Source organism: Phenylobacterium sp. (assembly GCF_013911965.1).
Classification (GTDB): domain Bacteria; phylum Pseudomonadota; class Alphaproteobacteria; order Caulobacterales; family Caulobacteraceae; genus Phenylobacterium.
In genome coordinates this window covers 219443-271608 of the sequence record NZ_JACESE010000004.1, presented here as the reverse complement: position 1 = coordinate 271608, position 52166 = coordinate 219443, and the positions used below count along the sequence as shown (strand labels likewise).

Sequence of the window (52166 nt, the reverse complement as noted above, 5' to 3'; positions counted from 1 at the left end):
GTCGGGGGCGGCGGGCACGGCGGTCTCCTGGCGCAAGGCGGGTCGAGGAAGGCGTGCCCAGGCGAGCGGCGGCTATGGATCCGCGCTCCCCGGTGGTCGCCCACCTTCGAATTCGCCAGTCACGCGGAACAGGCGCGCTCTAGCCCCCGCCCCCGGCGGGAGTCAATGCGGCGCCTCGGCGTTGAGCCGCGGTGGCGGCCAGGGCTCGGCGGCCGCCAGCTTCCAGCGCAGGCGCGCGCCGGTTTCCTGGCGCACCTGGCCGCGCAGGACGATCTGGCTGGTGCGGCGGGCCTGGCCGTCCTGGAAGAAGACGGAGGATTCGATCGAGACCTCGAGCGCGTCGTTGCGCAGCCACCAGCCCGTCTCGTCGCCCTCGGTCTTCAGGAGCACGCTCTTGCCGTCGCGGGCCAGCGAAGCCTTGGCGCCGGGATGGATGTGGAAGCGCGCCACGAAGGGGATGAACTGGCGCCCGGCCTCGCCCTTGGCCAGGCCCTCCACCGGGGTGAAGCGATCCTCGCCGCGCAGTTCGTCGGCGGCGAGATCGAGATAGATCCGCCGCTCATGCCGCAGTCCGAAACGGCGGGCCCAGCCGTCGTGCGACATCTCCAGCCACAGGGCGCCCTCGGCCTGGTGGCGCTTGGCCTCGACCCGGCCATAGGCGTCGATCAGGCGCGGGCCGAGCGCGGCGGCGCGGACGCCCCGCACCGGTTCGCCGCAGGGCAGGTCGCCCAGGGAGGCCGTGGAGGCGGCGTCCACCAGGCGCAGGGCCTCGGGGCCGACGGCGTCCGGCGACCAGCCGCAGTTGGTGATGGCGCGACGGCCCGAGATCAGAATCTCCAGGGCCAGGGGCTGGGCGCAGGCGGTCACGCTCCAGGGGCCGGGCGCGGGCGCGGCGGCGTCGGCGACGACCTGCAGGCTGCGGCTCTCCAGCCGGTGATAGCCGTTGCGCGCCGCCGGCAGGGTGCGCGCGCCGTCGGTCTCCGTGGCCCGGGCCGCCGCCACATAGGCCGGGCGGCGCGACTCGCCGCCCTGGAAGACGGGCAGGGCGCCGTCGGCCAGGGTGAAGAAGCGCACGGCGCCGGTCAGGCGATCGATGGCCCGCATCATCTCGTCGGGCGGCGCGAGCCCGCGCTGCACCAGCGCCCCGTCCAGGGTCTGCAGGTCGAGGAGCAGCTCCAGCGCCGCCTCCGGCGAGCGGGAGGCGTGGCCCCCGTCGGGCGAGACCGTGCGGGGCAGGGCGCGGGACAAGCGGTCGAGCGCCCGCCTCGTCAGCTGTTCGCCCGCCTCGCCGGCCAGGACAGCGCCGGCGAGCGCTGCGGCGCCGGCGCGCTCGGCGGCGCGGACCGGACCGTCGATCGTCGAGAGCAGCTGGCGCGCCTGACGGGCGAGGTCGAGCGACAGCTGTCCCGTCTCGGCGTCCGAGGCCCGGGCGCAGAGCGTCGGCGCGGCGCAGGCCAGGTTGAACACCCGGCGCTCCAGCACCTCCGGATCCCAGGAGAAGCCGTTCCACCGGCCGAAGACCCGGCGCCACGCCAGGGACAGGCGCAGCCCCTCGCTCGCCCCGTCTTCGCCCAGCGCCAGAAGATCCCGCATCCAGCCGAAGCGGTGCAGGGCGGTCGCAAAGCGGCGGCTGGGATTGGGCCGGTCCCACGGGTCCGCATGGGGACCGGCGTGCAGGGTCGCCCCGGCGAAGGTGAAGTCCCCCAGCAGGATCCGGCGTCCGTTCTCAGGGCGACCCGGCCGCAGGTCCGGCGGCCCCGGCATAAAGCCCTCGGGCCGCGGATGGGCGAGCATCCAGCGATGCAGGGGGGATCCCGCCCACTCGCGCTGCAGCTGCCGGCGCGCCCCGACCGCCACCGCGAGCGCCGCCACCTGGCCCGGGATGCGGCCCAGGTTCGGCGTCGGCGTGGATTGTCCGGCCACGCCGCCCCCCGCCTATTCGCCCCGAAGGGCGGCGATGTTGGCGGCGTAGGCCTCTGGCCCGCCCTTGAACACCGCCGTGCCGGCCACGAGCGCGGTGGCCCCGGCCTCGATGCAGAGCGGCGCCGTTTCCGGCGTGACGCCGCCATCGACTTCCAGGTGGATGTCGCGGCCCGTGGCGTCGATCATCTCGCGCAGCTTGCGGATCTTGGCGAGCTGGGAGTGCATGAACTTCTGGCCGCCGAAGCCCGGATTGACGGACATGACCAGGATCAGGTCGACCTGATCCATGATCGACTCGATCGCCGCGGGCGAGGTGGAGGGGTTGAACACCACTCCGGCCTTGCAGCCCAGGCTGCGGATCAGCTGCAGGGTTCGGCTCAGATGGGGTCCGGCCTCGGGGTGGACGCTGATCAGGTCGGCGCCGGCCTTGGCGAAGGCCTCGATGTAGGGATCGGCCGGGGCGATCATCAGGTGGACGTCGAAGGGGATCGCCGCGTGCGGCTTCAGCGCCTTCACCACATCCGGTCCGATGGTGATGTTCGGCACGAAGTGGCCGTCCATCACGTCGATATGCACCCAGTCGGCCCCCGCCGCCTCGATGGCGCGGCATTCCTCGCCCAGGCGGGCGAAGTCGGAGGCCAGGATGGAGGGGGCGATGATGGGGCGAACGGTCATCGCCTGGACTTAGCGCAAGCCGCGCAAAGACCACAAGGACCGCGGCGGGGCCGCCCGCCGCGCCGCGACGATCCGGCTCAACCCTGACGCAGGAAACGGGCGATGTAGAAGCCGTCGGTTCCGCCTTCCAGATGGAAGGGCAGGATGCGCAGCGCGCCGTCGGGCCGCAGGCTCGCCTCCGGCGCCCCGCCTTCGCCCGGCCTCATCGGCTCCAGCACGAAATCCCTTCGCCGCGCCAGGAAGGCGGCGGTCTGGGCCTCGCCCTCCTCGGGCTCCAGGCTGCACACGCAGTAGACCAGCCGCCCGTGCGCGGCGACGAGGTCGGCGGCGGCGTCCAGCAGCCGGGTCTGCACCCCCGCCAGGCTGGCGATGTCGCCGGGCCGCGCCGCCCACAGCACGTCGGGATGCCGCCGGAAGGTGCCGGTGGCCGAGCAGGGCGCGTCCAGAAGGACCGAGTCGTAGGCGCCTTCGCCCTTCCACGCCCCGGCGTCCGCCGCCACCGCGCTCACCTCCAGCCCCATTCGCCCGAAATTCGCCTTGAGCCGCTTCAAGCGGTCGGCCGATCGATCGACGGCGGTGACCGCTGCGCCGGCGGCGGCCAGCTGCAGGCTCTTGCCGCCCGGCGCCGCGCAGAGGTCGGCCACGCGCTGGCCCGGGCCAGGCTCCAGAAGACGGGCGGGGACCGCCGCAGAGGCGTCCTGCACCCACCACGCCCCGGTCTCGAAGCCGGGCCAGGCCGACAGGTCGCCGCGGCGTGCGGTGCGCAGGGTCCCGCCGGGGAGGATCTCGGCCTCGAGCGCCTCGGCGAGCTCGGCCGCCAGTTCGGGGGATCGCAGCGTCAGGTCGGCGGCCGGCTCCTCGGCGATGACGGCGGCGATCCGGCGGGCGGCCTCCGCGCCATAGGCGGCGCGCCAGCGGGCCAGCAGCCACGGCGGCGCCAGGGCTTCCGGATCATCGAGCTTCGGCGGCTCGCGCAGCAGGCCGCGCAGGACGGCGTTGACCAGGCCCTTGAAGGGCCGCGACTCCCGGCCGGCGCCGGCGAGGTCGACGCTGGTCGCCACGGCGGCGAAGGCCGGAACCTCCATCAGAAAGGCCTGCGCCGCGCCCAGGCGCAGAATATTGCGCACCCGCTCCGGCGGCGGCTTGGAGAGGCGTGCGTCCAGCGCCTTGTCGATGGGCCCCAGATGGCGAAGCGTCGCCATGACCAGGGCGCGGGCGAAGGCGCGGTCGCGGGTCTCAAGCGCCCCGAAGGCCGGGGCGGCGATCGCCTCGTCCAGGCCCGAACGGCGGGCGAGCGCGGCCGAGAGGATGTCGAGGGCGGCGGCCCGGGCGGGCAGGCCGATATCTGTGCGGTCGTTCACGGGCCCGCAGGTGCCCGCTCCGCCGCCCTCAGGCAAGCGCTATCGACGCGGGGCGCCGGTCAGGCCGCGCCGATCGTCGGCCGCTTCAGGGCGACCATGAAGATCGAGACGGCGAACAGCGCCATGCCCGCCACCATCAGCAGCTCGCCCACCGCCATGGCCGGCAGCACCCGGGTGTCGCCCAGGAGCAGCATGGCGAGGAGCGGCAGGGAGAGGATGTTGCCGAGGTTGGACACCCCGAAATTCACCCAGCCCAGGCGCTGGGGCGCGCGGTCGCCGGCCAGGCCGTAGAAGGCGCCCATCAGGGCCAGGCTCGCCCAGCCGAGCAGGTTGATGTGGGCGTGGACCGGCGAGAGCGTGTGGTCGCCCGACGCCCCCATCCAGATGCCCAGGCACATGCCGACGAGCGCATAGAGCACCGCGGCGCCGAAGAAGGCGGTGGAAAGTCTGTTCATTGTTAACCCCAGGTCTCGATGCCACGCAGCGAGAACCTCCCCAGGCGCTCGCCTCCTGCGTGTTTGCGCGCGATAGAACCCGGTTCAGCGAACGCCGCAAGTGGCGCCGTGGCGCTGGGCGCCTTAAATCTTCTTCATGAGCCAGAATCCGCCGCCCAACGCCGCGCCCGACAAGGCGCTGAGTCCCGCCGCCCGACGCGCCCTGGAGGAAGCCGAGGCCCGCCGCGTCGCCGAGGCCGCCGCACAGGCCAAGGCCGCCGAGCTGGGCGGTCCCGCCGGCCCGGAACCGACGCGGTTCGGCGACTGGGAGCGCAAGGGCATCGCCGTCGACTTCTGATCCGGCGGCCAAGCTCGCCCACGGCTTGCAACCGCTGGCCGCGGCCGGTTCTCGCGCGTTAGCGTTCCGTTAAGATTTGTACGGAGCGTTCCATGTCCTGGCGTCTGCGCCTGCCGGCCGGTTTCGGTCTCGCCCTGCTTCTCGGCGGCGTGGCTGCGGCCTGCCCCTCGTCCAATCCCTGCGCCAGCTACGGCGGCGGCTACTATGACGCCTACGGCGCCGATGCGAGCTACCAGGCCTACAAGCGCGGCTACGGCTACAGCTACGGCTACAGCTACGGCTACGAGCAGGCCTATGTGAGCGACGGCCGGGGGTCGTACGGCTACAGCCAGGAATACGGGCCCTACGGCTACAGCTACGGCCACCCGCCCGGCGGGGCGCCGCAGCCGGCCTATCCGCCGCCCGGCTACGGCGATCCTTATCCGCCGCCGACCTACGGCCCGCCGCCGACCCACCATCCGCCGCCGTCCTACCCGCCGCCCTATGCGGGCGGGTGCTGCGCGCCCTGCTACGACCCTTGCGGCTATCGCGGCGAGGTCCTGCCAATGAGCTTCTTCGCCGATGCGGGCGGCGTGGGGCCGATCCCGATGGGCGGCTATGGCGGGGGCGGCGCGGTCTTTGTCGGCGGCGGGAGCGGCGCTTCGGCGAGCGCCTCGGCCAGCGCCCACGCTTCAGCCCAGGTCGCCGCCTCCATCGCCTTCCGCGGCGGCTACAAGGGCGGCGGACATGGCGGGGGCAAGGGCGGTCACTGGGGCGGCCACGGCGGCGGCCACCACGGCGGCGGCAAGGGCCACTAGGCCTCTCAGGCGCCCGCCATCTCCTCGACGATCCGCCGGGCCGCGGCGCGGGGATCGTTGGCCGCCGTCACCGGCCGGCCGCAGACGATGTGGGAGGCCCCCGCCGCGAGCGCCTCGCGCGGGGTCGCCACCCGGGCCTGGTCGTTCTTCGCCGACCAGTCCGGCCGCACGCCCGGCGTCACCACCAGGAAGTCCTTGCCGCCGAGCTTGCGCGCCAGTTCGGCCTCGTGCGGGCTGGCGACGACGCCGTCGCAGCCGGCGTGGATCGCCTGGTGTATCCGCCGTTCCACCAGGGCGCGGGCGCTCTCCGCATAGCCGATCTCGCGCAGGTCCTCCTCCGACAGGCTGGTGAGGACGGTGACCGCCAGGATCTTCAGTCCCGATCGCCCGCGACCGCGGACGGCGGAGGCCATCACCTGGGGCTCCCCGTGCACGGTCAGGAAGTCGCAGCCCGACTCGGCGAGCGCCGCGGCCGCCCGCTGAACCGTGGTGCCGATGTCGTGCAGCTTCCAGTCGAGGAAGACCTGCTTGCCCTGCGCCTTCAGCTCGCGCGCCAGGGGCATGCCGTCGGTGGCGAACAGTTCCAGCCCCACCTTGTAGAAGCTGACCGCATCGCCGATCGCCTCCACCATCCGGCGGGCCTCGTCGCCCGTGGGCAGATCCAGAGGCACGATCAGGCGGGGATCGGCGGCCTGCAGCGCAGGCGAGGGGGCGGCGACGGCGGTCATGGCGCAGGCTCCGGGCAGGGGCGGGCGCGTCTCCGCACGCAGGAGATCGCCGCCGGTTCGATTTTGGGCTAGGAGCGCTGCATGAGCCAAGCCGAGTTCGCGGTCAACTTCTTCGTCGCCCTCTTCGCCCTGATCGACCCGATCGGCAACGTGCCCCTGTTCGGCGCCGCGACCCAGGGTTCGAAGGGCCGCGATGCGCGCCTGGTGGCCCTGTACATCGCCCTGTTCATCCTCGGCTTCCTGACCTTCTTCTATTTCTCGGGCCTGTCGCTGCTGGCCTTCTTCGGCATCTCCCTGCCGGCCTTCCGCATCGCCGGCGGGGTGATCCTCTTCCTGCTCGGGCTTGAGATGGCCCGCGACGACTTCACCGCCACCTTCGCCGCCATGGCCGAGGGCGACGACAATCCCCGCGGCCGGGCGGGCCGCAAGTTCGAGCGGCTGATCGTGCCCTTCGCCATGCCTCTGCTCATCGGGCCGGGCGCCATCTCCTCGGTGGTGATCTACGCCAGCGAGGCCAAGGCCTTCGGCCTCGCCGGCGCGGCGATCGGCGTGGGCGTGATCGGGGCCATCTCGCTGGTCGTCATGCTCTGCTTCTGGGCCGCGCCGGTGATCACCAAGATCCTCGGCCGCATCGGCATGACCATCGTCGTGCGGGTGCTGGGCCTGATCCTCTGCGCCATGGCGGTGCAGTTCGTCCTGGTGGGCGTCGCCGACGCCACCAGCGGCGTCATCCTCAACGAGGCGGCCAACCCCTACGTCTCGGAATAGGCCTAGCGGCTCCGCGCCCGCCAGCCTTCCGACGCCATCAGCGCCATGATCGCCTCGTCGGGAACGAGCTTGGCGAGCGCGGCGGCGATCCTGTTCGGCGCGCCGGGGACGGCCACCGCACGGTTGGCCTCCACCGCCCGCCAGCCGGCGACGGCCACGGCTTCGGCCTCCATCCACAGCCAGCGCGGCGTGCCGGCCGACAGCCTGTCCCGCGTGCCGTTCACGTCGTGGAACTCCGACCAGGTGAGGCCGGGGCACAGCGCGCTCACATGCACGCCGGTCCCGCGCGTCTCCTGGTGCAGGCTCTGGGAGAAGCGGACCATGAAGCTCTTCACCGGCCCGTAGAGCGTGTGTCCGGCCCCGCCGGGCGTCAGCCCGGCGACCGAGGCGACGTTGACGATGCGGCCGAAGCCGCGGTCGATCATGCCCGGCAGGAGCCGGTGGGCCAGCTCGCAGGGGCCGTTCAGCATCACCTGCAGGACGGCGGCCTGGTCCTCCCAGGCGCTCTGGGCGAAGTCGCCCGGCAGGCCGTAGCCGGCGTTGTTGATCAGGGCGTCGACGGGACGCCCCTCGCGCGTCAGCCACTCCGCCAGGGCGGCGGGCGTCGCCGCCTCGGCCATGTCGGCGCAGAAGACGAGGGCGCAGGCGTCGTGCCGGGCGCGCAGTTCGGCCGCGAGGGCCTCGAGGCGATCGCCCCGACGGGCGGTCAGCGCCAGATCGTAGCCCTGCGCCGCAAGGACGTGGGCGAAGGCCATCCCGATGCCCGCCGAAGCGCCGGTCACCAGGGCGAGTCGGCGATCCATGCGAAGACCTTACCCTCCCTCGGCGGGCAGCAGGTCGGCGACCGTGAAGTCGCCCAGGCGCTCGGCGGCGGCCTGGTCGGCCGCGGCGATGGCCGCGCCCACCGCCTGGGGCGCGGAGGCCGCCACCGGACAACCCTTGGCGCCGGCCGGCGCGGCGCCCAGCCGCGCCACGCCCCCCACGGCCCGCAGCACATCCTGCAGGGTGATCTCGCCGGCCGGACGCAGCAGCCAGGCCCCGCCGCGGGCGCCGGCGCGCGTGCCGACCAGCCGCGCCTGGGCGAGCAGGCCTGTCACCCGCCGTACGACAACGGGATTGGTGGGGATGGAAGCCGCCAGTTCGACGCTGGAGATCGCCCGCTCGGGCCCGAAGGCTTCATAGTGGGCAAGATAGGCGAGCGTGTGGGCAGCCACCGGAAAACGCTGGTTGTCCGACATGACGCGGTGGAACCTAGGCCGGTCGACCGGCGCTGATCAAGCCGCCGGCTGCGGTGGTCGCAGACGTCGCTGCGATTGAACCTTCGCCGGAATGGGTGTATCGCGCCCGCCGCATCGTCGGGGGGCCCAGTCGCCCCTGTCAAAGGGACCGGGTCTTGCGCCCAGGGTTCCCGGAGAGTCTGGATGAGTGAGCCGACCACATCGGCCGCCGAGACGCATGAAGACGCGTCTCACGCTAAATCAGAGGGCTTCTGGGCCCTCGCCCTGGGTTCGGTGGGCGTCGTCTTCGGAGACATCGGCACCAGTCCCCTCTACGCCATGCGAGAGGCGCTGGCCCACTCGCGCAGCGGCGGCACCGAGGAGCTGGCCGTCTTCGGCGTGGTCTCCCTGGTCACCTGGGCGCTGATCCTGATCGTCACGCTCAAGTACGTGATCTTCCTGCTGCAGGCCGACAACAAGGGCGAAGGCGGCACGCTGGCGCTCATGGCGCTCGCCCGCCGCTCGCTGGGGCGGCGGTCCGGCGCGGTCTTCTTCCTGGGGATGATCGGCGCGGCCCTCTTCTACTCGGACGGCATCATCACCCCGGCGCTGTCGGTGCTCTCTGCGGTGGAGGGTCTGAAGGTGGCGCCTGGACTCGGCTCGGCGCTCACACCGTTCGTGCTTCCGGTCTCGGCCGGGATTCTGATCGCGCTCTTCATGGTGCAGTCGCGCGGCACCGCCAGCATGGCGAAGTTCTTTGGACCCATCACCGTGCTGTGGTTCCTGACGCTGGCGGGCCTGGGCGTCTTCCACATCTTCGACGACCCGCGCATCCTCATCGGCCTTTCGCCGCACTACGGCGTGCTCTTCCTGCTCGACAACGGCTTCCTCGGCTTCGTCATCCTGGGCAGCGTGTTCCTCGCCGTCACCGGGGCCGAAGCCCTCTATGCGGACATGGGCCACTTCGGCAAAGGCCCGATCCGCGCCGCCTGGGCCGGTCTCGTCCTGCCCGCGCTGCTGCTCAACTATCTGGGGCAGGGCGCGCTGGTGCTCGCCAATCCCGAGGCGCGGCTGAACCCCTTCTACGAGATGGTCCCGGAGGTCGCCTTCTGGCCCGTCCTCGTCCTGGCGACCGCCGCCACGGTGATCGCCAGCCAGGCCGTGATCTCCGGCGCCTTTTCGGTCACCCAGCAGGCCGTGCAGCTGGGCCTCCTGCCGCGGATCGACATCCGCCGCACCAGCGAGACCCTGGCCGGCCAGATCTACGTGCCGCAGGTCAACATGCTGCTGCTGGCGGGCGTTCTGGCGCTGCTGGCCATGTTCCAGAACTCCTCAAACCTCGCCGCCGCCTACGGCATCGCCGTGACCGGCTCGATGTTCGTCGACACCCTGCTGTTCTTCGTCATCATCGGCGCGCTCTGGAAGCGGCCCTGGTGGCAGGCGGCTCTGGCCGCGGGCTTCTTCGCCGTGATCGACCTGACCTTCGTCTCGTCGAACCTGCTGAAGATTCCCCAGGGCGCCTGGTTCCCTCTGGTCCTCGGCGGCGCCCTGGTCATCATCATGTGGACCTGGACCCGCGGCGCCCAGATTCTCACCGACAAGACCCGCCGCGACAGCGTGCAGCTCACCGAGCTGACCGAAATCCTGAAGGCGCGCGCGCCGCACCGGGCGCCGGGCACGGCCATCTTCCTGACCTCCGATCCCGACGTCGCCCCCGTGGCGCTCATGCACAACCTCAAGCACAACAAGGTGCTGCACGAGAAGAACGTCATCCTCACGGTGAAGACGACCGAAACGCCGCGGGTGAAGGACGAGGACCGCATCAAGATCGAGCCGGTCAACGAGGACTTCAAAAAGGTCACCGTCGCCTACGGCTTCATGGAAAGCCCCAACCTGCCCAAGGCGCTGGGCCTGTGCCGCAAGCTCGGCCTGAAGTTCGACATCATGGCCACCAGCTTCTTCCTCGGCCGCCGCTCCGTGGTGCCGGCCGCGCAGTCGGGCATGCCGCTGTGGCAGGACCGGCTGTTCATCTACCTGATGCGCAACGCCGCCAATCCGACCGACTTCTTCAAGATCCCGCCCGGCCGCGTGGTGGAGCTCGGCACCCAGGTCACCGTCTGAGGCGGCCTGGACATCCGCCCGGGCTTCGGTCCATGGGTGTGGCGCGGACGGCGGGGAGAGGCTCATGAACTGGCTCGGCATATTCGGCGACGCGCTGTGGATCATCGCGCTCTCCATGATGGCCGGCGGCGCCCGCGAGGCCTGGCGGCGCATGGACGCCGAGACCCGCGTCCCCATGCAGTTCTCGCGCGAGGGCAAGCCCGTCTGGCGGCTGAAGCGAAACGTCGCCCTGCTGTCCGTGCCGCTGTTCGCCCTGGCCGTGGGGCTGTTCCTGGGCGCGCAGAGCCGCTCGATCCCCGCGGGCCCGGACATGCTGGTCCTGTTCGGCGTGCGGGCCACGCTCGCGGCCGTCTTCACGCTCGTCCACATGCGGTGGCTCAGCGCCGCCATGGCGCAGCTTTCCGAGGAAGGCGCGCTTAGGTCTTGAACCACAGCCGCGTTCGCCCTTAAACGCGCGCGGTCCCGTGACCGAACCCTGTCGCCTCCAGCGTGAAAGAGCCGCCGCCCATGGCCGCCGACAAGCCGATCAAGAAAGTCGTCCTCGCCTATTCCGGCGGCCTGGACACCTCGATCATCCTCAAGTGGCTGCAGACCGAGTACGGGGCGGAGGTCGTCACCTTCACCGCCGACCTCGGCCAGGGCGAGGAGCTGTCGCCGGCGCGCGAGAAGGCGCTGATGCTGGGCATCAAGCCCGAGAACATCTTCATCGAGGACCTGCGCGAGGAATTCGTCCGCGACTACGTCTTCCCGATGTTCCGGGCCAATACGGTCTATGAGGGGCAGTACCTGCTCGGCACCTCCATCGCCCGGCCCCTGATCGCCAAGACCCAGATCGACATCGCGCGCAAGGTCGGCGCCGACGCCGTCTGTCACGGCGCCACGGGCAAGGGGAACGACCAGGTCCGCTTCGAGCTCGGCTACTACGCGCTGGAGCCCGACATCCACGTGATCGCGCCCTGGCGGGAGTGGGAGTTCAAGAGCCGCGAGCGCCTGCTCGAGTTCGCCGAACAGCACCAGATCCCGATCGCCAAGGACAAGCGCGGCGAAAGCCCGTTCAGCGTCGACGCCAACCTGCTGCACTCCTCCTCCGAGGGGAAGGTGCTGGAGGATCCGGCCGTCGAGGCGCCGGAGTTCGTCCACATGCGCACCATCTCGCCCGAGGATGCGCCGGACAAGCCGACCGTCATCACCATCGACTTCGAGCGCGGCGATCCCGTGGCCGTCGACGGCGAGAAGATGAGTCCGGCCACCCTGCTGACCCGGCTGAACCAGCTCGGCCACGACAACGGCATCGGCCGTCTGGACCTGGTGGAGAACCGCTTCGTCGGCATGAAGTCGCGCGGCGTCTACGAGACGCCCGGCGGGACCATCCTGCTCGCCGCCCACCGGGGCATGGAGTCCATCACGCTGGACCGCGGCGCCATGCACCTGAAGGACGAGCTGATGCCCCGCTATGCGGAGCTGATCTACAACGGCTTCTGGTTCGCGCCGGAGCGGGAGATGCTGCAGGCGGCCATCGACCACAGCCAGGGTCCGGTGACGGGCCAGGTGCGGGTCAAGCTCTACAAGGGCAATGTCACCGTCATCGGCCGGACCAGCCCCTACTCGCTCTACGACCAGGAGCTCGTCACCTTCGAAGAAGGCAAGGTGGCCTACGACCACCGCGACGCCGCCGGTTTCATCAAGCTCAACGCCCTGCGCCTGCGGGTGCAGGCCAAGCGGGACCGCCGCGCGCCCTAAGCCTCCAGGCGGTTGTAGGGGTACCTGTCGCAGATCCGGTCGGCGAAGAAGCCGGCGCGGGACTCCGCGTCCAGAAACGACCGGTGCACCTCGCCTGGGACGCCCACATAGACGTAGGCGTCCCCGCCCGCGAAGCGGACCATCAGCTTTGCGCGATCGGCGTCGTAGGCGATGTCCTCGATATCGGCCGTCGGGGTCAGCATGGCCTGGTCTCCTGCGGGAGCTCCGTCCTCAGGCGTAAACAAGGCCGACCCGGCGAATGGTTCCCGCACGTTGCGGCGCGTGCCACTCTGGTCTCGCCACGGCGCAGCTTGCGCCGGGCCCGAGGAGAGAAAGTCCATGTCGCCGCACAGCTGGGTTGCGATCGTCACCATCGCCGCCGTTCTCGTCTATGTCTGGATGGGGCTCCGCGTCGCCGGGGCCCGCCGAAAGAGCGGCGTCGCCGCTCCGGCCATGACCGGCGATCCGATTCTCGAGCGCCACATCCGGGTGCAGGCGAACACGCTCGAATGGCTGCCCGTCTTCCTGGTCGGGCTGTGGCTCTTCGCGCTCTACTGGAACGACCTCGTGGCCGCCGCCCTGGGCGTGGTGTGGATCGTCGGGCGCGTCCTCTACGCCCTCGGCTATGTGGCCGACCCGGCCAAGCGGGAGCTGGGCTTCGTCGTGCAGGCGCTCGCGGCCGCCGTCCTGCTGTTCGGCGCGCTGGGGCGCGTCATCTGGATTTTGGTCACGGTCGGGGCCTAGGGGCCGCGCCTCAGAGGAACAGCACCCAGGCCTGCCAGGCGGCGAGGCCGGTCACCAGCACGCCGACGATCCAGGTGAGCGCCCGCAGGGGCAGGACCTTGGTCATCCATCCGGCGATGGGGGCGGCCACGATGCCGCCGGCGATCAGGCCGAGCACCGAGGAGACGTGCTCGCGCAGGCCCTCCGTCTCCCAATGGCCGGAAAGCAGCGAGGCCAGGAAGGCCGCCGAGATGGCCGAGGCGACGAAGAACTCGGCCGCATTGGTTGTGCCGATCGCCTGGCGCGGGTCGGCGCCGGAGCCCATCAGGGTTGAGGTGACCACCGGCCCCCATCCGCCGCCGCCCACGGAATCGAAGAAGCCGCCCACGAAGCCGAGCGGCAGCGGGCTCTTCCACGAAAAGGGCTTGGGGCGGACGCCCTTCCAGGCGCGGTAGAGGATGACGAGGCCCATCAGGCCAAGCCAGGTGACCACGAAGGGCTTGATCAGGTCGCCGTCGATGGAGGTCAGCACATAGGTGCCGATCACGCCGCCGACGATGCCGCCGGCGGAGAGCAGGCCGAGCAGCTTCCAGCCGATGTTCTTGTGCACCACGTGGGACAGGGCCGAGGCGGCCCCGGTGAAGACCTTCGCGGCGTGCACGCTGGCCGAGGCGTTGGCGGGCGAGACGCCCATGGCCAGCAGGCTGGTGGTCGAGACGACGCCATAGGCCATCCCCAGCGCGCCATCGACCAGCTGGGCGGCGAACCCCACCGCCGCAAACACGAAGAAGTCCGAATCCATTTCGCCCCCAGGGTTCGCGGCTTCCGCCCCGCAGAGACTTACCCACTGTCTCAATAGGAATTAAGTGAAATCTATACGGCTCTCGCCTGCACGTCGCGGGCCAAGGCGCCCGTCCTGGCGCGGGGAGGTGCGGGGGCGCGAACAAATTGGGCGCACGGGGAGCCCGCCGCCCAATCCGCGCGCCGCGCGGACTTGTGATCCCTCAGCGGCCGAATGTCGCTTGCCCCTGCGCTTTGCGCAGGCGCGGCAACCACAATTGCGTCAAGGTGTTGTCCGAAGATGTCCCAGAGCGTTCGGGGGGCGTTCTAAAAGGAACGAGCGAACTATGAAGTCACTGACGGGTCGGGTGGCGGCCCTCGCCCTGGTGGCCGGTCTCAGCGCCTGCGCCACCGCCACGCCTTACCAGCCGAACCTGCCGGGCTCGGCGGTGTCGGGCGGCTATTCGGAGATGCGGATCGAGCCGGACCGCTGGCGCGTCACCTTCTCCGGCAACAGCCTGACCTCGCGGGAGACGGTGGAGGGCTATCTGCTCTATCGCGCCGCGGAACTGACGCTGCAGCAGGGCTTCGACGGCTTCTCCATCGTCATGCGCGCCACCGACCGTGACGCCCGCACCTATGTGGAGCCCGATCCCTTCTACAATCCGTGGTACGGCCCCCGCTACACCTACTGGCGGCCGTACTGGCGCTACTATTCGCCCTATGGCTGGCGCACCTGGGACCCGTTCTGGGGCGATCCCTTCTGGGCCGATCGCGTCGATGTGCGGACGGTCGAGAAGTTCGAGGCCAGCGCCGAGATCGTCATGTACCGCGGCGCCCGTCCGGCCGGCGATCCGAACGCCTTCGATGCGCGCGCGGTGCTCCACAATCTGGGCCCGCGGGTGGTGCGGCCGCAGCCCTAGGGCCGCGGCGGCGCAAGGCGCGGCGAAAAGGGCGGGTCCTCGCGGGCCCGCCCTTCCTCGTTTCCCCGATCTTCGTCTCGCCGAGCCGCCTCAGGCCTGGCTGACGTCCATGCCGAGGGTGGGACCGAGCCCGTCGGCGTCGCGGCTCCGCACGCTCAGCCCATTGCGCACCTGGCCGACGCCGCGGGTGCGCTGGGCCAGAATCTCGGCGCGCAGCTTGTCGTCGACCTCGTCGACTTCGCCGCTGAGGATCACATCGCCGTTCTCGACCCTGACCTCGACGCCGCTGGCGTCGAGATAGTCGTCGTGCATGAGGGCCTCGCTCAGGTCCTCGCGGATGTCCTCGTCGCCCCGTCGCCCGGTCCGGGGGCCGCGGCCCGCATGGGGGCCGCCCCAGGATTCGGAGTTGAAACGGCGGGGATCCAGTTGTCGGTCGTCCAGCGCCATGGAGCTCTCCTCTCGTTTCTCGGGTGGCGCCGACGCTGCCTGCAGCGCCGGCCGGGCCTCACCTGGCGATCAGGTGATGTGCTTGGGCGCGATCGGGTCGCTGGCGGGGAAGGTCTCCTCCACCGCCTCGTCGACGATGGCCTCCTGCCGGGTCTCGGCCTTGCGCTCGTCCCTGTTCAGCTGGTCGGGCTTCTGGCCGTCCTTCAGCGGTTCAGCCGGGCGTGAGCTGGGGGCGTTCGGATCGCAGTCATCTCGCGTCTGGGTCATGGTCGGCCTCCGTACCTCTTCGATCTCCGCTCGCCGGCCGCGGCGGACGGCGAGCCTTGGAGAGAAAAGGCGTCAGGCCGGCTCTTGGTTGCAGGCGGTGATGGCGGGAAGGGCGTCTCCGGAAACGAGAAAGGGCCGGGAAACCCCGGCCCCTTATCCGTTCCGATCCTCCGCAAGGGGAGGAATGGAGCGGGCGATGAGATTCGAACTCACGACCCCAACCTTGGCAAGGTTGTGCTCTACCCCTGAGCTACGCCCGCGTTCTTCGAAGCCGACCCGTCTGGCCGCCCCCGAAAATCGAGAGCGGGCTTATGGCAGACCGATCCGGCCTTGGCAAGCGGCCTCTCAGCCAAATTTTGGGGCTTTCAGCCGGCGCTTGTTCACGTGGTCCTTCGGGGCCTCCGCGACCTCCTCCGGGAACTCGCCGCGGAAGTAGTAGCGCTGCCAGGCTTCCTTGGTCGCCTGGGGGTCGGCGCGGAAGATCCGGGCGTTGAACTCGCTGCGATGCTTCTCCCAGGTGTCGTACTGATTGCGCAGTTCGGGGTTGGACGACAGGGCCCGGATGACCGGCTGCACCTGGGCCAGCGGCTTGTCCTGCACCAGGGTGATGAAGCAGAAGGGTTCGCCCTTGCGGAAGTGCACCTTGCCCGGCCGCGTGAAGATCCAGTTCATCGTGAAGGGGAAGGGCAGCCAGTCGGTCTCCACCAGGCCCGAGAGCGGCTGGATGCCGTCCTTGACGTGGTTGGGCGGGCCCTGGGCGATCATCGACCAGCCGGGCGGCGTGCGGAACAGATAGCCCGGGTGGAAGGTCACCACGCCGTGGCTGAAATGGGACTTGGCGAAATTGTGGAAGTCCGGATGGGGGTTGTCCGGCTTCAGGATGATGTCCTCCTGGAAGAGACCTCCGTTCCACTCCGCGGTGAAGCTCATCGGGCAGAGGATCTCCCAGCCCGTCGTATTGGCCATGGTCAGCGGCAGGCAGCGATAGGGGTGCCGTTCGGCGAAGCTCTCCATCCAGGCGCGCTGCGGGCGGCCCGGAACGATCTCCGGCGGCCGTTCGGCTGTGGGGTAGCACTCGAGCTCCATGGGCGTTCCAACCTCTGACTGGCGACCGGACGGGTCCTGCGACTGGTCTAGCCAGGGCCAGCGGCGCTCGTCCAGTTCCGCAAGCGCGCCGATGCCCTTATGGAGGAGCGATGAAGACCCGCGCCGACCTGCTCGCCTTCCTCGACGCCCACGCCATCGCCCACCGCACCCTCGATCATCCGGCGGTCTTCCGCGTCGGCGAGGGCGAGGCGATCAAGGCCGGCCTGCCTGGCGCCCACACCAAGAACCTGTTCCTGAAGGACGCCAAGGACCGGCTCTGGCTGATCTCGGCGGCCGATCGGACGGCCATCGATCTGAAGCGGCTGCCCCCCGTCATCGGCTCGGCCAGGCTGTCCTTCGGGCGCGAGGAGCTGATGGTCGAGACCCTCGGGGTCACGCCGGGCTCGGTGACCGCCTTCGGCCTGATCAACGACGAGGCGCGGCGGGTCACCTTCGTGCTCGACCGCGTCCTGGCCGAGGCCGAACTCGTCAATTTCCATCCGCTGACCAACACCGCCACCACGGCGGTCGACCGGGCCGGCTTCCGCGCCTTCCTGGCGGCGCTGGGCGTGCGCCCCATCGTCGTGGATTTCGAGGCCATGACCGTGGTCGAGGACGAAACCATTCGTTGAAGGGACCGCGGCATGGGACCATCTTAGGCCCGCCTGCGTTCCGCCCTCTGAGACACCAAGAGACGAGATTCCCATGACCCTCATCGGAGATGCCGCCGCCCCGCCCGTCGGCGACCTGGTCAAGGACGCGACCGACGCCAGCTTCATGGCCGACGTGGTCGAAGCCAGCCGCGAGACGCCGGTCATCGTCGATTTCTGGGCCCCCTGGTGCGGCCCCTGCCGCCAGCTCGGCCCCGCCCTGGAGCGCGCGGTCGCCGCCGCCAAGGGCAAGGTCCGGATGGTCAAGATCGACATCGACCAGAATCCCGCCTTCGCCGGCCAGCTGCGCGTGCAGTCCATTCCCGCCGTCTTCGCCTTCCACGAGGGCCGGCCCGTGGACGGCTTCATGGGCGCCCTGCCGGAGAGCCAGGTGAAGGCCTTTGTCGACAAGCTGGCGGCCATGGCCGGTCCCAGCAGCCTCGACGAGGTGGTCGCCATGGCCAGGGAGGCCCTCGAGGCCGGCGATCTGGCGTCCGCGGCCCAGGCCTTCGCCCAGGTGATCCAGGCCGAACCGGACAATGTGAAGGCGCTGGGCGGGCTCGCCCGCTGCTACCTCGCCGGCGGCGACGCCGAGCGCGCCCGCGAGGTGCTGGCCATGGCGCCGGCCGACGCCAAGGACCCCGATCTGGACAGCGTGCGGGCGGCCCTGAACCTCGCCGCCGAGGCGCCGTCGGAGACCGCCGAGTTCGAACGCCGGCTGGAAGCCGATCCGGACGATCACGAGGCCCGCCTGGCCCTGGCCAAGGCCCTGGCCGGCCGCGGGCGCATGGAGGCGGCGGCCGACCATCTGCTGCACATCATCGAGCGCGACCGGGCCTGGAACGACGAGGCCGCCCGCAAGCAGCTGCTGACCATCTTCGAGGCCGCCGGCCCGGGATCGGAGGTCGCCCGCACCGGTCGCCGGCGCCTGTCGGCCATACTGTTCTCATAGCGGAAAGAGAGGTTCTCATGCCGGGCTACCGGCGCGCGGCCGACCTGCCGCAGGTCATTCCGGTGTTTCCCCTCGACGGGGCGGTGCTGCTGCCCGGCGGCGACCTGCCGCTGCAGATCTTCGAGCCGCGCTATCTGAACATGGTGGACGACGTCATGGCCGGCGACCGCATCATCGGCATGATCCAGACCAAGCCCGGCGGCGAGCGGGCGCGGCCGAACCTCACCGCCGTGGGCTGCGCCGGCCGCATCACCAGCTTCGCCGAAACCTCCGACGGCCGTTATCTGATCACGCTCACCGGCGTCTGCCGTTTCGCCGCCGGCGAGGAGCTGGCCGTGCGTTCGCCTTACCGGCAGATACGGGCCGATTTCGCGCGCTTCGAGGCCGATCTCTCGCCGGAGGACCAGCAGGCGCCGGATCTCGACCGCGAGCGCTTCGCCCGGGCGCTGAAGCGCTATCTCAACCGCCGCGAACTCGACATCGACGACGAGACGGCGATGACCGCGCCGATCGAGCCGCTGGTGACCAGCCTGACCATGGGCCTGCCCTTCGAACCGTCGGAGAAGCAGGCCCTGCTGGAAGCCGCCAGCCTGACCGACCGCGCCGCGGCCCTGACCGCCCTCCTGGAGATCGACGCCCTGGAGGACGACGACGACGCTCCCCATAGCGTCCAGTAGCGCTCTCGATTAAGAGGACGCCCCATGACGAGCGAAACGCCTCCCGCCCTCAGCGCCGAGATCGATCCCCGGCTCCTGGAAATCCTGGTCTGCCCGGTCAGCCACGGGCCGCTGGAATATGACCGCGAGAAGGGCGAACTGATCAGCCGGCAGGCGAAGCTCGCCTATCCGGTGCGCGACGGCGTGCCGATCATGCTGCCCGAGGAAGCGCGCGAACTGGACGCCTGACCGCGCCTACAGCGCCTCGCCGCGCAGCAGCCTCGGCAGGTCGCCGAAAGCGCCGCCGGCCTCCTGCATGAACATCTTCCGCGCCGGCGGGATGCGGTTGACGGCCGCCATGCCGACGCCCCGCGCCAGCCGCAGGACCGGATTGTCGTTCGAGAACAGGTGGACGAAGGCGTCCATGCCCGCGCTCAGCATGGCGGTGTCGAACCGCCGCCAGCGGGCGTAGCGCTCCAGCACGGCTTCGGAGCCGATGTCCTCGCCCAGACGCGCCGCATCGACCAGGGTCTCGGCCAGCGCCGCAGCGCCCTTCAGCCCCAGGTTCAGCCCCTGGCCTGCGATGGGATGGACCCCGTGGGCCGCATCGCCCAGCAGGGCCAGCCGCGGCGCGGTGAACCGTTCGGCCAGTTGCAGCGACAGGGGATAGGAGAAGACCGGTCCGTCCAGCCGCGCCTGGCCGAGGAAGTCGCCGAAGCGGCGCATGAGGTGGGCGTGGAAGACTTCGGGGCGGGCGGCTTTCAGCGTCGCGCCCTTGGCCACGCTTTCGGTCCAGACGAGGCTCGCGCGGTTCTCCGTCAGCGGCAGGATGGCGAAGGGGCCGCCGGGCAGGAAGTATTCGTGCGCCACGCCCTCGTGCGGCCGGTCCAGGCGGACGGTGGCGACCACCCCCACCTGCCGATAGTCCCAGCCGATGGTCCCGACGCCGGCCGCTCGGCGCAGAACCGAGCCGCGGCCCTCGGCGCCGATGGCGAGCGGCGCGCGAAGAACGCGGCCGTCGTCGAGGGTCACCTCGGCGGCGTCCTTGCCGAAGGTCGCGCTCGCCACCCGGGCGGGCGCGAGCACGGGAATGCCGGCCTCGACCACCGCCTGGGAGAGGGCGGCGCGCGTCTGCCGGTTCTCCAGAAGGTAGCCCAGCGGTTCGCCGTCGGAGCGGTCGGCGATCTCGTCGGAATCGAAGCGCAGGTGGAAGGGCAGGGGCGCGGCCGTCGCGGCCCCGGGCGCCCGGCCGTCGGTGACCAGGATCTGCTCGATCCGCTGGGCGTGGGGCGCCAGCGCCTCGCCGACGCCGATCGCCCGCCACTGGCGGAAGGCGGCATAGGCGATGGCCGAGGCCCGGCCGTCGAAGGTGGGGGCGAGCTGCGTCTCGAACGGGGCCGGGTCGATCAGCAGCGGCTTCAGACCGGCGCGCGACAGCGAAAGCGCCAGGGTGGCGCCGGCCATGCCGGCGCCGGCGATGATCACGTCGGGATCGGAACCTTGCATGGGGCGATATGGCGCTTCCGACGCGCTCCCGTCCAGCGGCCAGCGCGATCGCCGGCGAGGATTTCCCCGGCCCGGGCTATTGTTGGACGCGAGAGTCCAGTTTTCGGTTGAACGTGAGGGAAGCCTTCACTATCTGCCGGACATTCTGGACGCTGCAGTCCATTTTTCATTCCGGGCGCGCCTGGCGCCCCGTTCCAGATCCGAGCCGCCGAATGTCCCCGATCGCCAAGATCAAGAGCCTGAAGATCCGGCCCGCGGCCGTCATCGCCGCCCTGGTGGTCGTCGCCCTCGTGGCGGGCGGCGGCGCCTGGTGGATGGGCCGCCGCAACTTCGAAACCACCGACAACGCCTTCATCCAGGCCGACACGGTCGCCGTGGCGCCCCAGGTCGACGGCTATGTGACCGAGGTGCTGGTCACGGACAACGAGGTGGTCAAGCAGGGCCAGCTTCTGGCGCGGATCGACCCGGCCCCGTTCGAGGCCGCCCTGGCCGAGGCCGAAGCCAACGCCCAGGCTCTGGAAGCCGCCGTGCGCGGCGTGGACGACCAGGCGGCCCTGGAGCAGGCGATGATCGCCCAGAAGGCGGCCGGCCTGGCGAGCGCCCGCGCCGAGGCCGATCTCGCCCAGGCCGAGATGGACCGCTATGGCCGGCTCGCCCGCGAAGGCTGGGTCTCCGCACAGCGGGTGCAGACGGTGAAGTCCGGAGCCAGCCAGGCGCAGGCGGCGGTCGCCCAGGCGCAGGCCACGCTGGAGGCCGAGCGGCGCGCCGCCGAATCGCTCGGCTCCACCCGCGCCCAGACCGTCGCCCAGGCCGCCGCGGCCCGCGCCGCCGTGGCGCAGGCGAGGATCAATCTCTCCCGCACCGAGATCCGTGCGCCGGTGGCGGGCGTGGTCGGCGCCCGCGCCGTTCGTCCCGGTCAGTACGTGCGTCCCGGCTCTTCGCTGATGAGCATCGTCCCGGTGGGCGAGGCCTATGTTGTGGCCAACTTCAAGGAGACGCAGGTCGCCCGCCTGAGCATCGGCCAGACGGTGGAGATCCACGCCGACGCCTTCGGCGGCGAGACCCTCGAGGGGCGCATCGAGAGCTTCGCCCCGGCGACGGGCTCGGAGTTCGCCCTGATCCCGGTGGAAAACGCCGTGGGCAACTTCACCAAGATCGCCCAGCGGCTGCCGGTCCGCATCGCCGTCGATCGCAGCCAACCCCTGGCCGGCGCCCTGCGGCCGGGCCTGTCGGTGGAGGTGAAGGTCGACGTGCGTGAGACGCCGGGCGCGACCTTCGCGGAGGCCATCGCCGCGCCGGTCGAACGCGCCGACGCCCGCTGAGCGCGGCACGGTCGCGCCGGGAACCTCCCATGACAGACCAGACCGTCGATCCCCGCGATCTCTCCCGGCGCGATCCCGACGCGCCGCCGGTGGCCAGCGCGCCGGCGCCGACGAGCGTCGAGGATCCGCAGGGCGAGGTCGACTGGGTCAAGCTGTTCCTCGGCTTCGGCGGCATGGTGGTCGGCCAGTTCATGGCGATCCTGGACATCCAGATCGTCGCCGCCTCCCTGACCCAGATCCAGGCCGGCATCGGCGCCAGCGCCGACCAGATCAGCTGGGTGCAGACCATCTATCTGCTGGCCGAGGTGGTGATCATCCCCCTGACGGCCTACCTCACCCGCATGTTCGGGACGCGGCCGGTCTATGTGACCGCGGCGGCCGCCTTCATCGTCACGTCCATCCTGACGGGCCTGTCCCAGGGGGTGGAGATGATGATCATCATGCGCGCCTTCCAGGGTCTGGCGGCCGGGGCGATGATCCCGGCGGTCTTCGCCACGGCCATGACGGTCTTCCCGCCGGAGAAGCGGGTGATGGCCAATGTCATCGTCGGCCTCATCGTCACCCTCGCGCCCACCATCGGGCCGACCCTTGGGGGCCACCTGACGGAGTCCATGGGCTGGCGCTGGCTGTTCTTCATCAACGTGCCGGCGGGCCTGCTGGTGATGTTCCTGGTCGGCCGCTACGCCGACTTCGACAAGGGCGACCCTTCGCTCGCCAAGGGGATCGACTGGTGGGGCCTGGCGGTCATGACCGTCTTCCTGCTGTCGATGCAGTACGTGATCGAGGAGGGCGCCAGCGAGAACTGGTTCGAGGATCCGATGATCCTCTGGCTGACCGTGACGGCGGTCCTGACCGGGGTGGTCTTCATCTGGCGTCAGCTGACCTATCGTCAGCCGATCGTGTCCTTGAGGCCCTTCGCGGACCGGAACTTCTCCCTCGGCATGGTGATGAACTTCGTCGCCGGCATGAGCCTGTTCGGCGGCACCTTCATCCTGCCCCTCTTCCTCGGCCAGGTGCGCCAGTACTCGGCGGCCGAGGTGGGGACCACCATGCTGGTCTCCGGCCTGACCATGTTCATCGCCGCGCCGGTGGCGGGCCGGCTCGTGCGGGCCATGGACGCCCGCATCCCGATGGTGATCGGCTTCGGCCTGGCCGCCTATGGGGTGGGGCTCGGCGCCTATGTGACCGAGGACTGGGGTTTCTGGCAGTTCGCCACCCTCCAGGTCTGGCGGGGCCTGGGCGTGATGATCGCCATGATCGCCGCCCAGCAGATGAGCGTCTCGACCCTGCCGGTCTCGATGATGAAGGACGCCTCGGCCCTGGTGAACCTGATCCGCAACATCGGCGGGGCCGTCGGCCTGGCCGTGCTGACCACCGTGCTCAGCCACCAGACCGCGCTGCACTTCGCCGATCTGAGCGCCGGCGTGAACGCGGGCAGCCTGCAGAGCCAGGCCATGCTGGAAGGCCTGACGTCGATGATGGAGGCCCGCGGCGTCTTCGATCCCGAGGGCGCCGGCCGCAAGGCCTTCGCCATGCTGCTGAACCGCGAGGCCCTGGTGCTGGCCTTCGGCGACGCCTTCTTCGTGCTCGCCGGCGGCTGCGCGGTGGCCGCCGTCCTGGCCCTCTTCGCCGCGCCGGCCAAGGCGCCGGGCGCGGCTCCGGCGGGGGGAGGTCACTGATGCCGCGCATCGCCGGCCAGATCGACCAGGCCAAGACCGAGGCCATACTGGACGCCGCCGCCAAGGCCTTCGGGGAGTGCGGCTTCCTGACCCCCATGGACGAGATCGCCCGGCGGGCGGGCGTCTCGAAGCAGACGATCTACAACCACTACGGCTCCAAGGCCGATCTCATCCGGGCCATCGTCGAGCAGCGGGTGGGCGAGATCACCGCCCCGCTGACCGCGCCCGACGCGCATGACCATCCCGAAGAAGCGCTGGCGGGCTTCGGCCGCGTCATGATCGAGATGCTGCTCAAGCCCCGCGGCAACGCGCTGCTGCGGATGACCATCCAGGCCTCGGACGACATGCCCGACCTGGCGCAGGCCTTCTACGAGGCGGGGCCCAGGACCTCACGCCGGCTGCTGTCGGTCTTCCTGCGGGACGAGACCGGGGCCGGGCGCATGGCGGTGGACGATCCCGACCTGGCCGCCGAGTTCTTCGTCGGCATGGTGATCGGCGGCCATCAGGTGGCGGGACTGCTCGGCCAGGGTCGTGACCTGCCGGCGGCGGAGATCGACAGGATCGCCCGCGAGGCGGCCCGCCGCTTCATGCGGGCCTATGCGCGGCCCGGGGGCTGATCAGCCGTCGGAGTCGTCGGCGATGCCCATGATGTGGAAGCCGGCGTCCACATGGACCACCTCGCCGGTGGTCGAGCGGCCCAGGTCCGAGAGCAGCCACAGCGCCGCCCCGGCCACGCCCTCCATGGAGGTGTCCTCCTTCATCGCCGACATGGCGCGGCCCTGGGCCAGCATGCCGCGGCCGCCGGAGATGCCAGCCAGCGAGAGGGTGCGCATGGCGCCGGCGGAGATGGCGTTGACCCGGATGCCCTTCGGCCCCAGGTCGCGGGCGGCGTAGCGGGTGGCGGCTTCCAGCCCGGCCTTGGCCACGCCCATGGTGTTGTAGTTCGGGATGGCCCGCTCGGCGCCGAGATAGGTCATGCACATGATCGACCCGCCGTTGGGCATCATGGCCGCGGCCCGTCGGGCGCAATCGACGAACGAGAAGACCGAAATGTCCATGGCCCGCAGGAAGCCTTCGCGGGTGGTGTTGTCGACGAACGAGCCCTTGAGCTCGTCCTTGTTGGCGAAGGCGATGGAGTGGACGAAGAAGTCGATCTCGCCGAAGGCGTCGGCCACCGCCTGGAAGGCGGCGTCCATCGAGGCGTCGTCCTGCACGTCGGCGGGGGCGACCAGCTTCACGCCGATCTCCTGGGCCAGCGGCTGCACGCGCCGCTCCATGCCCGGCAGGTGCAGGAAGGCGAGCTCGGCCCCCTGGGCGGCCAGCTGGCTGGCGATGCCCCAGGCGATGGACTGGTGGTTGGCGACCCCGGTCACCACACCCTTCTTGCCCTTCATCAGCTCGCCCTTGGGCAGGTCGTAAGCGTCGGCCATGGCTTCCTCGCCGGATGATTTGATGTCGAGAGGTTGTCGCCGCGGGCGGGCCGCGGCGCAAGGTCGGGCGGCGCGGCGGGCCCTAGCCTGCGCGCGCCATCACCAGGCAGCCGTTGGTCCCGCCAAAGCCGAAGCTGTTGGACATGACCGTCTCAAAGGCGCCGTCCCGACGCTCGCGCAGGATGGGCATGCCCTCGAAGGCGGGATCCAGGTTTTCGATGTGGGCGCTCTTGGCCATGAAGTCGTTGTTCAGCATGAGCAGCGAGTAGATCGCCTCCTGCGCGCCCGCCGCGCCCAGGCTGTGGCCGGTCAGGGACTTGGTCGAGGAGATGGCCGGAGCGGCGTCGCCGAACACCTCGCGAACCGCCTCCATCTCCTTGATGTCGCCCACCGGCGTGGAGGTGCCGTGCGGGTTCAGATAGTCGATCTTCCGCCCGCCCAGGCCTTCCATGGCCAGGCGCATGCAGCGCACGGCGCCCTCGCCCGAGGGAGCGACCATGTCATAGCCGTCGGAATTGGCGGCGTAGCCGATGATCTCGCCATAGATCTTGGCCCCGCGGGCCTTGGCGCGCTCCATCTCCTCCAGGACCAGCATGCCCGCGCCGCCGGCGATGACGAAGCCGTCGCGGGCCTCGTCATAGGCGCGGCTGGCGACGGAGGGGCGGTCGTTGAAGTTGGAGCTCATGGCGCCCATGGCGTCGAACAGGACCGACAGCGACCAGTCCAGCTCCTCGGTCCCGCCGGCGAACATGACGTCCTGCTTGCCCATCTGGATCTGCTCATAGGCCGAGCCGATGCAGTGGGTCGAGGTGGCGCAGGCCGAAGAGATGCTGAAGTTCAGCCCGCGGATCTTGAACCAGGTGGCGAGCGTGGCCGAGGCGCCGGAGCTCATGGCCTTGGGCACGGCGAAGGGGCCGATCCGCTTCGGGCCGCGGGTGCGCGCCGTCTCCGCCGCCTCGATGATCACCTTGGTGGACGGGCCGCCCGCGCCGACGATCAGGCCGGTCTTCTCGTGGCTCACCTCGTCGGGCGAGAGGCCGGCGTCGGCGATCGCCTGCTCCATGGCGATGTGGCCGAAGGCCGTGCCCTGGGCCAGGAACCGCGCGGCGCGGCGGTCGACCATCGACTCCCAGTCGATGTCCGGCTTGCCGTGCACCTGGCTGCGGAAGCCGAGCTCGGCATATTCCGGCGCGGCTGTGATGCCGGACCTGGCCTCGCGCAGGGAGGTCAGGACTTCGTCGGCGTTGTTGCCGATGGATGAAACGATGCCGATTCCGGTGATGGCGACGCGGCGCATGCTTTCCTCCCGTTCTCGGTGGTCAGGGCCGCTGGTAGAGGCCCACGCGGAGATCCGCGGCGGTGTAGATGGTGTTGCCATCGGCCTGCAGGACGCCGTCGCCGATGCCCATCACCAGGCGGCGGTTGATCACGCGCTTCATGTCCACCTTGTAGGTGACCTTCTTGATGTCCGGCGTCACCTCGCCGGCGAACTTGACCTCGCCGCAGCCCAGCGCCCGGCCGCGGCCCTTGCCGCCGATCCAGCCGAGATAGAAGCCGACCAGCTGCCAGAGGGCGTCGAGGCCGAGGCTGCCCGGCATGACCGGGTCACGGATGAAGTGGCAGTCGAAGAACCAGAGGTCCGGATTGATGTCGAACTCGGCCTCGATATAGCCCTTGCCGTGCTCTCCGCCGTCGTCGTTGATCATCGTGATGCGGTCGAAGAGCAGCATCGGCGGAGCGGGAAGCTGGGCGTTGCCGGGCCCGAACATCTCGCCGCGGGCGCAGGCCAGCAGCTCTTCCAGGTCGTAACGGCTCTTGGCCTCGTGATTGGTCATCGCCGAATTTTCCAGCTCGCCTCGAAACAGAAGGGGCAGGCCCTAGCACGACGCCAAGGCGCGGCTCAACGACATTGGACCGGGGCGGCCGCGCCCCAGACGTCCGATTCCGCCACCCAGCCGCTCATCCCGTCGACCTTCACGCGGCACCAGCCCTCATCGCACCGATCCAACGCGGCCAGGGCGCGGGGGTTCAGATAGGCGGTGATCTCGGCCTCCGCCCTCGGCCGGCGGCGCAGGGGGGCGACGCCCGCGTCCATGCGGATCAGGTTGCGCCGCCCGTCGGTCACCCGCTTGTGCACCCAGGCCACGCCGCCTTCTGGGTCGCAGATGCGGCGCCACTCGCTGGTCTCGGCGATCACCTGCACGGGAAGGCCGCGGGCGCGATAGACCCAGAGCACCCGATGGTCGTCGCCGGGCCCGGCGCGGGCGTTCACCTTGTCGAACTTCAGCGTCAGATAGCGCGGCACGGGGAAACCGGAGGGCGTTTCGTCCCCGTCCCGGGCCGCCTGGGCGCCGCCGGCGGCCCAGCTGAGCGCCAGGACCAGCGCGAGCCCCACCGCCCGCCGGACGGTCAGGAAGGTCCGGGCGAAGCCCGCGACGGCAGGCTCGCCTTGGCCGGCCGGAGCCGCTTTGCTAGAGGTTGGACCTCGCGCGCCCATCGCGCCCCGCCGCAAGGTCCCCGTCGCAGACTTGGTCATGGCCGCTCGTAAGCCCAAAGTCATCGTCACCCGCAAGCTCCCCGATCAGGTGGAGACGCGGATGAGAGAGCTGTTCGACACCGAGCTCAACCTCACCGACGACCCCATGGGGCGCGCGGCCCTCGTCGATGCGGTGCAGCGGGCCGACGTACTGGCCCCCACCATCACCGATCGAATCGACGCCGAACTGATCGCCCAGGCGGGGCCGCAGCTCAAGCTCATCGCCTCGTTCGGGGCGGGCGTGGACCACATCGACGTGGCTGCGGCCGCAGCCCGCAACATCATCGTGACCAACACGCCGGGCGTGCTGACCGAAGACACGGCGGACATGACGCTCGCCCTCATGATGGTGGTGGCGCGAAGGATCGTGGAAGGCGCCAACGTCGTCCAGACGGGCGGCTTCACCGGCTGGTCGCCCACCTGGATGCTGGGGCGGCGGGTGACGGGCAAGCGGCTCGGCATCGTCGGCATGGGCCGAATCGGCCAGGCGGTGGCCAAGCGCGCCAAGGCCTTCGGCCTGCAGATCCACTACCACAACCGCAAGCCGGTCAGCCCGCGCATCGCCCAGGAGCTGGACGCCACCTACTGGGACAGCCTGGACCAGATGCTGGCGCGGATGGACATCGTCTCCATCCACTGCCCCCACACCCCGGCGACCTTCCACCTGCTTTCGGCGCGGCGGCTGAAGCTGCTGCAGCCGCACGCCTTCCTGATCAACACCGCCCGCGGCGAGATCGTCGACGAGGACGCCCTGATCGACATCCTGGCCAAGGGCGAGATCGCCGGCGCCGGCCTGGACGTCTTCGAGCACGAGCCGGCGGTGAATCCGAAGCTGCTCAAGCTGCCCAATGTCGTGCTGCTGCCGCATATGAGCTCGGCGACGGTGGAGAGCCGCATCGACATGGGCGAGAAGGTGATCATCAACATCCGCACCTGGATGGACGGCCACCGCCCGCCGGACCGGGTCATTCCGGCGATGCTCTAGCGGCTGCGCGGACCTCAGCCCGCCGCCTCCGCCACCACCTCGGCCACGCTCCGCGTGCCGTCCCACAGCCCGGCGCGCCAACCGCACGCCTTCGCCGCCTCCACGTTGCGCGCCGAATCGTCGATCAGCAGCAGCTCGTCGGGTGCGTGACCGGTCCGCGCCGCCACCGCTTCGAAGAAGGCCGGCTCCGGCTTTCCGCACCCGTAGGCGGCGGCATAGTGGATGGCGGCGAAGCGGTCCTTCAGGCGGAGGTCGTTCCAGATGTAGGCGGCGCGATGGTGCTCCTGCACGGTGGCCAGATGCAGGGCGTAGCGGTCGCCGAGCACCGCAAGCTGGGTCAGGAAATCCTCGTCCAGATGCGCGTCTTTCGAAAACCAGTAGGCGGTCAGCGCCTCGGGCGTCAGGTGCGGCGCGAAGCCGGGCAGGGCCAGCGCCAGGCGCTCGCGCAGGTCGGCGCGGCCGTTGACGACATCCGTCCAGTGGACGGCGAAGAAGTCGCTCTGGAAGCGCGCCGGATCGACTCCGAGGTCCGCCTGGATCATATGGTCCCAGCGCAGGCCCTGCGGGTGGCGGATCACCACGCCGTCCACATCGATCATCAGGGTGCGGACGGGCATGGCGGAGGTCCTCAGGACAGCTGGCTTTTGAGTCGGTAGAGCGCCTCCATGGCCTCCCGGGGGCTCATGCCGTCCAGGTCCAGGGCGCGCAGGGCCTCTTCCACCGCGCTCGGGCCGTGACGTTCGGGCTCGGGGGCGCTGGCGGCGAAAAGGGGCAGGTCTTCCAGGTGGGCCGGCGCGCCGGTCTCGCGCTCCAGCCGCTCCAGCACCTGCTTGGCGCGGGCGACGACGGCGGGCGGCACGCCGGCCAGCTTGGCCACCTGCACGCCGTAGGAGCGGTCGGCGGGACCGGCGGCCGCCTCGTGCAGGAAGATCAGGTCGCCGTTCCACTCCCTGGCGCGCAGGGAGAGGTTGCCCACATGGGCCAGCCGGTCCTCGAGCACGGCGAGTTCGTGATAGTGGGTGGCGAACAGCGCCCGGCAGCGGTTGGTCTCGTGCAGGGCCTCGGCGCAGGCCCAGGCGATCGCCAGGCCGTCATAGGTCGCCGTGCCGCGGCCGATCTCGTCGAGGATGACGAAGGAGCGCGGCGTCGCCTGGGTCAGGATGGCGGCGGTCTCCACCATCTCGGCCATGAAGGTCGAACGGCCCCGGGCCAGGTCGTCGCCGGCGCCCACCCGGCTGAACAGGCGATCGACCACCCCCAGCCGCAGCGACTGCGCCGGCACGAAGGCGCCGGCCTGGGCCAGCACGCAGAGCAGGGCGTTCTGGCGCAGGAAGGTGGACTTACCGGCCATGTTCGGGCCGGTGACGATGGAGAGCCGCGCGGCGGCGGCTCCGGCCCCGTCCAGCCGGCAGTCGTTGGGCGTGAAGGCCTCGCCCGCCCGGCGGACGGCGGCCTCCACCACGGGATGGCGCGCGGCGACCGCCTCGAAGGCGCAGGAGCGGTCGACCACCGGGCGCACGGCGCCGGCGTCGTCGGCCCATTCGGCGAGGCCCGCGGCCACGTCCAGGCCGGCGGCGGCGGCGGCGGCGGCCTGGATGGCCGGCGCGATGGCGCAGGCGGCCTCGCGCCAGGCCTCGAAGGTGGAAAGCTCCATGGCCAGCGCCCGCTCGGCGGCCTGGGCGATCTTGGCGTCCAGTTCGGCCAGCTCGACGGTGGTGAAGCGGACCTGGTTGGCGAGCGTCTGGCGGTGGATGAAGGTCGCGTTCAGCGGCGGCTTCATCAGCGGCTCGGCGGCCTTGGCCGTGGCTTCGACGAAATAGCCCAGCACGGCGTTGTGCTTGACCCGCAACGCCACGCCGCTTTCGGCGGCCAGCTGCGCCTCCAGTCCGGCGATCACCTTGCGGCTGTCGTCGCGCAGGGCGCGGGCCTGATCGAGCTCGGGGCGCACGCCCTGGGCCACGAACCCGCCGTCGCGGGCCTGGGCGGGCAGTTCGTCGGAGAGGCCCGCGGCCAGCAGGTCGCGGAAGGCGGCCAGATCCGGCTGGGCGGCGAGATCGAGCGAAGCCAGGGCCTGGGCGATCTCCGTCGGCGGCGGCGGGTCGAGCGGGGCGGGCGCGGCGAAGAGGCCGGTGATCTTCGATCCCGCAGCGAGGCCGTCGCGCAGGCAGCCCAGGTCGCGCGGACCCCCACGGCCGAGCGCCAGACGCGACAACGCCCGGGCCATGTCGCCCATGGTCTTCAGGCCGTCGCGCACGTCCTGGCGCAGGGTGCGGCGCTCGCAGAAGAAGGCGACGGCGTCCAGGCGCGCGTCGATGGCGGCCGGCTCCACCAGGGGACGGGCGAGGCGCGAGGCCAGCAGCCGCGCGCCGGGCGCGGTGACGGTGCGGTCGATGGCCGCCAGCAGGCTGCCGTCGCGGCCGCCCGACAGGCTCCGCTCGATCTCCAGGCTCGCCCGGGTGGCCGGGTCGATGGCCATGACCTCGCTCTCGCCCACGCGGCGGGGCGCAGACAGGGCCGGCATCCGGCCCGCCTGGGTGGTCTCCAGATGGGCGGCGATCAGCCCGAGCGCGGAGATCTCCGCGCCGGTGAGCGCCCCGAAGCCGTCCAGGGTTTCGACGCCATAGAGGCGCTTCAGCCGGGCCTCGGAGGCCGAGGGCTCGGCCAGCGCCTGGGGCAGGGGCTGCAGGAAGCCGCCGGCCGCCTTCAGCTGGGCGGCGCTCTCTTCATCGGCGAAGAGGCGGTCGGGCACGAGGGTCTCGGAGGGCGACAGCGCCGCCAGCGCCGCGCCGAGGCCAGCGGGCGAGAGCGACAGGCACTCCACCTCCCCGGTGGAGATCTCCACGCTGGCGACGGCCGCCTGGCCCGCGCGGACCGCCACGGCGGCCAGGCGGTTGGCCCCGCGGGCGTCGAGCAGGCCGTCCTCGGTCAGCGTGCCCGGCGTCACCACACGCACGATCTCGCGCCGCACGACCGACTTCGACCCGCGCTTCTTGGCCTCGGCGGGATCCTCCATCTGCTCGCAGACGGCGACCTTGAAGCCCGAGCGGATCAGCTTGGCGAGATAGGCCTCGGCCGCATGCGCCGGCACCCCGGCCATGGGAATGGGTTCCCCCGCATGGGTGCCCCGGGCCGTCAGGCTGATGCCGAGCGCGGCCGCCGCCTTCTGGGCGTCCTCAAAGAAGAGCTCGTAGAAGTCGCCCATGCGGAAGAAGACCAGGGCGTCCGGCTGACGCGCCTTGGCTTCGAAGAACTGGGCCATGACCGGCGTGGCGCCGGCCGCGTCCGGCAGGGTCGGGCTTTGAGCGTTCATGAGCCTGGCAACCTAGCGAGGGGCTCAGATTCGGTCATCCCCCGGTCGCCGGCTGCGGCGCCTTGAACCTCCGCCGTTTGCGACCACATCAGGTATGAAGACCATGGCCCGCTCGCCGACGCTCGATTTCGCCGTCCTGCCCGCCGGCCCCGCCGACGCCGAGACCCTGGCCCACGTCCACGTGGCCGCCTGGCGCGAGACCTATCGCGGCCTGCTCAGCGACGCCTATCTCGACGCCATGTCGGAGCTGGAGCATGCGCGGCGCTTCCTGCGCAGCCTGATCCGCCCCGGTCCCTCCGACCTGATCCTGCTGGCCGCCGATCGCCGCGGCGGCGTCGGCTACGCCCAGGCCGGCCCGGCGCGATCCCATGCGGCGGGCGCGGGCGAGATCTACACCCTCTACCTCCTGCGCGAGGCGCAGGGCCGCGGCCTCGGCCGGCGCCTCCTGACGGCGGCGGCCCGCGCCCTGGCGGCGCAGGGCGCGACCTCGCTCACCATCGCCGTCCTGGCCGACAATCTGCGGGCCCGCAGCTTCTACGAGCATCTTGGCGGCGTGGCGGGACAGCCCTATGCGGCCCACGCCCCCGGCGGCGGCCTGACGCAGGAGGTCGCCTACCGCTGGCCCGACATCCGAAGCCTCACAGGCTGATCCGCGCACAGCGCGAAGAAGGGGGCGCCTTCAGCCGAGACGCGTTCGCATCAGACGCGGCGTCATCAGGGCCTGGCCGGCGCCGCGGGCGACGAAGAAGAGGCTGAAGGCGAGCCACAGGCCGTGATTGCCCAGGGGCGCGGTCAGCCACAGGGCCAACAGGAAGACCCCCAGCGCCGCGGCCATGCTGATCAGCATGGCCCGCGTCCAGGCCGCCCCGATGAACACGCCGTCGAAGACGAAGGAGGCCACGCCGGCCAGCGGCAGGACGACGGCCCAGACCGCATAGGTCCGCGCGGCGGCGATCACCTGCGGATCGGTGGAGAAACTGGCGGCGAGCGCCTCGCCGAAAGCCAGATAGGTCCCGGCCATCACCGCCGCCGCGCCGGCGGCCCAGGCCAGCAGGGCGCGGACCGAGGCTGTGAACCTCGCCCGATCCTTCGCCCCGGCGGCCTCGCCGCAGAGCACCTGGGCGGCGCTTTCGAAGCCGTCGAGCATCAGGGTCGGCAGCATGAAGAGCTGGAAGAGGATGGCGTTGGCGGCCAGCACGACGGCCCCCTGCTGGGCGCCGGCGCGGGTGACGATCACCGTGGCGCTCATCAGCAGCAGGGTGCGCAGGAAGAGGTCGCGGTTCAGGCGGAAGAGGGCCGACAGCTCGGCCATGCGCCAGGTCTCGCGCCGGCGCACGTGCCCCAGCGCCGCCCGCGCCGGCGGCTGGCCGCCGCAGATGGCGACGAGCGCGCAGGTCTTGGCGCCTTCCGAGGCCAGCGTGGCGACGGCCACGCCCGCCACCCCCCAGCCCAGCCCCAGCACCAGGAGGAGATCCAGGGCGATGTGGAAGAGGTTGGCGGCGACCTCCACCCCCAGCACGGCGCGCACCTGGCGGCGGCCGATCAGCCAGCCGGTGAGGACGGCGTTGACCAGCCAGGCGACGCCGCCGGCGTAGCGGATGTCGACATAGGTCCGCGCCATCGGCGCGACCTCCTCCCCGGCGCCCAGAAGGGCGAGGCCCGCCGGAACCGCCAACGGCCATAGCGCCAGCAGGATCACGCCCACGAACAGGGCCGCGGCCACCCCGCGCGTCAGCACGGCGGCCTGATCCTCCGCCGCCCCCCGGCCCGCCGCCTGGGCGGCGAGAGCCACCGTGCCGGTCTTCAGGAAGTTGAAGACGATCAGCAGGGTCATCAGCAGCTTGGCCCCGACCTCCACGCCGCCCTGCGCGGCGGCTTCGCCCAGCCGGCCGATCACCCACATGTCGGCCAGGCCGAACAGGGCGGTGGCCACATTGGTCAGCATGGAGGGGATGGCGATGGCCAGGATGGCGCGCCAGAGCGGCGAGGGCTTCATCCCCCTGCCGTGGCGGGCGGCGCGGCGAGGGTCAAGCTGAGGTCTCCTCCGCCCGGGCCGCGCCATACCGTAACGTCAAAGAACACTCGCCAAGTGATCAGCGATCACCTAACTTGAAATCGATCAAGGACACGATCGCCGGGGCGCGCACCCTGGCGGCAGGGACGGACAACGAAGAGGGCGCGAAAGACATGACCCAGGCGCAGTCGGGCAAGACCGAGCATTTCGACGTACTGGTGGTGGGCGCGGGCATTTCCGGCGTGGGCGCCGCCTGGCACCTGACGCACCAGCGGCCGGGCACGAGCTTCGTGGTGCTGGAGACCAAGGACACCTTCGGCGGCACCTGGGTGACGCATCGCTATCCGGGCGTGCGCTCCGACAGCGACCTCTACACCTTCGGCTATCGCTTCAAGCCCTGGCGCGGGGCGCCGATCGCCACCGCCGAAGAGATCCTGAAGTACATGGAGGAGGTGATCGAGGAGAACGATCTCGACCGCCACATCCGCTACGGCCACACCATCACCAAGGCCGTCTGGTCGAGCGAGAAGAACCTCTGGACGGTGACCGCCACGAAGAAGGCCACGGGCGAGACGCTCACCTTCACCTGCGGCTTCCTGTGGATGTGCCAGGGCTACTACCACCACGACGAGGGCTACACGCCGCATTGGGAGGGCATGGCCGACTTCAAGGGCCCCATCGTCCACCCGCAGACCTGGCCGGACGACCTGGACTATGCCGGCAAGAAGGTGGTGGTGATCGGCTCGGGCGCCACGGCCGCGACCCTGGTGCCGGCCCTGGCGGAAAAGGCGGCGCACGTCACCATGCTGCAGCGCTCGCCCACCTATTTCGCCACGGGACGGAACGCCAACGAACTGGCCGACACCCTGCGCGACCTTGAGGTGCCCGAGGAGTGGACGCACGAGATCGTCCGCCGGAAGATCCTCAAGGACCAGGGCATGTTCGCCCAGATGGCCAAGTCCCACCCGGAGGCCGTCCGCGACGAGATCCTGAAGAACGTCGCCGCCGTCCTGCCGGAAGGCTACGACATGAGCCACTTTTCGCCGCGCTACCGGCCCTGGCAGCAGCGGCTGGCCTTCGTGCCGGACGCCGACCTGTTCAAGGGCATCTGCGCGGGCAAGGCTTCGGTGGTCACCGACCAGATCGAGCGGTTCACCGACAAGGGCATCCTGCTGAAGTCGGGCGACCTGCTGGAGGCCGACATCATCATCACCGCCACCGGCTTCCGCCTGTCGGTGATGGGCGACATCCCGTTCGAGGTGGACGGCAAGGCCGTCGACTGGGGCCAGACGCTCACCTATCGCGGCATGATGTTCACCGGCGTCCCGAACCTCGTCTGGGTGTTCGGCTACTTCCGGGCCAGCTGGACCCTGCGGGTGGACATCCTGGCCGACTTCGTCGTGCGCCTGCTCGACCACATGAAGGCGAAGGGGGCGACGAAGGTGATGGTCGATCCCGGCCCGGCCGGCGCGACCATGCCGCGGGGACCCTGGATCGACCCGGACGACTTCAATCCGGGCTATCTGATGCGCGACATGGACAAGATGCCCAAGTGCGGCGACACGCCGGAATGGCGCCACACCCAGGACTACTGGCGCGAACGGACCGAGATCCCGACCATCGATCTCGACGGTCCGGAGTTCCGCTATGAAGGCGCGGGCGCGGCGGTGAAGTCCGCGCAAGCGGTGCCGGCGGAGTAGGCCCCCCTCCGGCGCCCGGCGGCCCGTCAGGTCCGCTGGGCGATCTGGATCAGGTTTCCGCAGGTGTCGTCGAAGACGGCGACCGTCACCGGGCCCATTGCGGTGGGCGGCTGGACGAAGGTCACGCCCAGCGCCGTCAGCCGGGCGTGCTCGGCGGTCAGGTCGTCGACGCCGAACGAGGTCCAGGGAATGCCGTCGGCCTTCAGCGCGGCCTTGTAGTCCCGGCTGGCCGGATGGGCGTCGGGCTCAAGCAGCAGCTCCACCCCGTCGGGCGCCTCGGGGCTCACCACGGTCAGCCAGCGGTGCGCGCCCAGGGGCACGTCTTCCTTCTTCGCAAAGCCGAGCTTGCCTTCGTAAAAGGCCAGGGCCTTGGCTTGGTCGTCCACCAGGACGCTGGTGACAACAATCTTCATGGGCGGCTCCTAACTAGAGGCGGGAGAGCCTGGTCAATTCCGCCCAATCGCGCAACCGTTAAGTTGCGCCTTAGCAGCCGCCGGTCACCTCTTCCCAGAAGCGCTTGGCCTTGCCGATGAAGGTGGAGGACTTGGGGTGCTGCTGCTCGCCGCAGAGTTCGGCGAACTCGGCCATCAGCTCCTTCTGCCGGGCCGACAGCTTGGTCGGCGTCTCGACGAAGATCTCCACCACCAGGTCGCCCCGCTCGCGCGAGCGGAGGGAGGGCATGCCGCGGCCCTTCAGGCGCAGGGTCTTGCCGGTCTGGGCGCCCTCGGGCACCTGGACCGGGATCTTGCAGTTGCCGTCGCAGTTCTCGCCCCCCATCAGGCAGGGGGCCTCGATCTCGCCGCCCAGCACGGCGATGGCCATGGGCACCGGCACGGTGCAGAGCAGATCCAGGCCGTCCCGCTCGAAGAGGTCGTGCGGGGCCACGGAGATGAAGATGTAGAGGTCGCCGCGCGGGCCGCCGCGGGCGCCGGCGTCGCCCTCGCCGGCCAGGCGGATGCGGGCGCCGTCGTCGACGCCGGCCGGGATGCGGACCTGCAGCTTGCGTTCCTTGCGCACCTGGCCGTGGCCGTGGCAGTCGACGCAGGGGTCGAGCACGAGCCGACCTGTGCCGCCGCAGCGCGGGCAGCTGCGCTCGACGGAGAAGAAGCCCTGGCTGGCGCGGATCCGACCCGCGCCGCCGCAGGTTCCGCAGACCGTCGGGCTGGTGCCAGGCTTGGCGCCGGTCCCCTCGCAGGTCTCGCAGGTCATGGCCGCGGGCACGACGATCTCGACCTCGGCGCCGGCGAAGGCCTGCTCGAGGGTGATCTCCAGGTCGTAGCGCAGATCCTGGCCGCGGGCCGGGCCGCCGCGCCGGGCGCGGCCGCCCTGGCCGAACATGTCGCCGAAGACGTCGCCGAACACCTCGTTGAAGATGTCGTGGACGTCGTGGAACTGGCCGCCGCCGGGGCCCGCGCCGCCGCCGCCGCCGTTCACCCCGGCATGGCCGAAACGATCATAGGCCACGCGCTTCTGCGGGTCCGACAGGACCGAATAGGCCTCGTTGATCTCCTTGAAGCGGGCGGCCGCGTCCTCGCAACCGCCGTTGCGGTCGGGATGGTGTTCCATCGCCAGCTTGCGGAAGGCGGACTTCAGGCTCGCGCCATCGCAGCCGCGCTCCACGCCCAGGATCTCGTAATAGTCCCGCATGAGCGTCAGGTATCTGAATGATTATGGGAAATTAGGTGGGCATGCCCCCCGTCCGACGCAAGGCCAAGGCCAGGTCTGAACGGGGGGTGCGCATCAATGGCGCCCGGCGGCGACGCATCCCCGCCCGCCTTGTGGCGAAATGGGATGCGCCGCGCCATGGGACCGGTCGTCACGCCGACTTCTTGTCGTCGCCGTCGACTTCCTCGAACTCGGCGTCGACCACGTCGTCGCCGGCGGCGTCCGGAGACGCCTCGCCCGAGGCGTTCTGCTGGGCCGCGTACATGGCCTCGCCCAGCTTCATGGAGGCCTGGATCAGGGTCTGGGTCTTGGCCGAGATGGCCTCGGCGTCGTCACCCTCCAGGGCCGACTTCAGGTCGGTCAGAGCGCTTTCGATGGCGCCCTTGTCCTCGGACGAGACCTTGTCGCCGTGTTCAGCCAGGGCCTTCTCGGTGGAATGGACCACCGCCTCGGCCTGGTTCTTGGCCTCGACGACGGCCTTGCGCTTCTCGTCCTCGGCCTTGTGGGACTCGGCGTCCTTGACCATGGCCTCGATGTCCGCGTCCGAGAGGCCGCCATTGGCCTGGATGCGGATCGACTGCTCCTTGTTGGTCGCCTTGTCGCGCGCCTGGACGTTGACGATGCCGTTGGCGTCGATGTCGAAGGTGACCTCGACCTGCGGCACGCCGCGCGGCGCCGGCGGGATGCCGACCAGGTCGAACTGACCCAGCAGCTTGTTGTCCGCCGCCATCGGGCGTTCGCCCTGGAAGACCCGGATGGTCACCGCCGACTGGTTGTCGTCGGCCGTGGAGAAGGTCTGCGACCGCTTGGTCGGGATGGTGGTGTTGCGCTCGATCAGCGGGGTGAACACGCCGCCGAGGGTCTCGATGCCCAGGGTCAGCGGCGTCACGTCGAGCAGCAGCACGTCCTTGACGTCGCCCTGCAGCACGCCCGCCTGGACCGCGGCGCCGAGCGCCACGACCTCGTCGGGGTTCACGCCCTTGTGGGGTTCGCGGCCGAAGAACTCCTTCACCGCCTCGACCACCTTGGGCATGCGGGTCATGCCGCCGACGAGGACGACCTCGTCGATGTCGGACTTCTTGAGGCCCGCATCCTTCAGCGCCTGCTCGCAGGGGCCGATGGTGCGGGTGATCAGGTCCTCGACCAGGGCTTCCAGCTTGGCGCGCGACAGCTTGATGTTCAGGTGCAGCGGGCCGTTGGCGTTCATCGAGATGAAGGGCAGGTTCACCTCGTACTGGGTCGTCGAGGAGAGTTCCTTCTTGGCCTTCTCGGCCTCTTCCTTCAGGCGCTGGAGGGCCAGCTTGTCCTTACGCAGGTCGACCGAGTTCTCCTTTTTGAACTCGTCGGCCAGGTAGTCGACGATCCGCAGGTCGAAGTCCTCGCCGCCCAGGAAGGTGTCGCCGTTGGTCGCCTTCACCTCGAAGACGCCGTCGCCGATCTCCAGGATCGAGATGTCGAAGGTGCCGCCGCCCAGGTCGTAGACGGCGATCTTCTTGCCGTCGTTCTTCTCCAGGCCGTAGGCCAGCGCCGCGGCGGTCGGCTCGTTGATGATGCGCAGGACTTCCAGGCCCGCGATCTTGCCCGCGTCCTTGGTGGCCTGGCGCTGGGCGTCGTTGAAATAGGCCGGAACGGTGATGACCGCCTTCTCGACCTTCTCGCCGAGGTGCTGCTCGGCGGCTTCCTTCATCTTCTGCAGGATGAAGGCGGAGATCTGCTGGGGCGAATAGTCCTTGCCATGGGCCTTCACCCAGGCGTCGCCGTTCGGGCCCTTGACGATCTCGTAGGGCACCATGCCCTTGTCCTTCTCCACCGTCGGGTCGCCATACTGGCGGCCGATCAGGCGCTTGATGGCGAAGAGGGTGTTGGACGGGTTGGTGACCGCCTGGCGCTTGGCCGGCTGGCCGACGAGACGTTCGCCATCGTCCAGGATGGCCACGACCGACGGGGTCGTGCGGGCGCCTTCGGCGTTCTCGATCACCTTCGGCTGCTTGCCGTCCATGATGGCGACGCACGAATTGGTGGTGCCGAGGTCGATGCCGATAATCTTGCTCATAATCGAGTCCTGCTCGCTCCTTGTTGGCGGACGGCGCGTGGAGGGCCTTCTAGTGAAGCGCCCCGGTTCTTGTCACCGCCCCCGGTTCGAATAAGGGTCTCGGGCGGTTAGCTTAAGAAGCGCCCCGCCGTCGAGTCGCGATATGGGTAGCCACAACCCTGTCGCAAGCCCAATGACCCTAAACATTCCGGGGTTTATCGCTTTGACGCGGCGCAAGTCCGGCCAGATAGGCGCCATAGGCCAGGGCCGGAATCCGCAGCGCCGCGCCGCGGCTCGCCAGGAAGGCGTGTTGCGCCACCATGGCCTGCTGCTCGATGTTCAGATCGGCGAATCCGCGGCCGTCGAAGAGGTCGTAGGCATAGGCCGCACGGCCGTCCCCGGCGCGGATCTTGGCGGGCAGCAGGGCCGTGCCGTTCTGCGCCTGCCAGACGTGCGTCAGTTCGTGGACGAACAGGCCCTGGAGGGCCAGCGGCTCGGCGGCGAAGTCCGTCGCCGCCTGGGCCGTCGGGAAGGCGAGCAGGGTCTTGCCCGTCGCGAAGGCCCGCGGCCAGACGGGCAGGGCGATCAGGCGGATGCGGGCCGCGTCCAGGGCCTCGCCGAACATCTCGCACGCCAGGGCGCGTTCGCCGCGTGTCAGGGGGCGCAGGGTCAGGGGCTTCATGCGGGCGGCGGCGCTCATGCCTGCCTATATGGACCGCCATGAGCCTGGTTGCAGAGAACGGATTCCGCCTCCTGCCCGGACGGCTGGACCCGGCCGCCCAGAGGGACCTCCTGGCCGAGGTGATGCGCCGCGTAGAGGCCGCGCCCTTCTATCGGCCGGTGACGCCGGGCGGGAAGCCGATGAGCGTGCGCATGACCAATTTCGGCCCCCTGGGCTGGGTGACGGACGCGCAAGCCGGCTACCGCTACCAGCCGACCCATCCGCAGACGGGCGAGCCCTGGCCCGACATACCGCCCGCCCTGCTCGACCTTTGGCGGGAGGCGGCCGATGCGCCGGGGCCGCCCGACGCCTGCCTGGTCAATCTCTACGACGCGCAGGCCCGCATGAGCCTGCATCAGGACCGGGACGAGAGGGACTTCGACTACCCGGTCCTCTCGGTGTCGCTGGGCGATACGGCGGTGTTCCGCATCGGCGGGACCAGCCGGCGGGATCCGACGCGCTCGGTGCGCCTGTCCTCGGGCGATGTCTGCGTGCTGGGCGGGGGCGCGCGGCTCGCCTTCCACGGGATCGATCGCGTGCTCTCAGGCTCGTCGCAGCTCGTGCCCGGCGGCGGGCGGATCAATCTGACGCTGCGCAGGGCCGGCGCCTCGACTTGATGGCGAGGCGGCTGGACTCCCGCAGGGGCTGACCTCAGGATCGCGCCCAAGAAGAACCTTGAGGACGCCCATGACCACGCTCACCCGTCCCGAAGGGACCATGCCTTCCGACCTGAACCTGTCGCGCCGCAAGCTGGGCGCCGCCGTGCTCGGCGGCTACGCCGTCTTCGCGCTCTCGGCCCAGGCCGAGCCGATCGCCACGCCGGAGACGGGGCTCGTCACCGAGACCGTGCAGCTCTCGCCGCCCGACACCCAGATCCCGGCCAATCTGGCCCGCCCGCAGGGCGCGGGTCCGTTCCCGGTGGTGGTCGTGGTCTCGGAGATCTTCGGCGTCCACGAATACATCCGCGACGTCTGCCGCCGGCTCGCCCAACTCGGCTATGTCGCCATCGCGCCCGACTTCTTCGCCCGGGCCGGCGATCCCTCGAAGCTGACCGACTACGCCGAGATCCGGAAGATCGTGGCCACGGCGACCGACGACCAGGTGATGGGCGATCTGGCCGCGGCCATGGCCTTCCTGCAGGCGCAGGACTACGCCGACGCCGACCGAGCCGCCATCACCGGTTTCTGCTGGGGCGGCAACATCGTCTGGCAGGCGGCCCAGAAGACGGACTTCTTCGACGCCGGCGTCGCCTGGTACGGCCGCCTCGCCCCGCCGGCCGACGCCGCGCCGAGCGAGCGCCAGTGGCCCGTCGATCTGGCCGCCAAGACGTCCGCGCCCGTGCTCGGCCTCTATGCCGGCCAGGACCAGGGGATACCCCTGAGCGACGTGGAGAAGAAGCGCGCGGCGCTCAAGGCGGCGGGCAAGACCGACAGCGACATCGTGGTCTATCCGGACGCCCAGCACGGCTTCCACGCCGACTACCGCTCGGCCTATGACGCCGAGGCGGCCAAGGACGGCTGGAGGCGGATGCTGGCCCACTTCGCCCAGCATGGGGTGGCGCCGGCCAAGGCATAAGGCCGCCGTGGTTCCGTCCGGGGCGTCGGGCGTTTAGGAACTCTCGCACCTCGAGAGACCGGAGCCCTGCGTCATGGACCCCGCCGTCCGCCAATTCCTGATCCGCTGGCCGCAGACCCTGGCGGTCGGCGCCGTCACCCTCGCCCCCCTGGCGCTCACCGTCTGGGCGCTGTGGCTGCTGGCCAAGCTGGCCTCCTTGCTGGGGGCGCTGGTGATCCGGCCGCTGGCCGCCTGGGTCGGCGCGGGACCGCCGGGAGTCTTCACGACGGTGCTGGAGATTCTGACGGCCGTGGTCATCCTGACGATCGTCGGCCTGCTGGCCCGCGGCGCAGCGGGCAAGGCGGTGGGCAAGGCCGTCGACGACCTGATCGGGCGCATCCCGATCGGGCGTACGGTCTATTCCTCGGCCCAGAAGCTGATCGCCAGCTTCCACTCGCCCATGGAGCAGGCGCAGAAGGTGGTGCTGATCGAGTTTCCGTCCGAGGAGATGAAGACCGTCGGGCTGGTGACCCAGCTCTTCAAGGCCGCCGACACGGGCGAGGAGCTGGCCGCCGTCTATGTGCCGACCACGCCCAATCCGACCTCCGGCTATGTGGAGATCGTGCCGGTGAACCGGCTGGTCTGGCTGGACTGGACGCTGAACGAGGCGGTCCAGTTCGTGGTCTCGGCCGGGGTCACCGCGCCGGCCTCGATCAAGTACCGTCGCACCGGGCCGCCGCCCATGGACATGGCGGGCCCGCCGCCGGCGGAGGGGCCGCCGGCCCCCTAGAAGGGCGGAAGCTCCGAGGGCGGGGTGAGCCCGTCGACCAGATCCCCGATGGCGTCGCCGCTTTGCTGCGGCGGAGACGCTGGCGCCTTCGGCGGCGGCGCCTTGGCCGGCGGCGGACGCGGAGCGGCGGTCTCCACCGGCACCTGAAGGGCCGGGATCTGCGGGTCGGCCGGCGTGTCGGCGGCCTCGGCCACCTCGGTCTCGGCCTCGTCCGACTCGTCCTCGGCCGCGGCCTGTTCCTCCTCGTCCTCGGCGGGAGGCGCGCCGCCTTCGGTCAGGGGCCGGGCGTCGGCTGCGTTCAGCGTGGTGACGGTGGCCCCGTCGGCGGACGCCGTCTCGCCGGGCAGCCGGCCGCCTCCCGGCTCCGCGCCGAGGATGCCAAGCGCGAAGGCGCCGGCGGCGCAGGCGAACAGGATCAGCGCCACGACGCGCAGGACAGATTTCGGAACGGTCCACATGACGGCGCAAACCTAGTGCGGAGAAGGCCGGAGCGAAAGCGCGTTCCTGCGGGCGAGGGCCGGGTTCGCGCGGCGTTTTCGCACACGACCGCACCGGACGGCGTAAACGCCTCTTAACCCTCCTGTCCGATAGATCGGGTCCCTGAGTGCAAGGAGGGCGTTTATGGCGCGGGCGGCGCGGAAGACGGGTCTGGAGCTGGCGCTGCACATCGTGCGGCTGGCCTGGCTGCATCCCAACACGGCCAGGCTTCGAGGCGGGCTTCTGGCCGCCTTCGGGGTGGCGGTCGCGCTGGCGCTCGCCACCTATGACGCCGCAGATCCGAGCCTGAACGCCGCCTCCGCTCAGTCGCCGAAGAACGTCCTGGGCGCCCCCGGCGCGGTGATCGCCGACATCGGCATGCAGTCCCTGGGACTCGTCGCCGGCCTGGGCGCGCTGCTGATGGTGATGTTCGGCCTGTCCCGGGCGCTCAGCGCCGAACCGGACGCCACGCGTCGCGCCCTGCGGATCCGCGCCCTGGCGGCCTGCGCCGGCCTGCTCGGGCTCGCCGCCCTGCTGGCCTGGCCCGCCCCGCCGGCCGTCTGGCCGCTCGCCAAGGGCCTGGGCGGCTTCTGGGGTCACGGCCTGCTGAGCGGCGCGGCCGGCCTGCTGGACTTCGCCCGCATCCCCGCGGCCAAGCCCGTGGCCGCCCTTCTGCTCGGGGGGCTCGGATTGATCGCCCTGGGCTTCGCCATCGGCCTGAGGAAGGTGGACGCCGCGGCCGTGGCCGAGGGCCTCGCCCAGCGCCTCGCCGCCCGGCCGAAGGTGGAGATCGAGCCGCCCGCACCGCCGGCGCCCGCCCGCGCCGCCCGTGCGCGGCGGGCCCAACGCGATGCGGGCATTCCCGACGCGGCCCTCGACCCGGCGCCGTCGCCGAGCGTGGCCGCCACCATCCCGCTTCGGCGCGAGCCCGAGCCGGAGGACGAGGGGGCCGAGTTCGACGAACCGCCGGCCGCCGCCCCGCTCAGCATCCGCAAGCCCAAGACGCCGCCCAAGGAGTCGCCGCGGGAATCGCGCGAGAACCAGGGCGTGTTCGACTTCGTCCGTCCGGACGGCTTCACCCTCCCCGAGCTCTCCATGCTGGCCAAGCCCAAGCCGCGGGCGGCCGCCTTCGACGAGGGCGCCCTGCGCCAGAACGCCCAGCTGCTGGAAGGCGTGCTGGCCGAGTTCGGCGTGCGCGGCCAGATCGACCAGATCCGCCCCGGCCCGGTGGTCACCCTCTACGAACTGGTCCCGGCGCCCGGCGTGAAGTCGGCCCGGGTCGTGGCGCTCTCCGACGACATCGCCCGCTCCATGTCCGTCGCCGCCTGCCGCGTCGCCGTGGTGCCCGGCCGCAACGCGATCGGCATCGAACTGCCGAACCAGAAGCGGGAAACCGTCTATCTGCGCGACCTGCTGGCCAGCGCCGAGTACGAACGCTCGACGCTCGCCCTGCCCATGGCGCTCGGCGAGAACATCGGCGGCGAACCCTATATCGCCGACCTGTCGAAGATGCCCCACCTGCTGATCGCCGGCACCACCGGCTCGGGCAAGTCGGTGGGCGTCAACGCCATGATCCTGTCGATCCTCTACCGGCTGGCGCCCGAGCAGTGCCGCTTCATCATGATCGACCCCAAGATGCTGGAGCTGTCGGTCTATGACGGCATCCCGCACCTGCTGGCGCCCGTCGTCACCGATCCGAAAAAGGCCATCGTCGCGCTGAAATGGACCGTGCGCGAGATGGAGGACCGCTACCGGCTGATGTCCAAGATCGGCGTGCGCAACGTCGCCTCCTATAACGAGCGCGCCAAGGAGGCCGCGGCCAAGGGCGAGCACTTCGAGCGCACCGTCCAGACCGGCTTCGACGACAACGGCCGCCCGGTCTATGAGAGCGAGCGCATCGATCCCAAGCCCATGCCCTACCTTGTCGTGGTCATCGATGAGGTGGCCGACCTGATGCTGGTGGCGGGCAAGGACGTGGAAGGGGCGGTCCAGCGCCTGGCCCAGATGGCGCGGGCCGCCGGCATCCACCTGATCATGGCGACGCAGCGGCCGTCGGTGGACGTCATCACCGGCACCATCAAGGCCAACTTCCCGACCCGGATCTCCTTCCAGGTCACCTCCAAGATCGACAGCCGCACCATCCTCGGCGAACAGGGCGGCGAGCAGCTGCTCGGCCAGGGCGACATGCTCTACATGGCCGGCGGCGGACGGATCACCCGCCTGCACGGCCCCTTCGTCTCCGACGAGGAGGTCGAGGCCGTGGCCAAGTTCCTGCGCGCCCAGGGCGAGCCCCAGTATGTGGAGGACGTCACCGCCGGCGGCGACGAGGAGGAGGGCGGCGGCGACTTCGGCGGGGCCGGCGGCGGGTCGGGCGACGACCTCTACGACCGCGCCGTGGCCGTGGTCACCCGCGACGGCAAGGCGTCCACCAGCTACGTCCAGCGCCGCCTGCAGATCGGCTACAACCGGGCGGCCTCGCTCATCGAGCGGATGGAGCAGGAAGGGGTGGTCAGCCCGGCCAACCATGCGGGCAAGCGCGAGATCCTGGTCGGCGCGCCGCCCTGATCTTCCGACGCGGGACGTCTGAAGAACGGGTGGGCGCGCCCGGCTCGGCCGGGGCGGGGCTGGGGGGAGAGAAGCGTCCCGACCGCGTATCCGAGCGCGCCCTGTGCGGACCGACAACGCAACCTGGGTGAGAGGCCGCGCGTGGGGAGAGGCCCGCACCGCGCTGATTTGAGGTCGCGGCGGCGCCGATCAAGCCACTGCGACGATTTGGCCAGGCGTCAGGCCAGCCCGCCGCGTGAGCGACGCATCGCCTCGCGCCGCTCGGCCGAGGCCTGGCGCAGGCGGCTCCACGCGGGGAAGCGCGGCGTCGGCGGCGCGGACCCTCTCGGCGCGGTGTCGGGCGTCTTTTCGGGAAGCCTCAGCATGAGGGCCATGTAGGGTCTCCTCCGTCGGACGGAAGCCCCAAAGCGCGTCGCGGTGCGTCGAAAGCCCGGCGCGCGCCGTATCACCCTGCTAGGGAGGCGTCAGGCATGGCCGAAGGTCGAGGAGCCGCGGTGGTCTTGGGCGCAGGCGGAGGCCTGGGCGGCGCCCTGCTGGCGCGCCTGGCGCAGGAGGACCCCGAACGGCCGCTGCTGGCGCTTTCGCGAACCCGCCCGGAACGGCTGCCGAAGAGCGCCCACTGGGCGCCTCTCGAACTGACGGACGAGGCGACGATGGAGGCCGCCGCGGCGCGGCTCGACGATCTGGGGCCGGCCGACCTCGTCGTCGTCGCCACCGGCCGCCTGCACGGAGGCGGCCTTTCGCCGGAGAAGAGCTGGCGCAGCCTTTCGGCCGACGGCCTGATGGCCGCCTTCGCGATCAACGCCGTCGGCCCGGCGCTGGCGGCCAAACACCTGCTGCCGCGCCTGTCCCGGGATCGCCGGGCGGTGTTCGCCGCGCTTTCGGCCCGCGTCGGCTCGATCGGCGACAACCGGCTCGGCGGCTGGTACGGCTATCGCGCATCGAAGGCGGCGCTGAACCAGCTCGTGCGGACGCTGGCCGTCGAGCTCGCCCGCCAGCGGCCCCAGGCGATCTGCGTCGCCCTGCATCCCGGAACGGTGGACACGGCGCTCAGCGCGCCCTTTCAGGGCGGCGTCGCGACCGAGAAGCTCTTTGCGCCGGACTTTGCGGCCGAACGCCTGCTGGCGGTGCTGGCGGGGCTGACGCCTGCCGACAGCGGCGGCTTCTACGCCTGGGACGGCGCGCCGATCCCCTGGTGAGGACGCTTCGTCTGTTCGCGTGGCGAGCGGCTGCGGGCGGTCAGGCCGAGGGCCGCGTCAGGACGTAGGCGGCGCACCCGATCAGGACCACGCCCACCACGGCCGACAGCCAGGGCCGGTGCGTCGTCAGCGTCAGAACCACCCAGCTGATCGTCATGCCCAGCAGGGCCGCGATCTTGGCGCGGGGCGGGATGGCGCCGCGCTGATCCCAGGCCTTGAGGGTCGGGCCGAACCGCTTGTGCGCATAGAGGCGGGCGCGCAGCTTCGGCGCGCTCTTGCCGAAGGCCCAGGCCGCGACGATGAGGAAGATGGTGGTCGGCAGCAGGGGCAGGAAGGCGCCGGCGATCGCCAGGCCGAGGGCCGCCATGCCGATGGCCCGATAGGCCATGACGGCGAGGGCGCTCATCGGCCGGACAGGGCCGGCCGGTTCGTCCGGCTGCGAGTCGGCAGGATCGCTGGGCGCGCTCATGGACCCAGCATGCCACAGGCCTTGCGAGGGAGTCGCAAGAATATCGGGGTCCGGCGCCGCCGATCGGCGGTTCGCCTCAGCCTCGCCTCGTCGAGGCGCGGATCCGCTCCGGCTCAAACCGGATCAGCGCCTCGGCGAAGTTGTCGTCGGGCGCCAGGTTGCGGATGATGGTCGCAAGGCCGCGGCTGATCTCCCGTCGTCGCGCCTCGTCGACCCCTTCGAGCGCCGAGCGGTTGAAGCTGAGCAGCTGAAGGACGGCGCGGTCGTACATGGCCTGTCCCTCCGGCGTCAGACTGAGCCGCACCTGCCGCCGGTCGCTCGCCGGCGTTTCGCGGGCCACGAGGTCCCGGCGCACGAGCTGGTCCACCGAGCGGGTCAGGGTGGTGCGGTCGACGGCGGTGAAGGCCGAGAGCTCCGACATGCCGCACGAGCCGAATCGCCGGACGGTGGACATCGCCCGCCACTGGGACAGGGTGAGGTCGAGGCCGGCCAGGGCGCGCTCGAACGCCGCGTCACGGCGACGCACCGCCTGGAAGAGAAGGTAGAAAAAGTACTCGGGCACATCGAGCCCGAACTCGCCTTCGGGATCCACGGACCGAAGTACGGCAGCGCTTTCCGTCATTGTTCACTCCCCGGCGCCCTGTAGACCACGGGTCTGATCGTGCGCACAAGTCGCACATGCACAATGTGCGTTTGCACGCGATTGTTGACAGCTTAACCACCGTTATCTAAGTCGGCCGCAGTCTTTTCTGCCGGCAGGTGACGGGTGGCGCGGGGCGGAGCGCGCATCAGGTCTGGCTCGGCGTCCCACGCGTTTCGAGGTTCAATATGAGCGGACCGTCCGAGGCCGCCCTCGACGATATTCGTCGGCGGCTCGATCAGTTACACACCGACGTCCAGATGATGACCGCCCTTGGCCGGGCCACCCTCTCCGCCGTCGCGACCCTTTCCGACGAGGCCCGAAAGGCCGCCGCCGCCGCCCTGGCCGAGGAGGCCGCCCGCCAGGGCTTCGAGGGCGAGGCCGAGTTCCAGGCCGCTCTCTTCGAAGCCTCCGCCGTCATCGAAGGCGCGGCCTCGGCCGAGGCGCGCCTGGCGCGCCGTCTGGAGCGGGCCCTGATCGAGCGCGCCGCCGAGCTCGAGGAGGGGGAGACGGAGCTGCGCAGCGTCGGCTGATCTCGCCCGTCAGGCCGGCGTCTCGATCTCCCACAGCGCCTCAACCAGTTCGGCGGGCTCGAACGGCTTGACGATCCAGGCGCCGGCGCCGGCGGCCAGGGCGCGCGCGCGCTTGGCCTGGTTCTCCTCGCTGGTCACGACCAGGATCGGCAGGTCCGCCAGCGAGGGATCGCGCCGGACCGCCTCGATCAGGCCGAAGCCGTCGAGCCGCGGCATGTTCAGGTCCGTCAGCACGGCGTCAGGACGGGCGCGGCGAATCTTGTCCAGGGCTTCTGCGCCGTCCTCGGCCACCTCCACCCCGTAGCCGGCGGCCGCCAGCATGTCGGCGATGAGAAGGCGAATGACCGGAGAATCGTCCACCACCAGCACGGTGGGCGAGGCCGCCGCCGATCGACCGGGCATCCGCTCAGGCCATCGTCCGGCGGAGATCGGGGCGACCGGAACGGCGATCATGGGCGTGCAGGTCTCCGGAGGAGGTCAGCGCGTCATCTCCCGCGCATCTTCTCAGATGCGACATGCCATACGGTTAAATAGAGAATAATTCTCTAATACGAGAAAGCTGAGGGCTGCGCAAGGCGTCAGGCCTCCAGGAGGCGATCCCCCTGGTGGATCAGCAGGACCTGGGACGGCTGTCCGTCGGGCGCCGTCAGGGCGAAGCCCATCTCACCATCGAAGAAGACCGCGTCGCCCGGCTGCAGGGCGAGGGGCGCATAGACCTCCGAGTGCATGACCACCGCGCCGGAAAGGACCCGGAGATAGGCGTCGCCCCGGGCCCGCATGAGGCTTCCGTTGCGCCGCGTCTCGCAGATCTCGAGCACCACAGGAGTGATGTCGCGCTGCAGCAGGTCGGTCGCGCCGATGCTCGCCGCGTGGCCGCCGAGGCGGCGGGGCTCGCCCTCGCCGGCCCGGACGACCGAGCGGCGACCCGACCGCGCGCGCGGCGGAGACGGCAGGGGCTCGGGCCGCACCAGGTGATCGACCTCCACCTCCAGGGCCCGGCAGACGCGGATCAGGACGTCATAGGCGAGGGAGGTCTGGCCGAGCTCGACCTTGGAGAGGCTGGACAGGGGTACGCCCGAGCGGGTGCTGAGCTCGGCCAGCGTCCAGCCCTTGCCCTGGCGCAGACGGCGGATGGCCGCGCCGGCCGCGGCCGAGAGGCGCGAACTCATGCGTGGACTTCCTTGTCGGCGGGGGCGGGCAAGCGGCGTTCTCTCTTTCGGGAATGCCCATGCTTAAGCCTGATGAGCCGCGATGGCCAAGGCCAGTTGCTCCGACATCATGTCTTTCAACCGCTGGGGGGCGACAATCCGTACCTTGTCGCCCCAGGAGAACAGGTGCCAGGCGAGTTCGCGCATGCCGCTCGCGCGAAAGGCGACCATCACCGAGCCGTCGGGTTGAATCTCCGTCGTCTGGGTGGAGTGGAAGCGCCAGCCCAGCGCCTCGTCGGCGCCGTGCGGCAGGACATGAAGCCGGACGTCCTCCACGGCGTCCTGATAGATGCCGAAGCTGCGGTCGACGAAGGCGGCGAGGGAGAAGCCGGGGGGCGGCAGTCCGGCCATGTCCAGCACCTCCACCTCGCTCAGGCGGTCGAGGCGCCAGGTCCGCGGCTCGCGGCTCTCGCCTTCGCTGGCGACCAGATAGTTGCTGCGGCCGAAAAGGAGGCCCAGCGGCGTCACTTCGCGAACCCGGCCGGGCGTGCTGCCGCCCTGATAGGCGAACCGCAGGCGGCGCAGTCCGGTGATCGCCTCCCGCACCCGGCGCAGGACGGCCTCGTCCTCGAACGGCCGAGGGCCGGGGGCCACCGCGATCGCCTCGGCCTGCAGGACCGCCTCCAGGTCCGGCGCCAGGCGCCGGCGGGCCGGCGCGCGCATGGCCGACAGCACCTTGGCCTCCAGCCGTCCCAGGGCCGCGGCGCGGGCCCCGGCGCCGGCCTGGCGGAACTGTTCGGCCGCCGCGTGCAGGGCCGCCAGCTCCTCGGCGTCGGGCGTCTGGAAAAGGGCGTCCAGTCCCGCCGGGATGCGGAAGCGCCGCGTCGGCGGATCCTCGATCTCCTCCATGTGCGGGAAGAGATCGCGCAGGGCGTCGCGCATCCGCTCGGCGGTCCGGCGGCCCACGCCCAGCCGCGCGGCCATCTCGTCCAGGGTCAGCCCCTCCGCGGAGCTCGCCAGCGCCCGCGCGAGCTCCAGCAGCAGGGCGGCCTTCTCGTGTCTCATGTCCTGCGTCCGCTTTTGACGTACCCCCCTCCTAACCTGGAAACCGTCCAGAGGAAACGGAGACGTCTCCATGCCCGCCGCCGCCCGCCGCAACGCCCGCCGCCCCGTCGCCCGTCGCCCCGCCGAGACGGCGCCGCTGCTCGACCTGACGCCGCGTCCCGAGCCTGCGGGCGCCGACCTGATCGCCGCCGTCCTCACCCACGCCGACCGGGAGAGCCGCGTCGGTCCGCGGCGGGTGCGCCGCGCCCTGAGCCCCGCACGCGCCGCCGAACTGGTGGAGGCCGGTCGGCTGAACGCCGACGAGGCCCTGCGCAGCCTCGATCTGGCCGTGATCTGGGACGAGGCCGAGGCCGAGGTGGTCCGCGTCATCGACGATGCGCCCCTGCGCCAGAAGGCCCAGGCCAGCCGGGCCTGGTGGGAGGACGCCTGGGAGGAGGAGCTCTGGGCCGAACCGGCGCCCCGGCCGGCCCTGCGCGCCGTGCGGGGAGGGCGGGCCTGATGCGCGCCGCGCCCCGTTTCCAGTGCGGCCTCTTCGCGCCCAGCCTGTTCGTCGCCCGCCTGCCGGGCGCCGCCGCCGCGGCCCGCCCCGGCCGGCTTGACCGCAGCGCGGCTTCGGTCCAGTCGGTCCCCCGCCATGGCCAGGACCACGCCCGCCACCCAGGCGCTTGACCGCGCCGGCGTCAGCTACGCGCTGCACGTCTATGACTATGATCCCTCCGCCGAGCGCATCGGGCTGCAGGCCGCCGAGAGCCTGGGCGTGCCGCCGGGGATGGTCTTCAAGACCCTGATGACCCTGGTGGACGGCAAGCCCGTCTGCGCCGTCCTGCCTTCGGACCGGGAGGCGGCGCTCAAGCGCCTGGCCCAGGCCGCCGGCGGCAAGTCGGCCCAGATGATGCCGCCGGCGCAGGCCGAGCGGGTGACCGGCTACAAGGTCGGCGGGATCAGCCCTCTGGGCCGGCGGCGGCCGACGGCGACCCTGCTGGAAGCCTGCGCCCTCGATCTTCCGCGCCTGTTCGTGAACGGCGGCCAGAGAGGGCTGCAGATCGAGATTTCGCCCCAGGATCTGGTCCGGGCGGCCGGCGCGGTCACCGCAAGCTTCACCTGAGTTTCGCCCCGGCGGTCCCCGCCTGCGCGCAATTGCTTGGGCGCCGTGGCGTCAATGGGCGTAGGTTACCGCCGTTCACCGTCTCATCCGAGACGCCGATGGGGGCGACAGAGATGACTTCAGCGGTCCTGGCGCGGCGGCGCAGCTATCACGTGGGCAATGTCCGCTCGCAGCTATCCTCGGCGGCCCGCGGCCTGCTGGAGAGCGAGGGGGCGTCCGGGCTCAGCCTGCGCGCCATCGCCCGGCGCACCGGGGTCGCCCTGGGGACGGTCTACTACCACTACGCCGACAAGAACGCCCTGCTCTCCGGCCTGGCGGTCGAGGGCTTCCACGACCTGGCCGAGGCGATGCGCGAGGCCACCGACGCGCGGGAGGGGATCAGCGGCCTCCGGGCGGCGGGCCTCGCCTATCTGGACTTCGTGCGCCGGCGTCCGGCGGTCTACGGCCTGATGTACGAGATCCGCGACGCCAGCCGGCGGCCGGAGGTGGTGGAGGCCGAGGAGGCCGCCTTCGCCGAGATGGTCCGGGCCGTGGCGTTCGACTTCGGCGGGCGATCACCGGCGGCGCCGCGGCAGGTGGCCCAGGCCATCTGGGCCTGCGCCCGCGGAATCGCCGCCCTCGCCATCGCCAGGGGACAGCCCGGGGGGCTCGACGCCCAAACCGTGGACGAAGCCGTCCGTGGTCTGGAGATCCTGGTCGCCAACCCGTGAATTCCCCTTCTGCGTGCGCCCCTTACGCGCCAATGAATTTTGGCCTATTCGAACAGTGTTCGACTGGTCCAGCTTGGACACGATGAAATTCGCACGACAGGCCAATCCAAGAGCCTGCGGCGGCTGGGAGGAAGACTATGCAAAAGACCCTGCGCTTGCGCAGCCTATTCGTCATGGGCGTTTCGACCGCGGCCATCGCCGCCGCCACGCCCGCGCTCGCCCAGCAGGCGACGATGCTCGAAGAGCTCGTGGTCACCGCCGAACGGCGTGACCAGTCCCTGCAGGACGTGCCCGTCGCCGTCACCGCCTTCACCAGCGAGCGGCGCGACATTCTGGGCGTCAACACGGTGGAAGACCTGGCGCGGGTGACCCCGAGCCTGAGCTACACCAACAACGACCGTCTCT

The 52166-nt window shown here is 70.9% G+C and carries 60 protein-coding genes, 1 tRNA gene and 1 riboswitch (1 of these 62 cut by a window edge); of the genes, 29 read left to right on the top strand and 32 right to left on the bottom strand.

The features are described from left to right. Window positions 1-48 precede the first annotated feature (48 nt). A riboswitch (ZMP/ZTP riboswitch) is annotated at window positions 49-133 on the bottom strand. A 29-nt stretch (window positions 134-162) separates the two neighbouring features. The 4 genes from H2041_RS06320 to H2041_RS06305 all read right to left on the bottom strand — a co-directional run bounded on the left by H2041_RS06320 (window position 163) and on the right by H2041_RS06305 (window position 4414). Further along, window positions 163-1923 (bottom strand): heparinase II/III family protein, encoded by a 1761-nt coding sequence (locus tag H2041_RS06320; protein WP_293410696.1) that lies wholly within the window; start codon window positions 1921-1923, stop codon window positions 163-165. A 12-nt stretch (window positions 1924-1935) separates the two neighbouring features. Then, window positions 1936-2598, bottom strand: a complete 663-nt coding sequence (gene rpe / locus H2041_RS06315; RefSeq protein ID WP_293410694.1) for a ribulose-phosphate 3-epimerase — start codon at window positions 2596-2598, stop codon at window positions 1936-1938. Window positions 2599-2675: 77 nt separating this feature from the next. Then, window positions 2676-3959 carry an RsmB/NOP family class I SAM-dependent RNA methyltransferase gene (locus tag H2041_RS06310; protein ID WP_293410692.1) on the bottom strand — a complete coding sequence of 428 codons (1284 nt, stop codon included), beginning with the start codon at window positions 3957-3959 and terminating at the stop codon, window positions 2676-2678. 59 nt (window positions 3960-4018) lie between these two features. Then, complete coding sequence (locus tag H2041_RS06305) at window positions 4019-4414, bottom strand: hypothetical protein (protein ID WP_293410689.1); 396 nt, start codon at window positions 4412-4414, stop codon at window positions 4019-4021. Between the two features lie 136 nt (window positions 4415-4550). Between H2041_RS06305 and H2041_RS06300 the strand changes: the two genes are divergently transcribed. Further along, complete coding sequence (locus H2041_RS06300; protein WP_293410687.1) at window positions 4551-4751, top strand: DUF1674 domain-containing protein; 201 nt, start codon at window positions 4551-4553, stop codon at window positions 4749-4751. A 92-nt stretch (window positions 4752-4843) separates the two neighbouring features. Further along, window positions 4844-5548 carry a hypothetical protein gene (locus H2041_RS06295; protein WP_293410684.1) on the top strand — a complete coding sequence of 235 codons (705 nt, stop codon included), beginning with the start codon at window positions 4844-4846 and terminating at the stop codon, window positions 5546-5548. Window positions 5549-5553: 5 nt separating this feature from the next. Here the strand turns inward: H2041_RS06295 and pyrF are convergent, their stop codons facing one another. Next, window positions 5554-6276, bottom strand: coding sequence for an orotidine-5'-phosphate decarboxylase (gene pyrF, locus H2041_RS06290; RefSeq protein WP_293410682.1), 723 nt, complete (start codon window positions 6274-6276; stop codon window positions 5554-5556). Window positions 6277-6357: 81 nt separating this feature from the next. Here pyrF and H2041_RS06285 point away from each other — a divergent pair, with 81 nt between their 5' ends. Further along, window positions 6358-7044, top strand: coding sequence for a MarC family protein (locus H2041_RS06285; protein ID WP_293410680.1), 687 nt, complete (start codon window positions 6358-6360; stop codon window positions 7042-7044). A gap of 2 nt (window positions 7045-7046) precedes the next feature. On the opposite strand, the gene H2041_RS06280 is transcribed toward H2041_RS06285, so the two are convergent. Together H2041_RS06280 and H2041_RS06275 are read right to left on the bottom strand one after the other, a co-directional pair. Further along, window positions 7047-7847 (bottom strand): SDR family oxidoreductase, encoded by an 801-nt coding sequence (locus H2041_RS06280; protein ID WP_293410678.1) that lies wholly within the window; start codon window positions 7845-7847, stop codon window positions 7047-7049. Between the two features lie 9 nt (window positions 7848-7856). Continuing rightward, window positions 7857-8282 (bottom strand): Rrf2 family transcriptional regulator, encoded by a 426-nt coding sequence (locus H2041_RS06275; protein WP_293410676.1) that lies wholly within the window; start codon window positions 8280-8282, stop codon window positions 7857-7859. Between the two features lie 183 nt (window positions 8283-8465). Between H2041_RS06275 and H2041_RS06270 the strand changes: the two genes are divergently transcribed. The 3 genes from H2041_RS06270 (at window position 8466) to H2041_RS06260 (ending at window position 12122) form a co-directional block, all read left to right on the top strand. Beyond that, window positions 8466-10382 carry a potassium transporter Kup gene (locus H2041_RS06270; RefSeq protein ID WP_293410674.1) on the top strand — a complete coding sequence of 639 codons (1917 nt, stop codon included), beginning with the start codon at window positions 8466-8468 and terminating at the stop codon, window positions 10380-10382. A 64-nt stretch (window positions 10383-10446) separates the two neighbouring features. Next, the gene (locus tag H2041_RS06265; RefSeq protein ID WP_293410672.1) at window positions 10447-10809 is read left to right on the top strand and encodes a hypothetical protein; all 363 of its coding nucleotides are present in this window, start codon (window positions 10447-10449) and stop codon (window positions 10807-10809) included. 80 nt (window positions 10810-10889) lie between these two features. Next, complete coding sequence (locus H2041_RS06260; protein ID WP_293410670.1) at window positions 10890-12122, top strand: argininosuccinate synthase; 1233 nt, start codon at window positions 10890-10892, stop codon at window positions 12120-12122. Here H2041_RS06260 and H2041_RS06255 read toward each other — a convergent pair. Beyond that, window positions 12119-12325: a KTSC domain-containing protein gene (locus tag H2041_RS06255; RefSeq protein ID WP_293410668.1), complete on the bottom strand. Its 207-nt coding sequence runs from the start codon at window positions 12323-12325 to the stop codon at window positions 12119-12121. The two genes, H2041_RS06260 and H2041_RS06255, sit on opposite strands and share 4 nt — an antisense overlap. A gap of 136 nt (window positions 12326-12461) precedes the next feature. Here H2041_RS06255 and H2041_RS06250 point away from each other — a divergent pair, with 136 nt between their 5' ends. Next, window positions 12462-12866, top strand: a complete 405-nt coding sequence (locus H2041_RS06250) for an MAPEG family protein (RefSeq protein WP_293410666.1) — start codon at window positions 12462-12464, stop codon at window positions 12864-12866. 10 nt (window positions 12867-12876) lie between these two features. Here the strand turns inward: H2041_RS06250 and H2041_RS06245 are convergent, their stop codons facing one another. Then, window positions 12877-13647: a sulfite exporter TauE/SafE family protein gene (locus H2041_RS06245; protein ID WP_293410664.1), complete on the bottom strand. Its 771-nt coding sequence runs from the start codon at window positions 13645-13647 to the stop codon at window positions 12877-12879. A 325-nt stretch (window positions 13648-13972) separates the two neighbouring features. Here H2041_RS06245 and H2041_RS06240 point away from each other — a divergent pair, with 325 nt between their 5' ends. Further along, complete coding sequence (locus tag H2041_RS06240; protein ID WP_293410662.1) at window positions 13973-14548, top strand: hypothetical protein; 576 nt, start codon at window positions 13973-13975, stop codon at window positions 14546-14548. A 90-nt stretch (window positions 14549-14638) separates the two neighbouring features. Here H2041_RS06240 and H2041_RS06235 read toward each other — a convergent pair whose 3' ends face one another. The 4 genes from H2041_RS06235 to H2041_RS06220 form a co-directional block, all read right to left on the bottom strand. After that, complete coding sequence (locus H2041_RS06235) at window positions 14639-14995, bottom strand: BON domain-containing protein (protein WP_293410660.1); 357 nt, start codon at window positions 14993-14995, stop codon at window positions 14639-14641. Between the two features lie 69 nt (window positions 14996-15064). Beyond that, complete coding sequence (locus tag H2041_RS06230) at window positions 15065-15262, bottom strand: hypothetical protein (protein WP_293410658.1); 198 nt, start codon at window positions 15260-15262, stop codon at window positions 15065-15067. Window positions 15263-15447: 185 nt separating this feature from the next. After that, window positions 15448-15522 (bottom strand) — tRNA-Gly (locus tag H2041_RS06225). An 85-nt stretch (window positions 15523-15607) separates the two neighbouring features. Beyond that, window positions 15608-16348 carry a DUF6065 family protein gene (locus H2041_RS06220; protein ID WP_293410656.1) on the bottom strand — a complete coding sequence of 247 codons (741 nt, stop codon included), beginning with the start codon at window positions 16346-16348 and terminating at the stop codon, window positions 15608-15610. 110 nt (window positions 16349-16458) lie between these two features. On the opposite strand from H2041_RS06220, the gene H2041_RS06215 reads away from it, so the two are divergent. From H2041_RS06215 to H2041_RS06200, 4 genes are all read left to right on the top strand, one after another. Then, complete coding sequence (locus H2041_RS06215; RefSeq protein ID WP_293410654.1) at window positions 16459-16980, top strand: prolyl-tRNA synthetase associated domain-containing protein; 522 nt, start codon at window positions 16459-16461, stop codon at window positions 16978-16980. 73 nt (window positions 16981-17053) lie between these two features. After that, entirely contained in the window at window positions 17054-17950 is an 897-nt protein-coding gene (locus H2041_RS06210; RefSeq protein ID WP_293410652.1) for a co-chaperone YbbN, read from the top strand. 17 nt (window positions 17951-17967) lie between these two features. Next, window positions 17968-18627 (top strand): LON peptidase substrate-binding domain-containing protein, encoded by a 660-nt coding sequence (locus H2041_RS06205; protein ID WP_293410650.1) that lies wholly within the window; start codon window positions 17968-17970, stop codon window positions 18625-18627. Window positions 18628-18651: 24 nt separating this feature from the next. Further along, window positions 18652-18855 carry a Trm112 family protein gene (locus H2041_RS06200; protein ID WP_293410648.1) on the top strand — a complete coding sequence of 68 codons (204 nt, stop codon included), beginning with the start codon at window positions 18652-18654 and terminating at the stop codon, window positions 18853-18855. Window positions 18856-18861: 6 nt separating this feature from the next. On the opposite strand, the gene H2041_RS06195 is transcribed toward H2041_RS06200, so the two are convergent. Next, the gene (locus H2041_RS06195) at window positions 18862-20112 is read right to left on the bottom strand and encodes a UbiH/UbiF/VisC/COQ6 family ubiquinone biosynthesis hydroxylase (RefSeq protein ID WP_293410646.1); all 1251 of its coding nucleotides are present in this window, start codon (window positions 20110-20112) and stop codon (window positions 18862-18864) included. Window positions 20113-20324: 212 nt separating this feature from the next. On the opposite strand from H2041_RS06195, the gene H2041_RS06190 reads away from it, so the two are divergent. The 3 genes from H2041_RS06190 to H2041_RS06180 are packed head-to-tail and all read left to right on the top strand — an operon-like array spanning window position 20325 to window position 23730. Next, window positions 20325-21434 carry an HlyD family secretion protein gene (locus tag H2041_RS06190; RefSeq protein WP_293410644.1) on the top strand — a complete coding sequence of 370 codons (1110 nt, stop codon included), beginning with the start codon at window positions 20325-20327 and terminating at the stop codon, window positions 21432-21434. 29 nt (window positions 21435-21463) lie between these two features. Then, the gene (locus H2041_RS06185) at window positions 21464-23113 is read left to right on the top strand and encodes a DHA2 family efflux MFS transporter permease subunit (protein WP_293410642.1); all 1650 of its coding nucleotides are present in this window, start codon (window positions 21464-21466) and stop codon (window positions 23111-23113) included. Then, window positions 23113-23730, top strand: coding sequence for a TetR/AcrR family transcriptional regulator (locus H2041_RS06180; protein WP_293410640.1), 618 nt, complete (start codon window positions 23113-23115; stop codon window positions 23728-23730). The genes H2041_RS06185 and H2041_RS06180 overlap by 1 nt, the downstream gene beginning before the upstream one ends. Here H2041_RS06180 and H2041_RS06175 read toward each other — a convergent pair whose 3' ends face one another. The 4 genes from H2041_RS06175 to H2041_RS06160 form a co-directional block, all read right to left on the bottom strand. After that, window positions 23731-24543 carry an enoyl-ACP reductase gene (locus H2041_RS06175; RefSeq protein ID WP_293410638.1) on the bottom strand — a complete coding sequence of 271 codons (813 nt, stop codon included), beginning with the start codon at window positions 24541-24543 and terminating at the stop codon, window positions 23731-23733. A gap of 82 nt (window positions 24544-24625) precedes the next feature. Further along, window positions 24626-25840 carry a beta-ketoacyl-ACP synthase I gene (gene fabB / locus H2041_RS06170; RefSeq protein ID WP_293410636.1) on the bottom strand — a complete coding sequence of 405 codons (1215 nt, stop codon included), beginning with the start codon at window positions 25838-25840 and terminating at the stop codon, window positions 24626-24628. A 22-nt stretch (window positions 25841-25862) separates the two neighbouring features. Then, window positions 25863-26378 (bottom strand): 3-hydroxyacyl-[acyl-carrier-protein] dehydratase FabA, encoded by a 516-nt coding sequence (gene fabA / locus H2041_RS06165; RefSeq protein ID WP_293410634.1) that lies wholly within the window; start codon window positions 26376-26378, stop codon window positions 25863-25865. Window positions 26379-26443: 65 nt separating this feature from the next. After that, complete coding sequence (locus H2041_RS06160; protein WP_367132990.1) at window positions 26444-27079, bottom strand: SH3 domain-containing protein; 636 nt, start codon at window positions 27077-27079, stop codon at window positions 26444-26446. Between H2041_RS06160 and H2041_RS06155 the strand changes: the two genes are divergently transcribed. After that, window positions 27078-28064: a D-glycerate dehydrogenase gene (locus H2041_RS06155; RefSeq protein WP_293410632.1), complete on the top strand. Its 987-nt coding sequence runs from the start codon at window positions 27078-27080 to the stop codon at window positions 28062-28064. The genes H2041_RS06160 and H2041_RS06155 overlap by 2 nt on opposite strands. Window positions 28065-28078: 14 nt before the next feature. On the opposite strand, the gene H2041_RS06150 is transcribed toward H2041_RS06155, so the two are convergent. Together H2041_RS06150 and mutS are read right to left on the bottom strand one after the other, a co-directional pair. Beyond that, complete coding sequence (locus tag H2041_RS06150) at window positions 28079-28681, bottom strand: HAD-IA family hydrolase (protein ID WP_293410630.1); 603 nt, start codon at window positions 28679-28681, stop codon at window positions 28079-28081. A gap of 11 nt (window positions 28682-28692) precedes the next feature. Next, window positions 28693-31374 (bottom strand): DNA mismatch repair protein MutS, encoded by a 2682-nt coding sequence (gene mutS, locus H2041_RS06145; protein WP_293410628.1) that lies wholly within the window; start codon window positions 31372-31374, stop codon window positions 28693-28695. Window positions 31375-31477: 103 nt separating this feature from the next. On the opposite strand from mutS, the gene H2041_RS06140 reads away from it, so the two are divergent. After that, a complete protein-coding gene (locus tag H2041_RS06140; protein WP_293410626.1) occupies window positions 31478-32023 on the top strand; it encodes a GNAT family N-acetyltransferase in 546 nt (181 codons plus the stop codon). A gap of 30 nt (window positions 32024-32053) precedes the next feature. On the opposite strand, the gene H2041_RS06135 is transcribed toward H2041_RS06140, so the two are convergent. Next, window positions 32054-33370, bottom strand: a complete 1317-nt coding sequence (locus H2041_RS06135; RefSeq protein ID WP_293410624.1) for an MATE family efflux transporter — start codon at window positions 33368-33370, stop codon at window positions 32054-32056. Between the two features lie 191 nt (window positions 33371-33561). Here H2041_RS06135 and H2041_RS06130 point away from each other — a divergent pair, with 191 nt between their 5' ends. After that, window positions 33562-35088: an NAD(P)/FAD-dependent oxidoreductase gene (locus tag H2041_RS06130; protein ID WP_293410716.1), complete on the top strand. Its 1527-nt coding sequence runs from the start codon at window positions 33562-33564 to the stop codon at window positions 35086-35088. Window positions 35089-35114: 26 nt separating this feature from the next. Here the strand turns inward: H2041_RS06130 and H2041_RS06125 are convergent, their stop codons facing one another. The 4 genes from H2041_RS06125 to H2041_RS06110 form a co-directional block, all read right to left on the bottom strand. Next, window positions 35115-35501: a VOC family protein gene (locus tag H2041_RS06125; protein ID WP_293410622.1), complete on the bottom strand. Its 387-nt coding sequence runs from the start codon at window positions 35499-35501 to the stop codon at window positions 35115-35117. Window positions 35502-35571: 70 nt separating this feature from the next. Next, entirely contained in the window at window positions 35572-36735 is a 1164-nt protein-coding gene (gene dnaJ, locus H2041_RS06120; protein ID WP_293410620.1) for a molecular chaperone DnaJ, read from the bottom strand. A gap of 169 nt (window positions 36736-36904) precedes the next feature. Then, a complete protein-coding gene (gene dnaK / locus H2041_RS06115) occupies window positions 36905-38806 on the bottom strand; it encodes a molecular chaperone DnaK (RefSeq protein WP_293410618.1) in 1902 nt (633 codons plus the stop codon). A gap of 178 nt (window positions 38807-38984) precedes the next feature. Continuing rightward, a complete protein-coding gene (locus tag H2041_RS06110; protein ID WP_293410616.1) occupies window positions 38985-39485 on the bottom strand; it encodes a hypothetical protein in 501 nt (166 codons plus the stop codon). A gap of 20 nt (window positions 39486-39505) precedes the next feature. Between H2041_RS06110 and H2041_RS06105 the strand changes: the two genes are divergently transcribed. From H2041_RS06105 to H2041_RS06095, 3 genes are all read left to right on the top strand, one after another. Beyond that, window positions 39506-40123: an alpha-ketoglutarate-dependent dioxygenase AlkB gene (locus H2041_RS06105; RefSeq protein ID WP_293410614.1), complete on the top strand. Its 618-nt coding sequence runs from the start codon at window positions 39506-39508 to the stop codon at window positions 40121-40123. Window positions 40124-40193: 70 nt separating this feature from the next. Beyond that, window positions 40194-41081 carry a dienelactone hydrolase family protein gene (locus H2041_RS06100; protein WP_293410612.1) on the top strand — a complete coding sequence of 296 codons (888 nt, stop codon included), beginning with the start codon at window positions 40194-40196 and terminating at the stop codon, window positions 41079-41081. Between the two features lie 73 nt (window positions 41082-41154). Next, window positions 41155-41850 (top strand): DUF502 domain-containing protein, encoded by a 696-nt coding sequence (locus H2041_RS06095; protein ID WP_293410610.1) that lies wholly within the window; start codon window positions 41155-41157, stop codon window positions 41848-41850. Here the strand turns inward: H2041_RS06095 and H2041_RS06090 are convergent. After that, complete coding sequence (locus H2041_RS06090; RefSeq protein WP_293410608.1) at window positions 41847-42308, bottom strand: hypothetical protein; 462 nt, start codon at window positions 42306-42308, stop codon at window positions 41847-41849. The two genes, H2041_RS06095 and H2041_RS06090, sit on opposite strands and share 4 nt — an antisense overlap. Before the next feature lie 163 nt (window positions 42309-42471). Between H2041_RS06090 and H2041_RS06085 the strand changes: the two genes are divergently transcribed. Beyond that, complete coding sequence (locus H2041_RS06085) at window positions 42472-44892, top strand: DNA translocase FtsK 4TM domain-containing protein (protein WP_293410606.1); 2421 nt, start codon at window positions 42472-42474, stop codon at window positions 44890-44892. Window positions 44893-45110: 218 nt separating this feature from the next. On the opposite strand, the gene H2041_RS06080 is transcribed toward H2041_RS06085, so the two are convergent. Beyond that, a complete protein-coding gene (locus H2041_RS06080; protein WP_293410604.1) occupies window positions 45111-45266 on the bottom strand; it encodes a hypothetical protein in 156 nt (51 codons plus the stop codon). Window positions 45267-45362: 96 nt separating this feature from the next. On the opposite strand from H2041_RS06080, the gene H2041_RS06075 reads away from it, so the two are divergent. Then, window positions 45363-46091, top strand: a complete 729-nt coding sequence (locus tag H2041_RS06075; RefSeq protein WP_293410602.1) for an SDR family NAD(P)-dependent oxidoreductase — start codon at window positions 45363-45365, stop codon at window positions 46089-46091. Window positions 46092-46131: 40 nt separating this feature from the next. On the opposite strand, the gene H2041_RS06070 is transcribed toward H2041_RS06075, so the two are convergent. Both H2041_RS06070 and H2041_RS06065 read right to left on the bottom strand, forming a co-directional pair. After that, the gene (locus H2041_RS06070) at window positions 46132-46560 is read right to left on the bottom strand and encodes a YbaN family protein (protein ID WP_293410600.1); all 429 of its coding nucleotides are present in this window, start codon (window positions 46558-46560) and stop codon (window positions 46132-46134) included. Between the two features lie 76 nt (window positions 46561-46636). Beyond that, window positions 46637-47182, bottom strand: a complete 546-nt coding sequence (locus tag H2041_RS06065; RefSeq protein WP_293410598.1) for a MarR family transcriptional regulator — start codon at window positions 47180-47182, stop codon at window positions 46637-46639. Window positions 47183-47388: 206 nt separating this feature from the next. On the opposite strand from H2041_RS06065, the gene H2041_RS06060 reads away from it, so the two are divergent. Beyond that, complete coding sequence (locus H2041_RS06060; protein WP_293410596.1) at window positions 47389-47733, top strand: hypothetical protein; 345 nt, start codon at window positions 47389-47391, stop codon at window positions 47731-47733. Between the two features lie 9 nt (window positions 47734-47742). Here the strand turns inward: H2041_RS06060 and H2041_RS06055 are convergent, their stop codons facing one another. From H2041_RS06055 to H2041_RS06045, 3 genes are all read right to left on the bottom strand, one after another. Next, window positions 47743-48186 carry a response regulator gene (locus H2041_RS06055; protein WP_293410594.1) on the bottom strand — a complete coding sequence of 148 codons (444 nt, stop codon included), beginning with the start codon at window positions 48184-48186 and terminating at the stop codon, window positions 47743-47745. A 125-nt stretch (window positions 48187-48311) separates the two neighbouring features. Then, window positions 48312-48902, bottom strand: a complete 591-nt coding sequence (locus H2041_RS06050) for a helix-turn-helix domain-containing protein (RefSeq protein ID WP_293410592.1) — start codon at window positions 48900-48902, stop codon at window positions 48312-48314. A gap of 63 nt (window positions 48903-48965) precedes the next feature. Then, window positions 48966-49946, bottom strand: a complete 981-nt coding sequence (locus tag H2041_RS06045; protein WP_293410590.1) for a WYL domain-containing protein — start codon at window positions 49944-49946, stop codon at window positions 48966-48968. Between the two features lie 70 nt (window positions 49947-50016). Between H2041_RS06045 and H2041_RS06040 the strand changes: the two genes are divergently transcribed. The 5 genes from H2041_RS06040 to H2041_RS06020 all read left to right on the top strand — a co-directional run. Next, window positions 50017-50445 (top strand): hypothetical protein, encoded by a 429-nt coding sequence (locus H2041_RS06040; RefSeq protein WP_293410587.1) that lies wholly within the window; start codon window positions 50017-50019, stop codon window positions 50443-50445. Continuing rightward, window positions 50445-50615, top strand: a complete 171-nt coding sequence (locus tag H2041_RS06035) for a hypothetical protein (RefSeq protein ID WP_293410585.1) — start codon at window positions 50445-50447, stop codon at window positions 50613-50615. Before H2041_RS06040 ends, H2041_RS06035 begins: the two co-directional genes overlap by 1 nt. Then, complete coding sequence (ybaK, locus tag H2041_RS06030) at window positions 50581-51051, top strand: Cys-tRNA(Pro) deacylase (protein ID WP_293410583.1); 471 nt, start codon at window positions 50581-50583, stop codon at window positions 51049-51051. The genes H2041_RS06035 and ybaK overlap by 35 nt, the downstream gene beginning before the upstream one ends. Window positions 51052-51164: 113 nt before the next feature. Next, the gene (locus H2041_RS06025; RefSeq protein WP_293410581.1) at window positions 51165-51761 is read left to right on the top strand and encodes a TetR/AcrR family transcriptional regulator; all 597 of its coding nucleotides are present in this window, start codon (window positions 51165-51167) and stop codon (window positions 51759-51761) included. A gap of 137 nt (window positions 51762-51898) precedes the next feature. After that, window positions 51899-52166, top strand: the beginning of a protein-coding gene (locus tag H2041_RS06020; protein ID WP_293410578.1) for a TonB-dependent receptor. The gene runs 2273 nt beyond the window's last position; the window shows 268 of its 2541 coding nt (coding positions 1-268); it begins with the start codon at window positions 51899-51901; its stop codon lies off the right edge, out of view.

What these genes read in the sequence shown, in the direction of transcription:
- H2041_RS06150 (WP_293410630.1), bottom strand. Translation starts at nt 28,681, where the DNA reads ATGCCCGTCCGCACCCTGATGATCGATGTGGACGGCGTGGTGATCCGC.
- H2041_RS06180 (WP_293410640.1), top strand. Translation starts at nt 23,113, where the DNA reads ATGCCGCGCATCGCCGGCCAGATCGACCAGGCCAAGACCGAGGCCATA.
- H2041_RS06230 (WP_293410658.1), bottom strand. Translation starts at nt 15,262, where the DNA reads ATGACCCAGACGCGAGATGACTGCGATCCGAACGCCCCCAGCTCACGC.
- H2041_RS06060 (WP_293410596.1), top strand. Translation starts at nt 47,389, where the DNA reads ATGAGCGGACCGTCCGAGGCCGCCCTCGACGATATTCGTCGGCGGCTC.
- fabA (WP_293410634.1), bottom strand. Translation starts at nt 26,378, where the DNA reads ATGACCAATCACGAGGCCAAGAGCCGTTACGACCTGGAAGAGCTGCTG.
- dnaK (WP_293410618.1), bottom strand. Translation starts at nt 38,806, where the DNA reads ATGAGCAAGATTATCGGCATCGACCTCGGCACCACCAATTCGTGCGTC.
- H2041_RS06285 (WP_293410680.1), top strand. Translation starts at nt 6,358, where the DNA reads ATGAGCCAAGCCGAGTTCGCGGTCAACTTCTTCGTCGCCCTCTTCGCC.
- H2041_RS06300 (WP_293410687.1), top strand. Translation starts at nt 4,551, where the DNA reads ATGAGCCAGAATCCGCCGCCCAACGCCGCGCCCGACAAGGCGCTGAGT.
- H2041_RS06295 (WP_293410684.1), top strand. Translation starts at nt 4,844, where the DNA reads ATGTCCTGGCGTCTGCGCCTGCCGGCCGGTTTCGGTCTCGCCCTGCTT.
- dnaJ (WP_293410620.1), bottom strand. Translation starts at nt 36,735, where the DNA reads ATGCGGGACTATTACGAGATCCTGGGCGTGGAGCGCGGCTGCGATGGC.
- H2041_RS06075 (WP_293410602.1), top strand. Translation starts at nt 45,363, where the DNA reads ATGGCCGAAGGTCGAGGAGCCGCGGTGGTCTTGGGCGCAGGCGGAGGC.
- mutS (WP_293410628.1), bottom strand. Translation starts at nt 31,374, where the DNA reads ATGAACGCTCAAAGCCCGACCCTGCCGGACGCGGCCGGCGCCACGCCG.
- H2041_RS06035 (WP_293410585.1), top strand. Translation starts at nt 50,445, where the DNA reads ATGCGCGCCGCGCCCCGTTTCCAGTGCGGCCTCTTCGCGCCCAGCCTG.
- H2041_RS06055 (WP_293410594.1), bottom strand. Translation starts at nt 48,186, where the DNA reads ATGATCGCCGTTCCGGTCGCCCCGATCTCCGCCGGACGATGGCCTGAG.
- H2041_RS06065 (WP_293410598.1), bottom strand. Translation starts at nt 47,182, where the DNA reads ATGACGGAAAGCGCTGCCGTACTTCGGTCCGTGGATCCCGAAGGCGAG.
- H2041_RS06215 (WP_293410654.1), top strand. Translation starts at nt 16,459, where the DNA reads ATGAAGACCCGCGCCGACCTGCTCGCCTTCCTCGACGCCCACGCCATC.
- H2041_RS06155 (WP_293410632.1), top strand. Translation starts at nt 27,078, where the DNA reads ATGGCCGCTCGTAAGCCCAAAGTCATCGTCACCCGCAAGCTCCCCGAT.
- H2041_RS06255 (WP_293410668.1), bottom strand. Translation starts at nt 12,325, where the DNA reads ATGCTGACCCCGACGGCCGATATCGAGGACATCGCCTACGACGCCGAT.
- H2041_RS06050 (WP_293410592.1), bottom strand. Translation starts at nt 48,902, where the DNA reads ATGAGTTCGCGCCTCTCGGCCGCGGCCGGCGCGGCCATCCGCCGTCTG.
- H2041_RS06070 (WP_293410600.1), bottom strand. Translation starts at nt 46,560, where the DNA reads ATGAGCGCGCCCAGCGATCCTGCCGACTCGCAGCCGGACGAACCGGCC.
- H2041_RS06125 (WP_293410622.1), bottom strand. Translation starts at nt 35,501, where the DNA reads ATGAAGATTGTTGTCACCAGCGTCCTGGTGGACGACCAAGCCAAGGCC.
- H2041_RS06240 (WP_293410662.1), top strand. Translation starts at nt 13,973, where the DNA reads ATGAAGTCACTGACGGGTCGGGTGGCGGCCCTCGCCCTGGTGGCCGGT.
- H2041_RS06140 (WP_293410626.1), top strand. Translation starts at nt 31,478, where the DNA reads ATGGCCCGCTCGCCGACGCTCGATTTCGCCGTCCTGCCCGCCGGCCCC.
- H2041_RS06220 (WP_293410656.1), bottom strand. Translation starts at nt 16,348, where the DNA reads ATGGAGCTCGAGTGCTACCCCACAGCCGAACGGCCGCCGGAGATCGTT.
- H2041_RS06195 (WP_293410646.1), bottom strand. Translation starts at nt 20,112, where the DNA reads ATGCAAGGTTCCGATCCCGACGTGATCATCGCCGGCGCCGGCATGGCC.
- H2041_RS06095 (WP_293410610.1), top strand. Translation starts at nt 41,155, where the DNA reads ATGGACCCCGCCGTCCGCCAATTCCTGATCCGCTGGCCGCAGACCCTG.
- H2041_RS06270 (WP_293410674.1), top strand. Translation starts at nt 8,466, where the DNA reads ATGAGTGAGCCGACCACATCGGCCGCCGAGACGCATGAAGACGCGTCT.
- H2041_RS06105 (WP_293410614.1), top strand. Translation starts at nt 39,506, where the DNA reads ATGAGCCTGGTTGCAGAGAACGGATTCCGCCTCCTGCCCGGACGGCTG.
- H2041_RS06250 (WP_293410666.1), top strand. Translation starts at nt 12,462, where the DNA reads ATGTCGCCGCACAGCTGGGTTGCGATCGTCACCATCGCCGCCGTTCTC.
- H2041_RS06085 (WP_293410606.1), top strand. Translation starts at nt 42,472, where the DNA reads ATGGCGCGGGCGGCGCGGAAGACGGGTCTGGAGCTGGCGCTGCACATC.
- H2041_RS06025 (WP_293410581.1), top strand. Translation starts at nt 51,165, where the DNA reads ATGACTTCAGCGGTCCTGGCGCGGCGGCGCAGCTATCACGTGGGCAAT.
- H2041_RS06205 (WP_293410650.1), top strand. Translation starts at nt 17,968, where the DNA reads ATGCCGGGCTACCGGCGCGCGGCCGACCTGCCGCAGGTCATTCCGGTG.
- H2041_RS06045 (WP_293410590.1), bottom strand. Translation starts at nt 49,946, where the DNA reads ATGAGACACGAGAAGGCCGCCCTGCTGCTGGAGCTCGCGCGGGCGCTG.
- H2041_RS06135 (WP_293410624.1), bottom strand. Translation starts at nt 33,370, where the DNA reads ATGAAGCCCTCGCCGCTCTGGCGCGCCATCCTGGCCATCGCCATCCCC.
- H2041_RS06245 (WP_293410664.1), bottom strand. Translation starts at nt 13,647, where the DNA reads ATGGATTCGGACTTCTTCGTGTTTGCGGCGGTGGGGTTCGCCGCCCAG.
- H2041_RS06200 (WP_293410648.1), top strand. Translation starts at nt 18,652, where the DNA reads ATGACGAGCGAAACGCCTCCCGCCCTCAGCGCCGAGATCGATCCCCGG.
- H2041_RS06130 (WP_293410716.1), top strand. Translation starts at nt 33,562, where the DNA reads ATGACCCAGGCGCAGTCGGGCAAGACCGAGCATTTCGACGTACTGGTG.
- H2041_RS06235 (WP_293410660.1), bottom strand. Translation starts at nt 14,995, where the DNA reads ATGGCGCTGGACGACCGACAACTGGATCCCCGCCGTTTCAACTCCGAA.
- H2041_RS06175 (WP_293410638.1), bottom strand. Translation starts at nt 24,543, where the DNA reads ATGGCCGACGCTTACGACCTGCCCAAGGGCGAGCTGATGAAGGGCAAG.
- H2041_RS06080 (WP_293410604.1), bottom strand. Translation starts at nt 45,266, where the DNA reads ATGGCCCTCATGCTGAGGCTTCCCGAAAAGACGCCCGACACCGCGCCG.
- H2041_RS06210 (WP_293410652.1), top strand. Translation starts at nt 17,054, where the DNA reads ATGACCCTCATCGGAGATGCCGCCGCCCCGCCCGTCGGCGACCTGGTC.
- H2041_RS06190 (WP_293410644.1), top strand. Translation starts at nt 20,325, where the DNA reads ATGTCCCCGATCGCCAAGATCAAGAGCCTGAAGATCCGGCCCGCGGCC.
- H2041_RS06090 (WP_293410608.1), bottom strand. Translation starts at nt 42,308, where the DNA reads ATGTGGACCGTTCCGAAATCTGTCCTGCGCGTCGTGGCGCTGATCCTG.
- H2041_RS06260 (WP_293410670.1), top strand. Translation starts at nt 10,890, where the DNA reads ATGGCCGCCGACAAGCCGATCAAGAAAGTCGTCCTCGCCTATTCCGGC.
- fabB (WP_293410636.1), bottom strand. Translation starts at nt 25,840, where the DNA reads ATGCGCCGCGTCGCCATCACCGGAATCGGCATCGTTTCATCCATCGGC.
- H2041_RS06275 (WP_293410676.1), bottom strand. Translation starts at nt 8,282, where the DNA reads ATGTCGGACAACCAGCGTTTTCCGGTGGCTGCCCACACGCTCGCCTAT.
- H2041_RS06160 (WP_367132990.1), bottom strand. Translation starts at nt 27,079, where the DNA reads ATGACCAAGTCTGCGACGGGGACCTTGCGGCGGGGCGCGATGGGCGCG.
- H2041_RS06185 (WP_293410642.1), top strand. Translation starts at nt 21,464, where the DNA reads ATGACAGACCAGACCGTCGATCCCCGCGATCTCTCCCGGCGCGATCCC.
- H2041_RS06265 (WP_293410672.1), top strand. Translation starts at nt 10,447, where the DNA reads ATGAACTGGCTCGGCATATTCGGCGACGCGCTGTGGATCATCGCGCTC.
- H2041_RS06110 (WP_293410616.1), bottom strand. Translation starts at nt 39,485, where the DNA reads ATGAGCGCCGCCGCCCGCATGAAGCCCCTGACCCTGCGCCCCCTGACA.
- rpe (WP_293410694.1), bottom strand. Translation starts at nt 2,598, where the DNA reads ATGACCGTTCGCCCCATCATCGCCCCCTCCATCCTGGCCTCCGACTTC.
- H2041_RS06280 (WP_293410678.1), bottom strand. Translation starts at nt 7,847, where the DNA reads ATGGATCGCCGACTCGCCCTGGTGACCGGCGCTTCGGCGGGCATCGGG.
- H2041_RS06100 (WP_293410612.1), top strand. Translation starts at nt 40,194, where the DNA reads ATGACCACGCTCACCCGTCCCGAAGGGACCATGCCTTCCGACCTGAAC.
- H2041_RS06305 (WP_293410689.1), bottom strand. Translation starts at nt 4,414, where the DNA reads ATGAACAGACTTTCCACCGCCTTCTTCGGCGCCGCGGTGCTCTATGCG.
- ybaK (WP_293410583.1), top strand. Translation starts at nt 50,581, where the DNA reads ATGGCCAGGACCACGCCCGCCACCCAGGCGCTTGACCGCGCCGGCGTC.
- pyrF (WP_293410682.1), bottom strand. Translation starts at nt 6,276, where the DNA reads ATGACCGCCGTCGCCGCCCCCTCGCCTGCGCTGCAGGCCGCCGATCCC.
- H2041_RS06040 (WP_293410587.1), top strand. Translation starts at nt 50,017, where the DNA reads ATGCCCGCCGCCGCCCGCCGCAACGCCCGCCGCCCCGTCGCCCGTCGC.